A 53651-nucleotide genomic window follows, 5' to 3' on the forward strand; every position below is an offset into this window, starting at 1 on the left:
TATGGCAAAAGGTAAATTCGAGCGCACCAAGCCGCATGTGAACATTGGCACGATCGGCCACGTCGATCATGGCAAGACGTCGCTGACGGCGGCGATCACGAAGTATTTTGGCGAATACAAGCGCTATGACCAGATCGACGCGGCCCCGGAAGAGAAGGCGCGCGGCATCACGATCTCGACGGCGCATGTCGAGTATGAGACGGCCAACCGTCACTATGCCCACGTCGACTGCCCCGGCCACGCCGACTATGTGAAGAACATGATCACGGGCGCCGCGCAGATGGACGGCGCGATCCTGGTCGTGTCGGCCGCCGACGGCCCGATGCCGCAGACCCGCGAGCACATCCTGCTGGCCCGTCAGGTCGGCGTGCCCTCGATCGTGGTGTTCCTCAACAAGGTCGACCAGGTCGACGACGCCGAGCTGCTCGAGCTGGTCGAGCTCGAGGTTCGCGAGCTTTTGTCGAAGAACGAGTTCCCCGGCGACGACATTCCGATCGTCAAGGGCTCGGCGCTGGCCGCTCTTGAAGACTCCAACAAGACCATCGGCGAGGACGCCATCCGCGAGCTGATGGCTCAGGTCGACGCCTACATCCCGACGCCGGTCCGTCCGCTGGACAAGCCGTTCCTGATGCCGATCGAAGACGTGTTCTCGATCTCGGGCCGCGGCACGGTGGTGACCGGCCGCGTCGAGCGCGGCGTAGTCAAGGTCGGCGAGGAACTGGAAATCGTCGGCATCCGTCCGACCGCCAAGACGACCTGCACGGGCGTGGAGATGTTCCGCAAGCTGCTCGACCAGGGTCAGGCGGGCGACAACATCGGCGCGCTGCTGCGCGGCATCGACCGTGAAGGCGTCGAGCGCGGCCAGGTTTTGGCCAAGCCCGGCTCGGTGAAGCCGCACAAGAAGTTCGTGGCCGAAGCCTACATCCTGACCAAGGACGAGGGCGGCCGCCACACGCCGTTCTTCACCAACTACCGTCCGCAGTTCTACTTCCGCACGACGGACGTGACCGGCATCGTGACGCTGCCGGCCGGCACCGAGATGGTGATGCCCGGCGACAACATCACCGTCGACGTCGAGCTGATCGTGCCGATCGCGATGGAAGAGAAGCTGCGCTTCGCCATCCGTGAAGGCGGCCGCACCGTCGGTGCAGGCATCGTCGTCACCATCAAGGAATAATTGGACCGGCTTTTTGCCGGTTCTACAGGAAAGGGCGGTCTTCGGGCCGCCCTTTTTCGTTTGCTAGCATCGTACGGAACAAGTCTTGCGGGGTTGTTTCGGAGCTATTGCAAGCACCGTTGCAGCAACTATTATCGGTTGTGTTGGGGGTGTTTTCAAATGGTTCCGGGGCGGTTTGACTCTCAAGCACTGTGGTCGCTACAGCTTATTTGCCTGCTTGCGCTGCTCGTCGCGGCAAAGATGGCTTTCGCCGAAGAGACGCAAGTCAACCTAGGCCCACCGATGCAGTTCGGCATTGTGCGCAGCGATGCGCCGGGTTGCGAGCCGATCTGCCCCGAATGGATATCCGCCGAAGGCTCGATCGAGACCGAGACGCCGGCGTTGTTCAAGCGCTTCCTGAAGAAGCTCGGCGGACGAAAGCTGCCCATTATCGTCAATTCCCCGGGGGGCAGCGTCGACGCGGCGTTGCAGCTTGGCCGAATGATCCGCAAGAACAAGTTCGATATCGCCGTCGGCACGACCAAATTCACCGGTTGTCCGCCGGGCATGGATTTCTGCCAACCGGGCGAGGGCGCCACCTATTTCGGTGTTGCGTCTGACAGCGGCGCCATATGCAATTCCGCTTGTCCGCTGATGTTTGCCGGCGGCGTCAGGCGCCTCGCTGGCGGGCAGGCCTATGTTGGCGTGCATCAGATCACCACGACCTACTTTCCTACCAGGCGGCAGTATCGAACCACTTATCAGACCGTACGGGGCAGGAAATATCAGGTTACCACCGAATACATCATTCAGGGCGACAGCTACAAGGTCTACAAGATGAGCAAGTCTCTCGAGAGAAGGCTCGCCGCCTATTTCAGCGAAATGGGCGTCGAAAAGGGCGTGCTTCTGACGATGAAGAACACGCCGGCCAGCGCCATCCATCAGCTGGAGCTACATAACATGCTTCAGATGAAGCTCGTCACCAGCGGTGACTATTCCGGGCTGCTGACTCTGGCAGGCATCTGTCAGGCCAACCCGGCGCCTGAAAATTGCAGGGAAATGACGTCGCCAACAGACAAGGCAAAGCAGTTGGCCAACGTCGCGCAAACCAAGGCGTCATCGAGCGGGTCTGAACCCCCGTCAGGCAGTCCTGGAACCCGCTTGGTGTTCTGCAGCGACACGAATGGCCCCGGCATCGGCGAGGTTTGCGGCAATCCTGGCCAAGCTGGAGCATGGTCGGCTTGGCACGGAGATGTGGTGGGTCGCCCATACACGCAGATGAAGCCCTGATAACGACGGTCGAGACGTCCTTTGTTGCGGGACCGGCTCTGTGGCCCTTTTCAAACCTGTTGCAAGCACCATTGCGGCAACTAGTATGGATTGTACCCAAGGGGCTTGGTCAGCGTGGTTGCGGAACGCCGTTCAGCAAATAGTTCGTGGTGTCGCGGGTTGGTTCGCTCGGCCCTGGCTGTCGCCATGGGCCTGGCTGCCTTTGCGGCCGAGGCAAAGGAAGATCCGCCGGATTACGGTCCGACGATGCGCTTCATCGTGGTGCGCAGCAGTGCGCCGGGCTGCGAGCCGAATTGCCCGGAATGGATTTCCGCCGAAGGTACGATCGAGGCCGGCACGCCGGCGCTGTTCAGGCGCTTGCTGAACACGCTCGGAGGGCGGCAACTGCCGATCGTCGTCAATTCTCCCGGCGGCAATGTCGATGCCGCGCTCCAGCTTGGACGCATGATCCGCAAGAACAAGCTCGATATCGCGGTCGGCATCACGGAGTTTTCCGGTTGCTCGCCGGGGATGAAAAACTGCCGGCGCAACGACGCCGAGCAGCAGCCCTATTCCGGCGTCGCTTACGACAGCGGCGCGATGTGCAATTCGGCCTGCCCGCTGATGTTTGCCGGCGGCATCCGCCGCGTCGTCGGCGAATGGGCCTATCTCGGTGTCCACCAGATCACCACCACCTTCCGGCGTGAGCAACTGCTCTACCGTACGACCTATCGGATCGTGAACGGCAAGAAGAAGATCATCAGCACCAGGATCGTCAGCCGCAAGAATGCCGGCAGCTACAAGACCTATGAGATGAGCAAGGCGGTCGAAAAGCGGCTGTCGGCCTATCTGAAGGAAATGGGCGTCGAACAGGGCGTGCTGGATGTGATGAAGGCCACGCCCGCCAGCGACATCCGGCAGATCGAGCCAGACGACATGCTGCAGATGAAGCTCGTCACCAGCCTCGACTCGCTCGATCTGCTGACCGAAAAGACCGTGTGCCGGCGCAACCCCGTGCCGGCGAATTGCCGCGAGGTGCCGTCGAACGGCAAGCCGGCTGAGGTCGCGAACGTTGAAGCCGCGCCTTTGCCCGCTGCTCCGGCCCCGGCGCCCGGGCCGCAGATCCAGGAACAGGAGATGCGCTTCGTTGTCGTCCGCGGCAGCAATCCGCTTTGCAATCCCGATTGTCCGGAATGGATTTCGGCGGAAGGCATGATCGCCGAAGGCACGGCCGGCAAGCTTCGCCAACTGCTCGATACGATCGGCGGGCGCAGGTTGCCGATGGTCGTCAACTCGCCAGGCGGCGATGTGCAGGCAGCGCTTGCCGCAGGTCGCCTGATCCGTGAGCGCGGGTTGGATGTCGCGGTCGCCCGAACGGACTTTCTCGATTGCGATCCGGGCAAGGCGGGCTGCGAACCGACCGAAGGCCTCTACAGCGGCCTCACCATCGATGCAGGCGCCCAATGCGACGCTGCCTGCGCGGTGATGATCGCCGGCGGCATCCGGCGCCTTGTCGGTGCCGATGCGCATTTTTTGGTGCATTCCATGGGCATGGAAGAGAAGGTCAGGGCGTATCTCGACGAAATGGCGATCGGCTCAGACCTTTTTGCCGCCATGCAGTCGGCGCAGTTTGCCAAGCACAGGGAACTTAGCCAGGGCGAATTGCGCGAATTCGGGCTCACGACCGGACCGCAATCGGTGGATGCGCTGACCGGGGCGACAATCTGCAACTCATCGCCGAAACCGGACAATTGCCGGGTGCTGCCGGCCGCCAACGCCGAGGCCGAGGCGCCAGCGAAACTTTAGAGCAATTCCGGGAAAAGTGTTTGCGGTTTTCCGTCCGGATTGCGTGGACAAGGAGATAGCCCGCACTGGCCATCGAGGCAGGTTGAGGCGGGTAGGGCGGTGCCGCTATCCTCCTGCCGCGATTTGCGGAACGGAGGATCGGCGATGAGCGCGGAAATCCCGACTTTGTACGAATGGGCCGGAGGCGGCGAGGCGCTCAACAGGCTGACACGCACTTTCTACGGCAAAGTGGCCCTGGATCCGATTGTCGGCCCTGTGTTCAAGACCATGTCGCCGGATCATCCGGCGCACGTCGCCGCCTTCATCGGCGAGGTCTTCGGCGGGCCGAAAACTTATAGCGAGGAGTTTGGCGGCCACCGCGAGATGGTGATGCATCATCTCGGCAAGCACCTCACCGAGGAGCAGCGCCGCCGCTGGATCAACCTGCTAGCCGACTCGGCCGATGAAGTCGGCCTGCCCGATGATCCGGAATTCCGTTCCGCTTTCATGGGCTATGTCGAGTGGGGATCGCGGCTGGCGAAGATGAACTCGAATCTGGGCGAGACCTGCGACCCCGAGACCGAGCCGATGCCGGCCTGGGGCTGGGGCGTGCCGGGCGGACCGTACAAGCCGCCGGCCGGAAAGTCGTAGGCCCAGGCGCGTTTTCTGGCAACGCAATCCGTCGCTGGCGAAAATGCATGCATGAAATCCGGCAAAGCTTTGAAAACGGCAGGTCGGTGCTCTTTACAGAGGGCCCGGAAGCTTTTAGGAAGCGCCTGCGCCGAACAAGCGCATGCACGGGCATAGCTCAGTTGGTAGAGCGGCGGTCTCCAAAACCGCAGGTCGTAGGTTCGAGCCCTGCTGCCCGTGCCATTTCCCAAACGGCCAATCGGAAGTCTCCGCGGTTGAAAATCGGCGGGTGGCTTGCCATATAGCCGGGATTGGGGCATAAGCCCAGCATAGCCGGGACGGGACGACTGGATGGTTCCGAGGCGGCGTTAGGACATAAAGCGGACCCTTGCCACTTGCGTGGATTAAGAATCGGTTTTATGTAGACAGAACAGACACGCGACGCGTGGAGCTGGGAAGCCGGCTTTACGCGTCTGATTTGCGTGGGTGAAATAGCGGCGATGATTCGCGCCGCATAGCGCCCAGGCGGCACGTCCCGGCCAGCGGGATCATCCAGGAGGCCCGGCCAACGGGTCTTGAAAACAGGCAGCACATGGCTTCGAAAACCACTAATCCCTTCACCTTTCTCCAGCAGGTTCGCGCGGAGACAGCAAAGGTGACATGGCCGTCGCGGCGCGAAACCATGATCTCGACCGTGATGGTCCTGGTGTTCGCGGTGATCGCGATGCTCTTCTTCTTCGCAGCCGACATTCTGATGGGCTATGCGATCGAGTGGATCCTGGGTCTCGGGCATTAATTCGGCGGTTTACGGAGAGGTCGTGAAATGACTGCGCGGTGGTATATCGTCCACGCCTATTCGAACTTCGAGAAGAAGGTCGCCGAGGACATCGAGAACAAGGCCAAGCAGAAGGGCCTGGCCGGCGAGATCGAGCAGATCGTGGTGCCGACCGAGAAGGTCGTCGAGATCCGCCGTGGCCGCAAGGTCGATGCAGAGCGCAAGTTCTTCCCGGGCTATGTGCTCCTGAAGGCCAACCTGACGGACGCCGTGTTCTCGCTGGTCAAGAACACGCCGAAGGTCACCGGCTTCCTGGGCGACTCCAAGCCCGTGCCGATCACCGAGACCGAGGCGCAGCGTATCCTGAACCAGGTCCAGGAAGGCGTCGAGCGGCCGAAGCCTTCGGTCACTTTCGAGATCGGCGAGGCGATCCGCGTTTCGGATGGTCCGTTCGCGTCGTTCAACGGCGTCGTCCAGGAAGTGGACGAGGAGCGCGCCCGCCTCAAGGTGGAAGTTTCGATCTTCGGGCGCGCCGTGCCCGTCGATCTGGAATTCGGACAGGTCGAAAAGGGCTGATCCGTATACCCGCGCCCGAAGGGCGTCGGGGCGGCGTGAACTGACGCCGCATGAACGGGTGGGAGGCGAGGGCGGCATAGCCGGCCGTCGGAACCGCACCACCAGACTGCAACCGCCGGTGTCCCGCTAATGGGCCGGCATGAGAAAAGGCAGGAATAGAGATGGCTAAGAAAGTTGCAGGCCAGCTCAAGCTCCAGGTTGCCGCGGGCTCGGCCACGCCGTCGCCCCCGATCGGCCCGGCGCTTGGTCAGCGCGGCATCAACATCATGGAATTCTGCAAGGCGTTCAACGCGCAGACCCAGGAACTCGAGAAGGGATCGCCGATCCCGGTCGTCATCACCTACTACCAGGACAAGTCGTTCACCTTCGTCATGAAGACGCCGCCGGTGAGCTACTTCCTGAAGAAGGCCGCCAACTTGAAGTCGGGCTCCAAGGAGCCGGGCAAGACCAAGGTCGGCACGATCAGCCGCGACAAGGTGCGCGCGATCGCCGAGCAGAAGATGAAGGACCTGAACGCAAACGACGTCGAGGCGGCCATGCGCATGGTCGAGGGCTCCGCCCGCTCGATGGGCCTGGAAGTGGTGGGCTGAGATCATGGCAAAGATTGCAAAGCGTGTTGCCAAGAGCCGCGAAGGCATCGATCCGAACAAGGCTTATGCGCTCTCCGAGGCGCTGCAGCTGCTCAAGGACCGGTCCAAGGTGAAGTTCGACGAGACCGTCGAGGTCTCGATGAATCTCGGGGTCGATCCGCGCCATGCCGACCAGATGGTCCGCGGCGTGGTCAACCTGCCGAACGGCACCGGCCGCTCGGTGCGCGTCGCGGTGTTCGCTCGTGGCGACAAGGCCGAGGAAGCCAAGGCCGCCGGCGCCGATATCGTTGGCGCCGAGGACCTGGTCGACATCGTCCAGAAGGGCACGATCGATTTCGATCGCTGCATCGCCACCCCGGACATGATGCCGCTGGTCGGCCGTCTGGGTAAGGTGCTCGGCCCGCGCGGCATGATGCCGAACCCGAAGGTCGGCACCGTGACCACCGACGTGGCCGCGGCCGTCAAGGCTTCGAAGGGCGGCGCCGTCGAGTTCCGCGTCGAGAAGGCCGGCATCGTCCAGGCCGGCGTCGGCAAAGTCTCGTTCGACGTCAAGGCGCTGGAAGAGAATGTGCGCGCGTTCGCCGATGCGGTGAACAAGGCCAAGCCGGCTGGCGCCAAGGGCAACTACGTCAAGAAGGTGTCGGTCACCTCGACGATGGGCCCGGGCCTCAAGCTCGACATCGCGACGCTCGCCGCGTCGTAAGTGTCGTCCGGTCGGCCTTGAGCTGATCGTAATAAGAATTCCGGACCGCCGATCCGTCGGCGGCCCGGTACCGGGAGCCGAAAGGTTTCCGGATATCCTGTCCGAGATTGCAGGCGGCCCAACAGCCTTAATTCATGTGGGCCTGCATGAGACGGGTGAAGACCCGACAAAGGAGCAACTGCTCCAATGAAAGGTTCGAACCGTGTTTGCCTTTTGTCAGCGCATCGCCGGCTTTGCCGTCGGTGTGGCGAAAGGGGGCAGGATCCTCGAGCGTCGTTCGGGAGATCCAGGATTTGGATGGCCCGGCCGGCAAAAGGCAACCCGACTTCTGACCTCGAAAATGAGGCAGGGGTCAACTGGAGATAGGCAGTGGACAGAGCGGAAAAGCGCGAACTCGTCACGGGCCTGAATGATGCGTTCTCGAACGCGGGTTCAGTCGTCGTGGCCCACTACGCCGGTATCACCGTGGCGCAAATGAACGACCTTCGGTCGAAGATGCGCGCCGCCGGCGGCACCGTCAAAGTCGCGAAGAACCGTCTCGCCAAGATCGCTCTTCAGGGCACGGACTCCGCATCGATCATCGATCTGTTCAAGGGACAGACGCTGGTCGCTTATTCGGAGGATCCGATTGCGGCGCCGAAGGTCGCGTCCGAATTCGCCAAGGGGAATGACAAGCTGGTCATTCTCGGCGGCGCGATGGGCTCGACCTCGCTCAACGCCGATGGTGTCAAGGCGCTCGCCACGATGCCGTCGCTCGACGAGCTGCGCGCCAAGCTGGTTGGCATGATCGCCACGCCGGCAACCCGGATCGCCCAGATCGTCAATGCGCCCGCGGCTTCGGTCGCGCGTGTCATCGGCGCTTACGCCCGGAAGGACGAGGCGGCATGAGGCCGTTCCTCGCTGTCAACAACACACGTTCGAACCAAATAAAGGAATATCAAAATGGCTGATCTCGCGAAGATCGTAGACGACCTTTCGAGCCTGACCGTCCTCGAGGCGGCTGAGCTGTCGAAGCTTCTGGAAGAGAAGTGGGGCGTTTCGGCCGCCGCTCCGGTGGCTGTTGCCGCCGCTGCCGGTGGTGCTGCCGCTGCTGCTGCTCCGGCTGAAGAGAAGACGGAATTCGACGTCGTTCTCGCCGACGCCGGTGCCCAGAAGATCAACGTCATCAAGGAAGTCCGCGCCATCACCGGCCTTGGCCTCAAGGAAGCCAAGGACCTGGTCGAAGCGGCTCCGAAGCCGGTCAAGGAAGGCGTTTCCAAGGCCGATGCCGACAAGTTCAAGGCTCAGCTGGAAGCAGCTGGCGCCAAGGTCGAGCTGAAGTAACAGGCGAGGGCGGACGGTCTCGCGCCGTCCGCCCCCTCCCTTGGGTTGAGGGAGGGTGTTGTTGCGCGAGGCGTTTGAAAACCTCTTTCCTGAGGGCCGAAAAGCGGCCTTCCGGAAACGGGTTTTCTCCCGTTTTAGCCGGCTGCCGCCAAGCTGTTGGCAGTGAACGGCAAAGAACAGATAGGGGCAGCCGCCGAGGCCGCCCGTTGGTGCAAGGCGAGCCGCGGCGAGGTTCGTCCCGAGTTTAGAGCTAAGGAGCGACGATGGCCCAGACCCAGACTTTCAATGGCCGCAGACGCGTACGCAAGTTCTTCGGAAAAATCCCGGAAGTTGCGGAGATGCCGAACCTGATCGAGGTTCAGAAGGCATCCTATGACCAGTTCCTGATGGTGGACGAGCCCAAGGGCGGCCGTCCGGACGAAGGGCTGCAGGCCGTTTTCAAGTCGGTCTTCCCGATCTCCGACTTTTCCGGCTCCTCCATGCTGGAGTTCGTGAAGTACGAGTTCGAGGCACCGAAATTCGACGTTGACGAATGCCGTCAGCGCGACCTGACCTATGCTGCGCCGCTCAAGGTGACGCTGCGTCTCATCGTGTTCGATATCGACGAGGATACCGGCGCGAAGTCGATCAAGGACATCAAGGAGCAGGACGTTTATATGGGCGACATGCCGCTCATGACGTCGAACGGCACCTTCATCGTCAACGGCACCGAGCGTGTCATCGTCTCGCAGATGCACCGCTCGCCGGGCGTCTTCTTCGACCATGACAAGGGCAAATCGCACTCGTCGGGCAAGCTGCTGTTTGCCGCGCGCGTCATCCCCTATCGCGGCTCGTGGCTCGACATCGAGTTCGATAGCAAGGACGTCGTGCACGCCCGCATCGACCGCCGCCGCAAGATCCCGGTGACGTCGCTTCTGATGGCGCTCGGCATGGACGGCGAGGAGATCCTCTCGACCTTCTACAACAAGATCACCTACAAGCGCTCCGGCGACCACTGGCGCATTCCGTTCAATGTCGAGCGGTTCCGCGGCCTCAAGGCCGTTGGCGACCTGGTCGACGCCGACACGGGCGAGGTTGTTGTCGAGGCCGGCAAGAAGATCACCGCCCGCCAGGCCCGCCAGCTTGGCGAGAAGGGTCTCAAGGCCATCAAGGCGACCGATGAGGACCTGCTCGGCAACTACCTTGCCGAGGACATCGTCAACTACGCCACCGGCGAGATCTTCCTCGAAGCCGGCGACGAGATCGACGACAAGACGCTGAAGGTGCTGCTCGGCACCGGCGAGGACGAGATCCAGATCCTGGACATCGACCACGTCAATGTCGGCGCCTACATCCGCAACACGCTGGCCGTCGACAAGAACGAAAGCCGCCAGGACGCGCTGTTCGACATCTACCGCGTCATGCGTCCGGGCGAGCCGCCGACGCTCGAGACCGCCGAAGCCATGTTCAACTCGCTGTTCTTCGACAGCGAGCGCTATGACCTGTCGGCCGTCGGCCGCGTCAAGATGAACATGCGCCTCGAGCTCAAGGCCGAGGACACCGTGCGCGTGCTGCGCAAGGAAGACATCCTGGCCGTGGTCAAGACGCTGGTGGAACTGCGCGACGGCAAGGGCGAGATCGACGACATCGACAATCTCGGCAACCGCCGCGTGCGCTCGGTCGGCGAGCTCATGGAGAACCAGTACCGCGTCGGCCTGCTGCGCATGGAGCGCGCGATCAAGGAACGCATGTCCTCGATCGAGATCGACACGGTCATGCCGCAGGACCTGATCAACGCCAAGCCGGCGGCCGCCGCCGTGCGCGAGTTCTTCGGTTCCTCGCAGCTGTCGCAGTTCATGGACCAGACCAACCCGCTGTCGGAGATCACCCACAAGCGTCGCCTTTCGGCGCTTGGACCGGGCGGTCTGACCCGCGAGCGCGCCGGCTTCGAGGTGCGCGACGTGCACCCGACGCATTACGGCCGCATCTGCCCGATCGAGACGCCGGAAGGTCCGAATATTGGTCTGATCAACTCGCTCGCCACCTTCGCGCGCGTCAACAAGTACGGCTTCATCGAAAGCCCGTACCGCAAGATCGTGAACGGCAAGCTGACCAACGAGGTTGTCTACCTGTCGGCGATGGAAGAGGCCAAGCACTACGTCGCGCAGGCCAACGCCGAGCTCGACAAGAACGGCAGCTTCGTCGACGAGTTCGTCATTTGCCGTAACGCCGGCGAAGTGATGATGGCGCCGCGCGAGAACGTCGACCTGATGGACGTCTCGCCGAAGCAGATGGTCTCTGTTGCGGCAGCGCTCATCCCGTTCCTCGAGAACGACGACGCCAACCGCGCGCTGATGGGCTCGAACATGCAGCGTCAGGCCGTGCCGCTGGTGCGCGCCGAGGCGCCGTTCGTCGGCACCGGCATGGAGCCGGTCGTCGCCCGTGACTCTGGCGCCGCCATCGGCGCCCGCCGCGGCGGCGTGGTCGACCAGGTGGACGCGACCCGTATCGTCATCCGCGCCACGGAAGATCTCGATCCCGGCAAGTCCGGCGTCGACATCTACCGGCTGATGAAGTTCCAGCGTTCGAACCAGAACACCTGCATCAACCAGCGTCCGCTGGTGCGCATGGGCGACCGCGTCAACAAGGGCGACATCATTGCCGACGGTCCGTCGACCGAGCTCGGCGATCTGGCGCTCGGCCGCAACGTGCTGGTCGCGTTCATGCCGTGGAACGGCTACAACTACGAGGACTCGATCCTGCTTTCCGAGCGCATCGTGGCCGATGACGTCTTCACCTCGATCCACATCGAGGAGTTCGAGGTCATGGCGCGTGACACCAAGCTCGGGCCGGAGGAAATCACGCGCGACATTCCGAACGTTTCGGAAGAAGCGCTGAAGAACCTCGACGAGGCCGGCATCGTCTATATCGGTGCCGAAGTGCAGCCGGGCGATATCCTGGTCGGCAAGATCACGCCGAAGGGCGAAAGCCCGATGACGCCGGAAGAAAAGCTTCTGCGCGCCATCTTCGGCGAGAAGGCCTCGGACGTTCGCGACACCTCCATGCGTATGCCTCCGGGCACCTTCGGCACAGTCGTCGAAGTGCGCGTCTTCAACCGCCACGGCGTGGAGAAGGACGAGCGCGCGATGGCGATCGAGCGCGAGGAGATCGAGCGTCTGGCCAAGGACCGCGACGACGAGCAGGCGATCCTCGACCGCAACGTCTATGCGCGTCTTTCCGACACGCTGGTCGGCAAGGAAGCGATCGCCGGACCGAAGGGCTTCAAGAAGGGTTCGAAGCTGTCGAAGGATACGCTCGACGAGTATCCGCGTTCGCAGTGGTGGCAGTTCGCCGTGGAGAACGAGAAGCTCCAGGGCGAGCTCGAGGCTCTGCGCGGCCAGTATGATGAGTCCAAGAAGGCGCTCGAGCAGCGCTTCATGGACAAGGTCGAGAAGGTGCAGCGCGGCGACGAAATGCCTCCGGGCGTCATGAAGATGGTCAAGGTCTTCGTGGCGGTGAAGCGCAAGATGCAGCCGGGCGACAAGATGGCCGGCCGTCACGGCAACAAGGGTGTCGTGTCGCGCATCGTTCCGGTCGAGGACATGCCTTTCCTCGAGGACGGCACGCATGCCGATATCGTGCTCAACCCGCTGGGTGTGCCGAGCCGCATGAATGTCGGCCAGATCCTGGAAACGCATCTGGGCTGGGCTTGCGCAGGCATGGGCAGGAAGATCGGCGAGCTGATCGACGCGTATAAGGGCGGCGGCGACATCAAGCCGCTGCGCAAGACGCTGGAAAGCTTCATGCCGGCCAACGACCGCAACGAGCCGATCCGCGAATATGACGACGAGAGCATCGTTCGCCTGAGCGAGCAGATGCGCCGCGGCGTCTCCATCGCGACACCGGTGTTCGACGGCGCGCACGAGGTCGACATCAACACCATGCTGGAGCAGGCGGGCCTGCACACCAGCGGTCAGTCGCAGCTCTATGACGGCCGCACCGGCGAGCCGTTCGATCGCAAGGTGACGATGGGCTATATCTATATGCTCAAGCTGCACCACCTGGTGGACGACAAGATCCACGCGCGTTCGATCGGTCCGTACTCGCTCGTCACCCAGCAGCCGCTGGGCGGCAAGGCGCAGTTCGGTGGCCAGCGCTTCGGCGAAATGGAGGTCTGGGCGCTCGAAGCCTACGGCGCCGCCTACACGCTGCAGGAAATGCTGACGGTGAAGTCGGACGACGTGGCCGGCCGCACCAAGGTCTACGAGGCGATCGTGCGCGGCGACGACACGTTCGAGGCGGGCATTCCGGAGAGCTTCAACGTTCTCGTCAAGGAAATGCGCTCGCTCGGCCTCAATGTGGAGCTGGAGAACACCCAGGTCGAAGAGACCCAGACGCGTCTTCCCGACGCAGCCGAGTAAGGCAATGGCGCGCCGCTCCAGGATGCGGCGCGCCCTTGAAATTTTTCGGTCGGGCAACCGGCCAGTCAGCGGACATTTCGTCCGCGATCGATTGAAGGGGTTATCGAGGACCCCGAAAAGGAGAACGGCATGAACCAAGAGGTCATGAATCTCTTCAACCCGCAGGCGCCTGCGCAGGTGTTCGATTCCATCCGGATCTCGCTTGCCAGCCCAGAGAAGATTCTGTCCTGGTCGTTCGGCGAGATCAAGAAGCCGGAGACCATCAACTACCGCACCTTCAAGCCGGAGCGTGACGGCCTGTTCTGCGCGCGCATTTTTGGCCCGATCAAGGACTACGAATGCCTGTGCGGCAAGTACAAGCGCATGAAGTACAAGGGCGTCATCTGCGAAAAGTGCGGCGTCGAAGTCACGCTGTCGCGCGTTCGCCGCGAGCGCATGGGCCATATCGAGCTCGCCGCGCCCGTCGCCCATATCTGGTTCCTGAAGTCGCTGCCCTCGCGCATCGGCACGCTGCTCGACATGACCCTCAAGGACATCGAGCGTGTGCTCTACTTCGAGAACTACATCGTCACCGAGCCGGGCCTCACCGCGCTGAAGGAGAACCAGCTCCTCAGCGAGGAAGAGTACATGCTCGCCGTCGACGAGTATGGCGAGGATTCCTTCACCGCCATGATCGGCGCCGAGGCCATCCATGACCTCCTGGCCGGCATGGATCTGGAGAAGATCGCCGGCGATCTTCGTTCGGAGCTGGCTTCGACCACGTCCGAGCTGAAGCAGAAGAAGTATCTGAAGCGGCTCAAGGTCGTCGAGAACTTCATGGAATCCGGCAACCGTCCGGAATGGATGATCATGAAGGTGGTTCCGGTGATCCCGCCGGACCTGCGCCCGCTCGTCCCGCTGGACGGCGGCCGCTTCGCCACGTCGGACCTGAACGATCTCTATCGCCGCGTCATCAACCGCAACAACCGCCTGAAGCGGCTGATCGAGCTGCGTGCGCCCGGCATCATCGTGCGCAACGAGAAGCGCATGCTGCAGGAAGCCGTCGATGCGCTGTTCGACAACGGCCGTCGCGGCCGCGTCATCACCGGCGCCAACAAGCGTCCGCTGAAGTCGCTGTCCGACATGCTCAAGGGCAAGCAGGGCCGGTTCCGTCAGAACCTGCTCGGCAAGCGCGTCGACTATTCCGGCCGCTCGGTCATCGTGACCGGTCCGGAGCTGAAGCTGCATCAGTGCGGTCTGCCGAAGAAGATGGCGCTCGAGCTGTTCAAGCCCTTCATCTACGCCCGCCTCGACGCCAAGGGTTTCTCCTCGACCGTCAAGCAGGCGAAGAAGCTGGTCGAGAAGGAGCGTCCGGAGGTTTGGGATATCCTCGACGAGGTCATCCGCGAGCATCCGGTGCTGTTGAACCGCGCGCCGACGCTGCACCGCCTCGGCATCCAGGCGTTCGAGCCGACCCTGATCGAAGGCAAGGCGATCCAGCTGCATCCGCTGGTCTGCACCGCCTTCAACGCGGACTTCGACGGTGACCAGATGGCGGTCCACGTGCCGCTGTCGCTGGAAGCGCAGCTCGAAGCCCGCGTGCTGATGATGTCGACCAACAACATCCTGCACCCGGCCTCCGGCGCGCCGATCATCGTGCCGTCGCAGGACATGGTTCTCGGTCTCTACTATCTCTCGATCGTCAACCAGAACGAGCCGGGCGAAGGCATGGTGTTTGCCGACATGGGCGAGCTCCAGCATGCGCTGGAGACCAAGGCCGTGACGCTGCACGCCAAGATCAAGGGTCGCTTCCGCACGGTCGACGCCGAAGGCAACGTCGTGTCGAAGATCTACGACACCACGCCCGGCCGCATGATCATTGGCGAGCTTCTGCCGAAGAACGTCAACGTGCCGTATGAGACCGCCAACCAGGAGATGACCAAGAAGAACATCTCCAAGATGATCGACACCGTCTACCGCCACTGCGGTCAGAAAGAGACGGTCATCTTCTGCGACCGCATCATGGCGCTTGGCTTTGCCCATGCTTGCCGTGCCGGCATTTCGTTCGGCAAGGACGACATGCTGATCCCGGATACCAAGCTAAAGCTGGTCTCCGAGACCGAGGCTTTGGCCAAGGAGTACGAGCAGCAGTACAATGACGGCCTGATCACGCAGGGCGAGAAGTACAACAAGGTCGTCGACGCCTGGGCCAAGTGCTCGGAAAAGGTCGCCGACGAGATGATGGCGCGCATCAAGGCGGTGGAGTTCGAGGACAACGGCCGTCAGAAGCCGATGAACTCGATCTACATGATGTCGCATTCGGGTGCGCGCGGTTCGCCCACCCAGATGCGTCAGCTCGCCGGCATGCGCGGCCTGATGGCCAAGCCCTCGGGTGAAATCATCGAGACGCCGATCATCTCGAACTTCAAGGAAGGCCTCACCGTGCTCGAGTACTTCAACTCGACCCACGGCGCCCGCAAGGGTCTGGCCGACACCGCCTTGAAGACGGCGAACTCGGGCTACCTCACCCGCCGTCTCGTCGACGTGGCGCAGGACTGCATCGTCAACTCCGTGGATTGCGGCACCGACAAGGGCCTCACCATGCAGCCGATCGTCGATGCCGGCCAGATCGTCGCCTCGGTCGGCCAGCGCGTGCTGGGCCGTACCGCGCTCGACGACATCAACCATCCGGTCACCGGCGATCTGCTGGTCAAGGCCGGCAAGCTGATGGACGAGCGCGATGTCGAGCAGATCGAAAAGGCCGGCGTGCAGTCGGTCCGCATCCGCTCGGCGCTGACCTGCGAGGTCAGGACCGGCGTGTGCGCCGTCTGCTACGGTCGCGACCTGGCCCGCGGCACGCCCGTCAACCAGGGCGAGGCTGTCGGCGTCATCGCGGCGCAGTCGATCGGCGAGCCGGGCACCCAGCTCACCATGCGTACCTTCCACATGGGCGGCACGGCGCAGGTGGTGGATTCCTCGTTCCTTGAAGCCTCCTATGAGGGCAAGGTGCAGATCCGCAACCGCAACGTGGTGCGCAACTCGGAAGGCCAGCAGATGGTCATGGGCCGCAACATGGCGGTGCTCATCCTCGATGAGACCGGCAAGGAGCGCGCCACGCACCGCGTCGCCTATGGTTCGCGCATCTTCGTGGACGATGGCGACAAGGTGAAGCGCGGCCAGCGTATCGCGGAGTGGGATCCCTATACCCGCCCGATCCTCACCGAAATCGAGGGCAGGGTGGCGTTCGAGGACCTGGTCGACGGCATCTCCGTTCAAGAAACTGCCGACGAGTCGACCGGCATCACCAAGCGTGAGGTCATCGACTGGCGTTCGACGCCGCGCGGCAGCGACCTGAAGCCGGCGATCGTCATCCAGGACGCCAAGGGCAAGGTCGGCAAGCTGTCGAAGGGCGGCGATGCACGCTTCCTGCTCTCGGTCGAGGCCATCCTGTCGGTCGAGCCGGGCGCCCATGTGAAGCCTGGCGACGTGCTGGCGCGTATCCCGATGGAAAGCGCCAAGACCAAGGACATCACCGGTGGTCTGCCGCGTGTTGCGGAACTGTTCGAGGCTCGCCGTCCGAAGGATCACGCCATCATCGCCGAGATCGATGGCACGATCCGCTTCGGCCGCGACTACAAGAACAAGCGCCGCATCATCATCGAGCCGCATGACTCGACGCTGGAGCCGGTTGAGTACCTGATCCCGAAGGGCAAGCCGTTCCATCTCCAGGACGGCGACGTCATCGAGAAGGGCGACTACATCCTCGACGGCAATCCGGCGCCGCACGACATCCTGGCGATCAAGGGCGTGGAGGCGCTTGCCTCCTACCTCGTCAACGAGATCCAGGAGGTCTACCGACTGCAGGGCGTGTCGATCAACGACAAGCACATCGAGGTGATCGTTCGCCAGATGCTGCAGAAGGTCGAGATCACCACGCAGGGCGACTCGACCTACATCCCGGGCGACCACGTCGACGTGATCGAACTGGAAGAGGTTAACGAGCGCCTGATCGAGGACGGCAAGAAGCCGGCCGAAGGTCAGCCGGTGCTGCTCGGCATCACCAAGGCCTCGCTGCAGACGCCGTCCTTCATCTCGGCCGCCTCCTTCCAGGAGACGACCAGGGTCCTCACCGAGGCAGCGGTTGCCGGCAAGACCGACATGCTGCAGGGCCTGAAGGAAAACGTCATCGTCGGTCGTCTGATCCCGGCCGGCACCGGCGGCACGATGAGCCAGATCCGGCGCATCGCCACCTCGCGCGACGAGCTCATCATCGACGAGCGCCGCAAGGCCTCCGGTGTCGAGGTCGCCGAGCCGATGCTGACCGACATGGTCAACGCCGCGCAGTAAGCGGCACGATATGAGAAACGTAGAGAAGGGGCCCACACGGGCCCCTTTTTGCATTCAGAGCATGATCCCGAAAAGTGGGTACCGGTTTTCGGGGAAGATCATGCTCCAACAAAGAAACCAGGGATGATGGATCTACGAGCCGTCATCCTGATCTAACTTCACTAACGAGGAAGAGCCATGAGCAGCAAGACCTGGACGGCAGTCGACGACTATATCGTTTCCTCGCTTTTCGAAGCGGACCCCGTGCTGGATGCAGTGCTTAAGGCCAACCGCGACCAGGGGCTTCCGGCCATCGATGTCTCGGCGGCGCAAGGCAAATTGCTGTCGCTGTTGGTGCGCATCCGCGGCGCGAAGACCGTGCTGGAGGTTGGCACGCTCGGCGGCTATTCGACGATTTGGATGGCGAGGGGACTGCCGGCGGACGGGAAGGTGGTGACGCTGGGGAGCTCGATCAGCATCACGCCAAGGTTGCGCGCTCCAATTTCGAGCGGGCAGGGGTTTCCGGCAAGGTCGACCTACGGGTCGGTCCCGCGCTCCAGTCGCTCGCCGCACTGGTTGACGAAAATGCCGGCCCCTTCGACCTGATCTTCATCGACGCCGATAAGCCCAACAACCCGAATTATCTCGACTGGGCGATGAAGCTGTCGCGCCCGGGCGCGGTCATCGTCTGCGACAACGTCATCCGCGACGGTGCGGTGCTCGATACGGATGGTCGCGACGCCAATGTCGAAGGAGCGCGTGCGGCATTCTCCTTCATCGGCGCCGAGAAGCGGCTGGACGGAACAGCCATCCAGACAGTTGGCGCCAAGGGCTACGACGGATTCGCGATCGCGATCGTCAAATGACATCGTGCCGTAAATGACGGTGATATCAGACCATTCGGTCGTGCCCACTTGTCATCGGCTTTTCGTTTGACGACCGGCTTCCCCAACCCGTCGCTGCTTCGCAGCGCCACCTTTCCCCTTCGGAGGGAAAGGAAGGGAGCTTTGCTGGACGAGCGCTGACGACAAAAAGCTCGGCGCCTTTCCTCTACCCCGTCGATCGGGGGAGAGGTGGCTCGGCGAAGCCGAGACGGAGTGGGGGTCGACCTGGCGCGAGCGTGCATTGCAGCCAGGTCGGCGATCACAACTCAGTCGAAGAACGCTTCGACCACGTTACGCTTGCCCAGCATGAAGGCGTCGGCGACGTGCTGCAGCGGCGCGAGATCTACATCCGAGACTCCCGCGCGAACGATCTCGGCGAAATGCTTGTAGAGCATCGGGTATTCGGCTTCCGGCTCGTCATGGACGATCTTGCCGTCGACGGCGAGCTTGGCGCCGCCGCCCGACAGCACCATCTGGCCCTTGTCGGTCTCGGCCAGGATGTCCCAGCTCTGCGGGCCGGTCTGCAGCCAGTCGAGCTCCATCGTCACCGGCAGGCCGTTCGAGGTGCGGAAGGCGACATGCGCGGCGACCGGAGCCGCGCGGTTTTCCGGAAAGTCGAGCACGGCCGAGGTGATGAACATCGGCGGCAGGATGTGGGCGGCAATCGACAGCGCGTTGATGCCCGGATCGAAGACGCCGAAGCCGCCCGGTTCCCAAATCCATTCCTGGTTCGGATGCCAGCGGCGCACATCTTCCTTCCAGTTGATGGCAGCGGAAGTGAGCTTGGCCGAAGCCAGGAAACTACGCGCGGCCCCGACCGCCGGCGCATAGCGCGAATGCCAGCTGGCGAAGAGCGAGACGCCGTTCTTTGCGGCAAGCGCCTTGAGATGCTCGACCTCGCTCACCGTCGCGCCTGGCGGCTTTTCGAGGAACACATGCTTCTTCGCTTCCAGCGCGGTGCGCGCCGCATCGTAGCGGAACTGCGGCGGCATGCAGAGCGAGACCGCATCGAGGCCGGGTTCGGCTGCAAGCATCGCCTCGATCGTCGGGTAGTTCGGAATGCCGTCGACCTTGCCGTGGCGGCTAGCCGCGGCGGCAAGCTGGTAATCGCCGTCCTTGGCGACCGCGGGCAGGTGCTGGTCGCGCACGATCTTGCCCACGCCGACGATGCCGAGCTTGATGGGATTGCTGGTCATGGGAACTCCGGAAGCAAAGAATGGCTGTCTAATAGGGAAGCGTTGGGGGGCAGAGCGGGGAAGGGACGTTGCGCACGGCAGCGAGGTCAGAACGGCTCGTCGAAAGTGACGATCGAGACCTCGCCTTCCAGCGCGCCCTGATAGGCCGACAAATGCGGCTCCTCGTCGGGCTCGCCTTCCATGTCGCCAATCTGGTCGAGCTCGGCCTCCGCGAATCCTTCCGCGGCAAGTGATTCGAGCGCGCGACGCACGGCAGAATCATCGTCGGGCGCGACGAGCATCACATGCACGCCCTCGGGCTTGCCTCCTTTCTTGCGCCAGACTCGTCCGGTGATGATGGTGACCGGCCGTTCTTCATTGTCGTTCACGGGCTGATTCCTCGTTTTCCGGCGGAAAGTCCGGTTGAAGCCGCCTTTTGGCACGAAGCCGGTGCGGAAGACAGCCGCAAGCCGGTCACTTTCTTCCTCGCTCTTGAAAAAAGGCGCAATAAAATTACATGCGTTTCGCGCATGGCTGCCAAGCCTCGAATTGACCGCAATATTTGCCGTTGCGGGGTTGACGGGCAATGGCCTTACGAGTAGAAGCCGCGACGTCAGAACCGATGTGAGACTAGCCTTTCCGAGGCGACACGCTTTGGAGTTTGTCTCAAACAGGGTTCGTTTTACGAGCGAAAAGACATTTCCGGCGCGCATGAAGCGGCTTCCGCTTCCTCTGCAATTTGTTCGGGCAGGACCGCGAGGCGCGGTGTGTTGCCCGAATTCGCGTATGGAAATGACGCTTTGAGCGGCCCTGACAGGGCAGACACGGAATTGAGAGACAAGAGGGTTTAATGCCTACCGTCAACCAGCTGATCCGCAAGCCGCGCCTGGCGCCGGTGAAGCGCAACAAGGTCCCGGCCATGCAGCAGAACCCGCAGAAGCGGGGCGTCTGCACGCGCGTCTACACCACGACGCCGAAGAAGCCGAACTCGGCGCTGCGCAAGGTGGCCAAGATTCGCCTGACCAACGGTTTTGAGGTGATCGGCTACATCCCCGGCGAAGGCCACAACCTTCAGGAACACTCGGTGGTCATGATCCGCGGCGGCCGCGTCAAGGATCTGCCGGGCGTCCGCTACCACATCATCCGCGGCGTGCTCGACACGCAGGGTGTGAAGAACCGCAAGCAGCGTCGTTCGAAATACGGCGCCAAGCGTCCGAAGTAAGGGTTTCCCATGTCCCGTCGTCACAGTGCAGAAAAGCGTGAGATCAATCCGGATCCCAAGTTCGGCGATCTGATCGTCACCAAGTTCATGAACGCCGTCATGTATGACGGCAAGAAGTCGGTTGCCGAGACCATCGTCTATGGCGCGCTGGACCAGGTCCAGGCCAAGACCAAGCAGGAGCCGGTCACCGTCTTCCACCAGGCGCTCGACAATGTCGCGCCGCATGTGGAAGTGCGCTCGCGTCGCGTCGGCGGCGCCACCTACCAGGTTCCGGTCGACGTGCGCCCCGAGCGCCGTCAGGCGCTGGCCATCCGCTGGCTGATCGCCGCGGCCCGCAACCGCAACGAGACCACGATGGTCGACCGCCTCTCGGGCGAGCTGATGGACGCGGCCAACAACCGCGGCACCGCCGTCAAGAAGCGTGAAGACACCCACAAGATGGCGGAAGCCAACCGCGCCTTCGCGCATTACCGCTGGTAACGCGAAAGAGACTGAGAGGCACCTCCCATGGCCCGCGAATACAAGATCGAAGACTACCGCAATTTCGGTATCATGGCGCATATCGACGCCGGCAAGACGACGACGACCGAGCGCGTCCTGTACTACACGGGCAAGTCGCACAAGATCGGCGAAGTCCATGACGGCGCTGCCACCATGGACTGGATGGAGCAGGAGCAGGAACGCGGCATCACCATCACGTCCGCCGCGACCACGACCTTCTGGAAGGGTCGTGACGGCAAGATGCGCCGCTTCAACATCATCGACACTCCCGGACACGTCGACTTCACCATCGAAGTCGAGCGTTCGCTGCGCGTGCTCGACGGCGCCATCGCGCTGCTCGATGCCAACGCCGGCGTGGAGCCGCAGACCGAGACGGTGTGGCGCCAGGCCGACAAGTACCACGTGCCGCGCATGATCTTCTGCAACAAGATGGACAAGATCGGCGCCGACTTCTACCGCTCGGTGGAAATGATCGGTTCGCGCCTCGGCGCGCAGGCCGTCGTCATGCAGCTGCCGATCGGCGCCGAGACCGAGTTCAAGGGCGTCGTCGACCTCGTCGAGATGAACGCGCTTGTCTGGCGCGATGAAACCCTGGGCGCCGCCTGGGACGTCGTCGAGATCCCGGCCGACCTCAAGGAAAAGGCCGCTCAGTTCCGTGAGAAGATGATCGAAGCCGCCGTCGAGATGGACGAGACCGCGCTCGAGAACTACCTCGAAGGCAACATGCCGTCGAACGACGAGATCCGCGCGCTGATCCGCAAGGGCACCATCGCGGTCAAGTTCTTCCCGATGTTCTGCGGTTCGGCTTTCAAGAACAAGGGCGTGCAGCCGCTGCTCGACGCCGTCGTCGAATACCTGCCGTCGCCGATCGACGTGCCGGCCATCAAGGGTGTCGACGCCAAGACCGACGCCGAGATCGAGCGTCACGCCGATGACAACGAGCCGCTGTCGATGCTGGCGTTCAAGATCATGAACGACCCGTTCGTCGGTTCGCTGACCTTCGCCCGCATCTATTCGGGCAAGCTCACCAAGGGCACCTCGCTCGACAACACGGTGAAGGGCAAGAAGGAACGCATCGGCCGCATGCTGCAGATGCATGCGAACTCGCGCGCCGACATCGAAGAGGCTTACGCCGGCGACATCGTTGCGCTGGCCGGCCTCAAGGATACGACCACCGGCGACACGCTCTGCGATCCGCTGCACCCGGTCATCCTCGAGCGCATGGAATTCCCCGATCCGGTCATCCAGATCGCCATCGAGCCGAAGACCAAGAACGACCAGGAAAAGATGGGCCTCGCGCTGCATCGCCTGGCGGCTGAGGATCCGTCCTTCCGCGTCAAGACCGACGAGGAAAGCGGTCAGACCATCATCGCCGGCATGGGCGAGCTGCATCTCGACATCATCGTCGACCGCATGCGCCGCGAGTTCAAGGTGGAAGCCAACGTCGGCGCGCCGCAGGTGGCCTATCGTGAGACGATCACCCGCACGCACGAACAGGATTACACGCACAAGAAGCAGACCGGCGGTACCGGCCAGTTCGCTCGCGTCAAGATCCTGTTTGAGCCGAACACCGAGAGCGAAGAGTTCGTGTTCGAGTCCAAGATCGTCGGCGGTGCGGTTCCGAAGGAATACATCCCGGGCGTCGAGAAGGGCATCAACAGCGTCATGGGTTCCGGCCCGTTCGCCGGCTTCCCGATGATCGGCGTCAAGGCGACCCTGATCGACGGCGCCTTCCACGACGTCGACTCCTCGGTGCTGGCGTTCGAAATCGCTTCTCGCGCCTGCTTCAAGGAAGCTGCTCCGCGCCTCGGCGTGCAGCTGCTCGAGCCGATCATGAAGGTCGAGGTCGTGACGCCGGAAGATTATGTCGGCGGCGTTATCGGCGACCTCAATGGCCGTCGTGGCCAGATCCAGGGCCAGGAAGCGCGCGGCGTTGCCGTCGTCATCAACGCGATGGTGCCGCTGGCGAACATGTTCAAGTACGTCGACAATCTGCGTTCGATGTCGCAGGGCCGCGCCCAGTACACGATGCAGTTCGACCACTACGAGCCGGTTCCGACCGCGGTCGCCCAGGAAGTTCAGAAGAAATACGCGTAACTCGAGCGGGTTGCACGAGACCTTAATTCAAGGCCCGCACGGGCAGGCAGGAATGGAGAGATCACATGGCAAAAGGTAAATTCGAGCGCACCAAGCCGCATGTGAACATTGGCACGATCGGCCACGTCGATCATGGCAAGACGTCGCTGACGGCGGCGATCACGAAGTATTTTGGCGAATACAAGCGCTATGACCAGATCGACGCGGCCCCGGAAGAGAAGGCGCGCGGCATCACGATCTCGACGGCGCATGTCGAGTATGAGACGGCCAACCGTCACTATGCCCACGTCGACTGCCCCGGCCACGCCGACTATGTGAAGAACATGATCACCGGCGCCGCGCAGATGGACGGCGCGATCCTGGTCGTGTCGGCCGCCGACGGCCCGATGCCGCAGACCCGCGAGCACATCCTGCTGGCCCGTCAGGTCGGCGTGCCCTCGATCGTGGTGTTCCTCAACAAGGTCGACCAGGTCGACGACGCCGAGCTGCTCGAGCTGGTCGAGCTCGAGGTTCGCGAGCTTTTGTCGAAGAACGAGTTCCCCGGCGACGACATTCCGATCGTCAAGGGCTCGGCGCTGGCCGCTCTTGAAGACTCCAACAAGACCATCGGCGAGGACGCCATCCGCGAGCTGATGGCTCAGGTCGACGCCTACATCCCGACGCCGGTCCGTCCGCTGGACAAGCCGTTCCTGATGCCGATCGAAGACGTGTTCTCGATCTCGGGCCGCGGCACGGTGGTGACCGGCCGCGTCGAGCGCGGCGTAGTCAAGGTTGGCGAGGAACTGGAAATCGTCGGCATCCGTCCGACCGCCAAGACGACCTGCACGGGCGTGGAAATGTTCCGCAAGCTGCTCGACCAGGGCCAGGCGGGCGACAACATCGGCGCGCTGCTGCGCGGCATCGACCGTGAGGGCGTCGAGCGCGGCCAGGTTCTGGCCAAGCCCGGCTCGGTGAAGCCGCACAAGAAGTTCGTGGCCGAAGCCTACATCCTGACCAAGGACGAAGGTGGCCGTCACACGCCGTTCTTCACCAACTACCGTCCGCAGTTCTACTTCCGCACGACGGACGTGACCGGCATCGTGACGCTGCCGGCCGGCACCGAGATGGTGATGCCCGGCGACAACATCACCGTCGACGTCGAGCTGATCGTGCCGATCGCGATGGAAGAGAAGCTGCGCTTCGCCATCCGTGAAGGCGGCCGCACCGTCGGTGCCGGCATCGTCGTCACCATCAAAGAGTAATTGGACTGAAACGGATCTGTCGCGGGCGCGGGAGCTGCCCGCGCCGCGCCAGAACAAGGAATTGACGCATGAACGGACAGAATATCCGCATCCGCCTTAAGGCGTTTGACCACCGGGTGCTCGACGCCTCGACGCGCGAAATCGTGTCGACCGCCAAGCGCACCGGCGCCAACGTCCGCGGCCCCATTCCGCTGCCGACGCGGATCGAAAAATTCACGGTCAACCGGTCGCCCCACGTCGACAAGAAGAGCCGCGAGCAGTTCGAGATGCGCACGCACAAGCGTCTGCTCGACATCGTCGATCCGACCCCGCAGACGGTCGATGCTTTGATGAAGCTCGATCTGGCCGCCGGTGTCGACGTCGAGATCAAGCTCTAAGGGATTGAGAGCGCGGTAAGGGGCGCTGCCCCTGGCCCGGAACTCTAAAGGAATTGAACCGATGCGTTCAGGTGTGATTGCAAAGAAGGTGGGAATGACCCGCATCTATAACGATGCCGGGGAACACGTTCCCGTCACCGTTCTCCAGATGGAGAACTGCCAGGTCGTGGCTCAGCGCACGCAGGAGAAGAACGGCTACACCGCCGTGCAGCTCGGCGTTGGCCTTGCCAAGGTGAAGAACACGTCGAAGGCGCTGCGCGGCCATTTCGCCGCCGCCTCCGTCGAGCCGAAGGCGAAGCTCGCCGAGTTCCGCGTCTCCGCCGACAACATGATCGACGTCGGCGCCGAGCTGACCGTCGAGCATTTCGTCGCCGGCCAGAAGGTCGACGTCACCGGCACCTCGACCGGTAAGGGTTTCCAGGGTGTGATCAAGCGGCACAACATGGGTGGTGGCCGCGCGACCCACGGTAACTCGGTCTCGCACCGCACGCACGGCTCGACCGGTCAGCGCCAGGACCCCGGCAAGGTGTTCAAGGGCAAGAAGATGGCCGGCCACATGGGTGACACCCGCGTGACCACGCAGAATGTCGAAGTCGTCTCGACCGACGCCGATCGCGGCCTGATCCTGATCCGCGGCGCGGTTCCCGGCGTCAAGGGCGCCTGGATCCTGGTTCGCGACGCCGCCAAGGTTGCGCTGCCGGCCAACGCGCCGAAGCCCGCCGCGATCCGTGCTGCCGCTGCCGCCAAGAACGAAGCCCCGGCCACTGAGGGAGCGGAATAATGGACCTCAAGATCACAACGCTCGGCGGCAAGGACGCCGGCAAGGTGAAACTCTCCGAGGAGATTTTCGGCCTTGACCCGCGCGAGGACATCCTGCAGCGCGTCGTGCGCTGGCAGCTCGCCAAGAAGCAGCAGGGCACGCACAAGGCCAAGGGCCGCGCCGAAATCGCGCGCACCGGCGCCAAGATGTACAAGCAGAAGGGTACGGGCCGCGCCCGTCACCATTCGGCTCGCGCTCCGCAGTTCCGCGGCGGCGGCAAGGCGCACGGCCCGGTCGTGCGCAGCCATGAGCACGACCTGCCGAAGAAGGTGCGCGCGCTTGGCCTCAAGCACGCTCTCTCGGCCAAGGCCAAGAGCGCTTCGCTCATCATCGTCGACGAGCTGAAGCTTGCCGAAGCCAAGACCAAGGCGCTGGCGGCGAACCTCGAGACGCTGGGGCTGACCAACGCCCTGGTGATCGGCGGCGCCGAGCTTGACCAGAACTTCAAGCTGGCGGCGACCAACATTCCCAACATCGACGTGCTGCCCATCCAGGGCATCAACGTCTACGACATTCTGCGCCGCGGCACGCTGGTCCTTTCCAAGGCCGCCGTCGAGGCTCTCGAGGAGCGCTTTAAATGACCGACCTCCGTCACTACGACGTGATCGTCTCGCCGGCGATCACCGAAAAGTCGACCATGGCTTCCGAGCAGAACCAGGTCGTCTTCAACGTCGCCAAGAAGGCGTCGAAGCCGGAAATCAAGGCTGCCGTGGAAGCTCTCTTCGGCGTCAAGGTGACGGCTGTGAACACGCTCGTCCGCAAGGGCAAGATCAAGCGCTTCCGCGGCACGGTTGGCCGCCAGGGCGACGTCAAGAAGGCGGTTGTGACGCTGGCCGACGGCCAGTCGATCGACGTCGCGACGGGTCTCTGAGCAAGGCCGCGAGGACAGGACAATGGCACTCAAGAAATTCAACCCGGTAACGCCGAGCACCCGCCAGCTGGTCATCGTCGACCGCTCGGGCCTCTACAAGGGCAAGCCCGTCAAGGGCCTGACCGAAGGCCTGACCAAGTCGGGCGGCCGCAACAACTACGGCCGCATCACGGCCCGCTTCATCGGCGGCGGTCACAAGCGTTCGTATCGCATCATCGACTTCAAGCGTAAGAAGTACGATGTCGTCGGCACGGTCGAGCGTATCGAATACGATCCGAACCGCACCGCCTTCATCGCGCTGATCAAGTATGACGACGGCGAGCTGTCCTACATCCTGGCCCCGCAGCGCCTTGCTGCCGGCGACAAGATCGTGGCTGGCGAGGCGGTCGACGTGAAGCCGGGCAACGCGATGCCGCTGGCCTCGATGCCGGTCGGCACGATCGTCCACAACATCGAGCTGAAGCCGGGCAAGGGCGGCCAGGTCGCCCGTTCGGCTGGCGGTTACGCCCAGCTCGTCGGCCGCGACCAGGGCATGGCGATCCTGCGCCTCAACTCGGGCGAGCAGCGCGTCGTGCACGGCTCCTGCATGGCCACCGTCGGCGCGGTGTCGAACCCCGACCACGGCAACATCAATGACGGCAAGGCCGGTCGCACCGTTTGGCGCGGCAAGCGTCCGCACAATCGCGGCGTGGCCATGAACCCAGTCGACCATCCGCATGGCGGCGGCGAAGGCCGCACCTCGGGTGGCCGTCATCCGGTTTCGCCTTGGGGCAAGCCGACCAAGGGCAAGAAGACGCGGTCCAACAAGGCGACCGACAAGTTCATCCTGCGCTCGCGCCATCAGCGCAAGAGCTAAGAAGAGGTAACGCCAAGTGACTCGTTCGATTTGGAAAGGCCCCTTCATCGACGGCTACCTTCTCAAGAAGGTGGACAAGGTTCGTGAAGGCGGTCGCAATGAGGTGATCAAGATGTGGAGCCGTCGCTCCACCATCCTGCCGCAGTTCGTCGGCTTCACCTTCGGTGTCTACAACGGCCAGAAGCACGTCCCGGTCTCGGTGAACGAGGACATGGTCGGCCACAAGTTCGGTGAATTCGCTCCGACCCGGACCTATTACGGTCACGGCGCGGATAAGAAGGCGAAGAGGAAATAATCATGGGCAAGGCCAAAGCTCCGCGCAGGCTTGCTGATAACGAGGCGCGTGCCGTTCTGCGCACGATCCGTATCAGCCCGCAGAAGCTCAACCTGGTTGCCGCGCTGATCCGCGGCAAGAAGGTCGCGACCGCGCTTTCCGACCTCGAATTTTCGGCCAAGCGGATTTCCGGCACGGTCAAGAAGACGCTGGAATCGGCGATCGCCAACGCGGAAAACAATCACGACCTCGATGTCGATGCGCTGGTGGTGGCGGAAGCCTATGTCGGCAAGTCGATCGTCATGAAGCGTTTCCACGCTCGTGGCCGCGGTCGCGCCAGCCGTATCGAGAAGCCGTTCTCGCACCTCACGATCGTCGTTCGTGAAGTCGAGGAAAAAGGGGAGGCCGCATAATGGGCCAGAAAGTCAATCCGATCGGTCTGCGTCTCGGCATCAATCGTACCTGGGATTCGCGCTGGTTCGCGAACACCGGCGAGTACGGCCAGCTGCTGCATGAGGACCTCAAGATCCGCAAGTATCTCGAGAAGGAACTCAAGCAGGCCGCGATCTCCAAGGTCGTGATCGAGCGTCCGCACAAGAAGTGCCGCGTCACCATCCACGCCGCGCGTCCGGGCCTGATCATCGGCAAGAAGGGCGCCGACATCGAGAAGCTGCGCAAGAAGCTGACCGAGATGACGAAGTCCGAGACGCACCTCAACATCGTTGAAGTGCGCAAGCCTGAGATCGACGCCACGCTGATCGCCCAGTCGATCGCCCAGCAGCTCGAGCGCCGCATCGCATTCCGCCGCGCCATGAAGCGTGCCGTTCAGTCGGCCATGCGTCTTGGCGCCGAAGGCATCCGCATCAACTGCTCCGGCCGTCTCGGCGGCGCCGAAATCGCGCGCATGGAGTGGTACCGCGAAGGCCGCGTGCCGCTGCACACGCTGCGCGCCGATGTCGACTACGGCACGGCCGAGGCTAACACGGCTTACGGCATCTGCGGCGTCAAGGTGTGGGTGTTCAAGGGCGAGATCCTCGAGCATGACCCGATGGCTTCCGAGCGCCGTGCAACCGAAGGCGATGCCGCGCATGGCGGCGGTGCTGGTGGCGAGCGCGAACGCGGCCGTCGTCGCGAGAACGCCTGAGACATTTGAGAATTTGGAGTTAGAACGATGCTGCAGCCAAAGCGCACAAAGTTCCGTAAGCAGTTCAAGGGCCGTATCCACGGTACCGCCAAGGGCGGCACCAACCTGGATTTCGGCGGTTTCGGGCTGAAGGCGCTTGAGCCGAACCGCGTCACCGCGCGTGAGATCGAGGCGGCCCGCCGCGCGATCACCCGCGAGATGAAGCGTGCCGGCCGCGTCTGGATCCGGGTGTTCCCGGATCTGCCGGTCACCTCGAAGCCGACCGAAGTCCGCATGGGTAAGGGCAAGGGCGCCGTCGACTACTGGGCGGCGCGCGTCAAGCCCGGCCGCATCATGTTCGAGATCGATGGCGTCAGCGAGGAGACCGCGCGTGAGGCGCTGCGTCTCGGCGCCGCCAAGCTCTCGGTCAAGACGCGCTTCGTGCAGCGCATCGCAGAATAAGGACAGCCGATCATGAAAGCCGAAGACATCCGGACCAAGACCCAGGATCAGCTGACCGACGACCTGGCAGCCCTCAAGAAGGAGCAGTTCAATCTGCGCTTCCAGAAGGCCACCGGCCAGCTCGAGAAGACCGCGCGCGTGAAGCAGGTCCGCAAGGACATCGCGCGCATCAAGACCATCGCCGCGGAAAAAGCCGCGGCCAAGAAGGGTTAAGACCATGCCGAAGCGTATCCTGCAGGGCACCGTCGTCAGCGACAAGAACGAGAAGACGGTTGTCGTCAAGGTCGAGCGTCGCTTCACGCATCCGGTGATGAAGAAGACCGTGCGCATGACCAAGAAGTACAAGGCGCACGACGAGAACAACGCCCACAAGGTCGGCGACCAAGTGTTTATCCAGGAATCGAAGCCGATTTCGAAGGACAAGCGCTGGGTCGTGGTTACCTCGGACCAAGCGTAAACAAACGAATTTTGGACAGACCGGGGAGGGGCGTCGCGCGCCTGTCCCGTTAGAAAAGAAGAAGGCGGCCAGTCATGATTCAGATGCAAACAAACCTCGACGTCGCGGACAATTCCGGCGCCCGTCGTGTCATGTGCATCAAGGTGCTGGGCGGCTCGAAGCGGAAGTACGCCTCCGTCGGCGACATCATCGTGGTGTCGATCAAGGAAGCCATTCCGCGCGGCCGCGTTAAGAAGGGCGATGTGATGAAGGCGGTCGTGGTTCGCACGGCCAAGGACATCCGCCGCCCGGACGGCAGCGTGATCCGTTTCGACAAGAACGCGGCCGTTCTCGTCGACAATAAGAAAGAGCCGATCGGCACCCGTATCTTCGGACCGGTTCCGCGCGAGCTGCGCGCCAAGAACCACATGAAGATCATCTCGCTCGCGCCTGAAGTGCTGTAAGGAGCCGGACCAATGCAAAAGATCAGAAAAGGCGACAAGGTCGTCGTGCTTGCCGGCAAGGACAAGGGCCGTTCGGGCGAAGTCCTGTCGGTGCAGCCGAAGGAAGACACCGCGGTCGTCCGCGGCGTGAACCTCATTCGCCGTCACCAGAAGCAGACCCAGTCCCAAGAGGGCGGGATCATCACCAAGGAAGCGCCGATCCACCTGTCGAACATCGCGCTGGCCGACCCCAAGGACGGCAAGCCGACCCGCGTCGGCTTCACCATCCAGAAGGACGGCAAGAAGGTGCGCGTCGCCAAGCGCTCGGGAGAAGTCATCAATGGCTAAGGCTGAAACCAAGCAGGCGGCTGCCAAGAACGAGCCGCGCCTCAAGAAGGTCTACAACGAGACCATCCGCAAGGCGCTGCAGGAGCAGTTCGGCTACGACAACGACATGCAGGTTCCGCGCATCGACAAGATCGTGCTGAACATGGGTGTCGGCGAAGCAACCGCCGATTCCAAGAAGCCCTCGGTCGCGGCCGAGGATCTCGCGCTGATCGCCGGCCAGAAGGCCGTCGTGACCCGCTCGCGCAAGTCGATCGCGGGCTTCAAGGTGCGCGAGAACATGCCCATCGGCGCCAAGGTCACGCTGCGCAAGGAACGCATGTACGAGTTCCTCGACCGCCTCGTGAACATCGCGCTGCCGCGCGTTCGCGACTTCCGCGGACTGAACCCGAAGAGCTTTGACGGCCGTGGCAACTACGCCATGGGCATCAAGGAGCACATCGTGTTCCCGGAGATCAACTACGACAAGGTCGATCAGGTCTGGGGCATGGACGTCATCGTTTGTACGACGGCGAAGACGGATGACGAGGCCAGGGCTCTGCTCAAGGCCTTCAACTTCCCCTTCCGCCAGTAACGGCAGCGAAAAAGGAAAAATCTGAAATGGCAAAGACCAGCTCAGTCGAGAAGAACAACCGGCGGCGCAAGCTCACCGGTCAGTACGCCGCCAAGCGCGCCGCGCTGAAGGCCATCATCATGGATCAGTCCAAGCCGATGGAAGAGCGTTTCCGCGCCCAGTTGAAGCTTTCGGCGCTGCCGCGCAACTCGGCCAAGATCCGCATCCGCAACCGCTGCGAAGTCACGGGCCGTCCGCGCGCCTACTATCGCAAGCTCAAGCTTTCGCGTATCGCGCTTCGCGATCTGGGCAACACCGGCCAGATCCCGGGCCTGGTCAAGTCGAGCTGGTAAGGAGACACTGAGATGTCATTGAGCGATCCTCTCGGCGATATGCTGACCCGTATCCGCAACGCCTATGGCCGCAAGAAGTCGAGCGTTTCGACCCCGGCCTCGCGTCTGCGCGCCCGCGTTCTCGACGTGCTGAAGTCGGAAGGCTATATCCGCGACTACAGCCAGACCGACTTCGAAAACGGCAAGTCGGAAATCGAGATCGAGCTGAAGTATTTCGATGGCGCCCCGGTCGTGCGCGAAATCGAGCGCGTCTCGAAGCCCGGCCGCCGCGTCTATGTCTCGGCCAAGTCGATCCCGCAGGTCGCCAACGGCCTCGGCATCGCCATCCTTTCGACGCCGAAGGGCGTCATGGCCGACCATGAAGCGCGTGAGCAGAATGTCGGCGGCGAGATCCTCTGCCAGATCTTCTGATCGGCCAAGAGATTGATGAATGGGCTTCGGTTCTCGGGATCGCGCCCGGGAACTGGAACCTGAAACCAAAGAAGTGACGAGGACAACAAAATGTCTCGTATCGGAAAGAAACCCGTTTCGCTGCCGCAGGGCGTGACCGCGACCGTCAACGGCCAGACCGTGACGGCGAAGGGCCCGAAGGGCGAGCTGAAGTTCGTGGTGAACGACGAAGTGCTGGTGAAGATGGAGAACAACGAGATCTCCGTCGAGCCGCGCGACCAGACCAAGACCGCCCGCTCCAAGTGGGGCATGTCGCGCACGCAGATCGTCAACATTCTGCAGGGCGTGAAGGACGGCTTCGAGAAGAAGCTCGAGATCACCGGCGTCGGCTATCGTGCTGCGCTGCAGGGCAAGAACCTGCAACTGGCGCTTGGCTTCAGCCATGACGTGATCTACCAGACGCCGCAGGGCATCACCATCACCGTGCCGAAGCCGACCGAAATCACGGTCTCGGGCATCGACAAGCAGCAGGTCGGCCAAGTCGCCGCCGAGATCCGCGAGTATCGCGGTCCGGAGCCGTACAAGGGCAAAGGCGTGCGCTATGCCGACGAGCGCATCGTGCGCAAGGAAGGCAAGAAGAAGTAAGAAGTGTAACGCCGCGGGGAGCGGCCGCGGGAGGCTTGGCCTACCGCACAGGGTTGCCCCCGTTTTCTGAAGGCAGGGAACTGATAGTATGAGCACAAAAGAAGCCACCCAGCGCCGCGCGCAGCGCATCCGCCGCCAGATCAAGAAGGTCGCCGGCGAGCGCCCGCGTCTGTCGGTGCATCGCACATCGAAGAACATCTACGTCCAGGTGATCGACGACGCCAAGGGCCACACGCTGGCCGCCGCCTCGACGCTCGAGAAGGACCTCAAGGGTTCGCTCAAGACCGGCGCCGACACCGCTGCCGCCGCCGCCGTCGGCAAGCTGATCGCAGAGCGCGCCGCCAAGGCCGGCGTCAAGGAAGTCGTCTTCGATCGCGGCCCGTACATCTATCATGGCCGCGTCAAGGCGCTGGCCGAGGCTGCCCGCGAAGGCGGTCTCAGCTTCTGATTTTAAACCGTCGGCGACCGAAATGCGGCGTCGGCAAACAGCAACCCGTGCTTCCGGAAAAGAACAAGGAACAGGATATGGCACAGGAACGTAGAGAAGGCGGCCGCGGCCGCGAGCGTGAACGCGAAGAGCGTGACGACGGCATGGTGGACAAGCTTGTCCACATCAACCGCGTCGCCAAGGTGGTGAAGGGTGGCCGTCGTTTCGGCTTTGCCGCTCTCGTCGTCGTCGGCGACCAGAAGGGCCGCGTTGGCTTCGGCCACGGCAAGGCGCGCGAAGTGCCGGAAGCGATCCGCAAGGCGACCGAATCGGCCAAGCGCGACATGATCTTCGTGCCGCTGCGTTCAGGCCGCACGCTGCATCACGACGTCGAGGGCCGCTGGGGCGCCGGACGCGTTCTGCTGCGGGCCGCCAAGCAGGGTACCGGCATCATCGCCGGCGGCCCAATGCGCGCCGTTTTCGAGACGCTCGGCATGCATGACGTGGTCGCCAAGTCGATGGGTTCGTCGAACCCCTACAACATGGTTCGCGCCACCTTCGATGCGCTGAAGAGCCAGATGCATCCGAAGGATGTGGCTGCCGCGCGCGGCATCAAGTACTCGACCCTTCAGGCCCGCCGCGGCACCGCCGTTGCGGCTGAAGAATAGTCGACGCTGACCAGGGATTTCGACCATGGCCAAGAAAGCTACCAAGACCATCACCGTCGAGCAGATCGGCTCCCCGATCCGCCGGCCGAAGGAGCAGCGCGCGACGCTGGTCGGCCTCGGCTTGAACAAGATGCACAAGCGGCGCACGCTGGAAGATACCCCTTCCGTGCGCGGCATGATCGCCGCCGTCCAGCACCTCGTCCGCGTCGTGGACGAGGCCTGAACGGAAGCGCAGGAGAAGAATGATGAAACTCAACGATCTGCGTGACAAGGACGGCGCCACGCATTCCAGGAAGCGCCTCGGTCGCGGCATCGGCTCCGGCTCGGGCAAGACCGCCGGTCGCGGCGTCAAGGGTCAGAAGGCCCGTTCGGGCGTTGCCATCAACGGCTTCGAGGGTGGCCAGATGCCGCTCTACCGGCGCCTGCCGAAGCGCGGCTTCAACAACCTGTTCGGCAAGAGCTTCGCGGTTGTGTCGCTGGCCAAGATCCAGGCGGCTGTCGACGCCAAGAAGCTGGACGCCAAGGCTGCCGTGACAGCCGAGGCCCTGGTCGCCGCCGGCGTCATCCGTCGCGCCAAGGACGGCGTGCGCGTGTTGTCCGACGGCGAACTCAAGGCAAAACTCTCCTTCGACGTCGCCGGCGCCTCCAAGGCCGCGATCGATAAGATCGAGAAGGCCGGCGGTTCGGTGAAGCTGCCGGAAGCGGCCGCCGCCGAGTAACGGCGATTTGAAGCGCGGCCGGGCGGGATGACTTCGCATTTTCCCTCGAACCGCGCTTTGACCAGATGAATTGGGCGGCCGCGTCAACGCGGCCGCTTGCATGTTTAAGGTCCGGAGCTTATCTCGTGAGCTTCGGTGACATGCGCCGCCGAGGGCGTCGAGCGTGACACGGAAATCAATGAAGTAGAGCAGACTGTTGTCCGAAAACCGCTCCACACTTTTCGGCATCATGCTCTAGCGGAGAATCAGGCATGGCTTCGGCTGCTGAACAACTAGCCTCCAATCTGAATTTCGCGGCCTTCGCCAAGGCCGAGGATCTCAAGAAGCGCATCTGGTTCACCATCGGTGCGCTGCTCGTTTACCGCCTCGGCACCTACATCCCGCTTCCCGGCATCAATCCCGACGCTTTCGCCCAGGCCTTCTCCTCGCAGAGCAAGGGCGTGCTCGGCATGTTCAACATGTTCGCCGGCGGCGCCGTGCAGCGCATGGCGATCTTCGCGCTGGGCATCATGCCCTACATCTCCGCCTCCATCATCATGCAGCTGATGACCTCGGTCATCCCGTCGCTGGAAGCGCTGAAGAAGGAAGGCGAGCAGGGCCGCAAGATCATCAACCAATACACGCGCTACGGCACCGTGCTCCTGGCGCTGATCCAGGCCTACGGCATTTCGATCGGGCTTGAGGGCGGTAACGGCATCGTCAACGATCCTGGCATGTTCTTCCGCATCTCGACCGTCGTCACGCTGGTCGGCGGCACCATGTTCCTGATGTGGCTCGGCGAGCAGATCACGGCGCGCGGCATCGGCAACGGCATTTCGCTGATCATCTTCTCCGGCATCGTCGCCGGCCTGCCGCGGGCGATCTCCGGCACGCTGGAGCTCGGCCGCACCGGCGCGTTGTCGACGGGCCTTATCCTCGCGATCATCGTGCTGGCCATCGTCGTCATCGCGCTCATCGTCTTCTTCGAACGCGCGCAACGCCGACTCCTCATCCAGTATCCGAAGCGCCAGGTCGGCAACCGCATGTTCCAGGGCGATACCTCGCATTTGCCGCTGAAGCTCAACACTTCGGGCGTCATCCCGCCGATCTTCGCGTCCTCGCTGCTGCTTTTGCCGGCAACCGTCGCGGGCTTCTCGCAGGCGACGAACCTGCCGGCCTGGGCAAGCACCATCCTGGCCTCGCTCGGTCACGGCCAGCCGCTGTACATGATCTTCTATGCGGGCATGATCGTCTTCTTCGCCTTCTTCTACACGGCGATCGTCTTCAACCCGAAGGACACGGCCGACCAGCTCAAGAAGCATTCCGGCTTCATCCCTGGCTATCGTCCGGGCGAGCGCACAGCCGAATATATCGACTATGTTCTGACGCGTATCACCGTCATCGGCGCCATCTACCTGGTGCTGGTCTGTCTGTTGCCTGAGTTCCTGATTTCAGCGACTGGCGTACCTTTCTACCTCGGTGGCACATCGCTTCTGATCGTGGTCAGTGTCACGCTCGACACGGTGGCGCAGATTCAGGGTCACCTGATCGCGCACCAGTATGAGGGCCTGATCAAGAAGTCGAAGTTGCGTGGGGGGAAGAGGAGCAGATGAGGCTGATATTGCTTGGGCCGCCAGGGGCGGGCAAGGGGACGCAAGCACAAAGACTGGTAGAACAACACGGTATCCCACAGCTCTCGACGGGGGACATGCTGCGTGCCGCCGTCCAGGCCGGAACCGAGGTCGGCAAGCGCGCCAAGGCGGTGATGGATGCCGGCGAACTGGTCTCTGACGCAATCGTCAACGCCATCGTCGCCGAGCGCATCGATCAGCCGGATTGCGCCAAGGGCTTCATCCTCGACGGCTATCCGCGCACGCTGGTCCAGGCGGACGCGGTCGAGGCGATGCTTGCCGAGCGCGGCATTGCGCTCGACACCGTCATCGAGCTTGTCGTGGACGACAAGGCGCTGGTCGGGCGAATCGTCAAACGCGCCGAGGATGCTCAAGCCGCCGGCCAGCCGGTGCGCAAGGACGACAACCCGGCGGTGTTCGAGGAACGCCTGCGCGAATACTACAAGAAGACGGCGCCGCTGACCGGCTACTACTACGCCAAAGGCAAGCTCAAGACCGTCGACGGCATGGCCAGCATCGATGCCGTGACCGACGAGATCGGTAAGGTGCTCGCGGCCGCGGCGAAATAGCTCGCGCCGGCAATTGAAGATTGCGCTTGACTGAAGTAGGCCGTTGGGGTATGGCGGCCCGTCTTCCTATCAGGCATGGACTTTGCTTGCCCTTGCGGGCAAGGCATCCGCTTTGAACCAGGAAACTCCCGCAAGGGCCGGCCTCCACCGGACGCGGGGTAACTTGAACGCCGGCTCGTCCGGCCTACATGGAGAAAGAGAAGAACATGGCTCGTATAGCCGGCGTCAACATTCCGACCAACAAGCGCGTCGTCATCGCGCTTCAGTACATTCACGGCATCGGCAAGAAGTTTGCCCAGGAGATCGTCGACAAGGTCGGCATCCCGGCGGACCGCCGCGTCAACCAGCTGACCGACGCGGAAGTGCTGCAGATCCGAGAGACGATCGACCGCGACTACCAGGTCGAAGGCGACCTGCGCCGCGAAGTCTCGATGAACATCAAGCGGCTCATGGACCTCGGCTGCTACCGCGGCCTGCGTCACCGCCGCTCGCTGCCGGTCCGTGGCCAGCGCACGCATACCAATGCACGCACCCGCAAGGGCCCGGCCAAGGCGATCGCCGGCAAGAAGAAGTAATTGAGCGAATAGCGAGTAGTCATTAGCGAGTAGGGCTCTATTCGCTACTCACTACCCCCTACTCGCTTCCTGAGGTGGAGCCGCTGGCATTACGGCGGTGTAGAGATCAACTGAAAGGACTACCATGGCCAAGGAAGCCGCTCGTGTTCGCCGTCGCGAACGCAAGAACATCTCGTCGGGCGTTGCCCACGTCAATTCGACCTTCAACAACACCATGATCACCATCACCGACGCGCAGGGCAATTCGATTGCCTGGTCGTCGGCCGGTGCCCAGGGCTTCAAGGGCTCGCGCAAGTCGACCCCGTTCGCCGCCCAGATGGCTGCCGAGGACGTCGCCAAGAAGGCGCAGGAACACGGCATGCGCATGCTCGAGGTCGAGGTCTGCGGACCCGGCTCCGGCCGTGAATCGGCCCTTCGCGCGCTGCAGGCCGCCGGCTTCACCATCACCTCGATCCGCGACGTGACGCCGATCCCGCACAATGGCTGCCGCCCGCGCAAGAAGCGTCGCGTCTGATTTTTAAGCGCCGCGCGAACGCCACGGCGTTCCTCCGCGGTTTTCCGTGTCGCCCGCCACGATTGGATGGTGGCGGGGCAAAGGAAGGAAGACATTTATGATCCAGAAAAACTGGCAGGAACTGATCAAGCCGAACAAGATCGAGTTCTCGTCGAAGAAGAAGACGCTGACCACGCTGGTGGCCGAGCCGCTCGAACGCGGTTTTGGTCTGACGCTGGGCAACGCGCTGCGGCGCGTGCTTCTGTCTTCGCTGCGCGGCGCGGCCGTCACCGCCGTGCAGATCGACGGCGTGCTGCATGAATTCTCGTCCATCGCCGGCGTGCGCGAGGACGTGACCGACATCGTGCTCAACATCAAGGAAATCGCCATCCGCATGGAAGGCGATGGCCCCAAGCGCATGGTCGTGCGCAAGCAGGGCCCGGGCGCCGTGCTCGCCGGCGACATCCAGACCGTGGGCGACGTCGAGATCCTCAACCCCGACCACGTCATCTGCACGCTGGACGAGGGCGCCGAGATCCGCATGGAGTTCACCGTCGACACCGGCAAGGGCTATGTGCCGGCCGAGCGCAACCGCGCCGAGGACGCGCCGATCGGCCTGATCCCGGTCGACTCGCTCTACTCGCCGGTCAAGAAGGTCTCCTACAAGGTCGAGAACACCCGCGAGGGCCAGGTGCTCGACTATGACAAGCTGACCATGACCATCGAGACCAACGGCTCGATCTCGGGCGAGGACGCGGTCGCTTTCGCCGCCCGCATCCTGCAGGACCAGCTCGCGCTGTTCGTCAACTTCGACGAGCCGCAGAAGGAAGTTGCGACCGAGGCCGTCACCGAGCTCGCCTTCAACCCGGCGCTGCTCAAGAAGGTCGACGAGCTCGAACTTTCGGTGCGTTCGGCCAACTGCCTGAAGAACGACAACATCGTCTATATCGGCGACCTGATCCAGAAAACCGAAGCCGAGATGCTGCGCACCCCGAACTTCGGCCGCAAGTCGCTGAACGAGATCAAGGAAGTGCTGGCGGCCATGGGTCTCCATCTCGGCATGGAAGTGCCGGACTGGCCGCCGGAAAACATCGAAGACCTCGCAAAGCGTTACGAAGACCAATATTGAGCATGAATTCCAAGGATCGGCGGCGCGAGCCGCTCGATCCGACGGTCATGCAGAAAACCATCAGAGGCCGTGGCCTCTTGAACAACTGAAGAAGGAAAAGAGCCATGCGCCACGGTTTCAAAGGCCGTCGTTTCGCCCGCAGCATCAGCCATCGCAAGTCGATGTTCGCCAACCTCGCCGTGTCTCTGATCGAGCACGAGCAGATCGTCACCACCCTGCCGAAGGCGAAGGACCTGCGTCCGATCGTCGAGAAGCTCGTCACGCTCGGCAAGCGCGGCGACCTGCACGCCCGTCGTCAGGTCATCGCCCAGATCGGCAATGAAGGCGTCGTCAAGCGCCTGTTCGAGACCCTCGCTCCGCGCTACGCAACCCGCAACGGCGGCTATCTGCGCATCATGAAGGCGGGCTTCCGCAAAGGCGACAACGCCGCCATGGCGGTCATCGAATTCGTTGACCGCGACACCTCGGCCAAGGGCGCCGCCGACCGCGCCCGCCTCGAGGGGGAAGGCACCAATGAGGAAGCCGCGGCCGCCTGAGGACTGGGTTTTCCTCAATGACTTCAAGGGGCCTTCGGGCCCCTTTTGCATTTGGAGCAGGTTGAGTCGAGTGAGCGGATATTTCACGTCCAGGCCCAAGCTTTTGCGCGACAAGTGTCGCATTTGTGTGCATTAGCCTTTCATTCTGCACAATCGTCGGGACAATGGCGCCCGATCTGGAGGGATTCGAAAATGCACCTCAAACGACTGTTTCTTGTTGCCGCGCTGGCCGTCTTCGCCGTGGCACCGGCCGCAAGACAGGCTTTTGCTGAGGACGCCGCCAAGCCGGCCGATCCGGGCCTTTCCGATGTGCTGACCGATCTCTTGCACGGTGTGGAAGGCGAGAACGGCACGTCCGGACCCGACAAGCGTGTGCCGTTCGGCCGCGAGGAGGTGCAGCTTTCCTTCGCGCCGCTGGTCAAGCAGACGGCGCCTGCCGTCGTCAATGTCTACGCCTCGCAGACCGCCAAGGTGACGTCACCTTTCGAGGGCGATCCCTTCTTCGAGGAGTTCTTCGGCCGCGCCCAGCCGCGCGCGCAGTCTTCGCTGGGCTCGGGCGTGCTGGTCGATCCGAGCGGCGTCATCGTGACCAACTTCCACGTCATCAAGGACGCCGATGAGGTGAAGGTCGCGACAGCGGATGGGCGCGAGTTCACCTCCAAGGTCATGCTCAAGGACGAGACGCTCGATCTCGCCGTGCTCAAGATTTCGGCCGACAAGCCGTTCCCGGTGATCGCCATCGGCGATTCCGACGCGCTGGAGGTCGGTGACCTCGTGCTGGCCATCGGCAATCCGTTCGGTGTCGGCCAGACCACCACCAGCGGCATTGTCTCGGCGCTCGCCCGCAGCCATATCGGCGTTTCGGATTCGGGCTACTTCATCCAGACCGACGCCGCCATCAACCCCGGCAATTCCGGCGGCGCGCTGATCAACATGGGCGGCCAGCTGGTCGGCATCAACACGGCGATCTACAGCCGCAGCGGCGGCTCGATCGGCATCGGCTTCGCCATTCCCTCGAACATGGTGCGCGCCTTCGCCGACGCCGCCAAGGCCGGGCTCGATTTCTTCGAGCGGCCCTATATCGGCGCCGAGTTCGAACTGGTGACGCCGCAGATCGCCGAATCGCTCGGCATGGAAAAGCCGACCGGCGCATTGGTCTCATCGGTCGAGGGCGCCGGCCCGGCCGGCAAGGCCGGCCTGAAGCCCGGCGACGTTATCCTGTCGCTCAACAACACCCCGGTCGAAAGCATCGAGGCGCTCGACTATCGCATGGCCACGCTCTCGATCGGCACCAAGGCGACCTTCGTCGTGCTGAGCAAGGGCCAGCAGGCGACGCTGGAAATTCCGCTGGAGCGCGCGCCGGAAGGCGCCAAGCCCAGCGAGGTGACCTTGCGCGGCCGCAGTCCATTTGCGGGCGCCAAGGTCGCGGAGCTGTCGCCCAGGCTTGCCCAGCGGCTTGGCCTTCGCACCGATCTCAAGGGCGTCACCGTCATCGATATCAGCCGCGATTCGCCGGCCGCCGATTTCGGCTTCCAACCCGGCGATATCGTGCGCGAGGTGAACGGAACCAGCATCGACACCGCGGCAACGCTGGCGCAGATTGCCCAACAGGACACGCGCTGGTGGCGCTTTACCGTCGAGCGCGGCGGGCAGATACTGCGCCAGGTGTTGCGTTATTGAGGCGGTCTGCCCATTTAGAGCATGATCCCGAACCGAAGGCCGCTTGGCAGAAAACGGGAACCGGTGTTCGGACAGGATCATGCTCTCAAAAGAGCCGGATCGCGTTTCAACCAAAAGACTTGCATGGCCGATCTGTTCAGTTCCGATGAGCCGGAGAAAGCGCCGCCCGGGCGGCCGCTGGCCGATCGGCTGCGCCCCAAAAACCTCGGCGAGGTCGTCGGCCAGGAGCACCTGACCGGTCCGGACGGCGCGCTGACCCGGCTGATCGATTCCGGCTCGCTCGGCTCGATGATCTTCTGGGGTCCGCCCGGCACCGGCAAGACGACGGTGGCGCGGCTGCTGGCCGGCGAGACCAACCTTGCCTTCGAGCAGATCTCGGCGGTGTTTTCCGGCGTCGCCGACCTCAAGAAGGTCTTCGAGGCGGCGAAGCTCAGGCGCGCCAACGGCCGCCAGACGCTGCTCTTCGTCGACGAGATCCATCGTTTCAACCGCGCCCAGCAGGACGGATTTCTTCCGGTGATGGAAGACGGCACCGTGGTGCTGGTCGGCGCCACCACGGAGAACCCGTCCTTCGAGCTCAACGCGGCGCTTCTGTCGCGAGCGCGCGTGCTGGTGTTCCGTTCGCTGGGCGAGGAAAGCATCGCCAAGCTACTGGTGCGGGCGGAAGAAACCGAGGGCAGGGCACTGCCGCTCGACGATGAGGCGCGCGCGATGCTGATCCGCATGGCGGACGGCGACGGCCGCGCCTCGCTGACGCTGGCCGAGGAAGTCTGGCGCGCCGCCAAGAAAGGCGAGGTCTTCGGTCCGGAAGGCCTGCAGCGCGTCATCCAGCGCCGCGCGCCGATCTACGACAAGGGCCAGGACGGCCATTACAATCTGATCTCGGCGCTGCATAAATCGGTGCGCGGCTCCGATCCGGACGCGGCGCTCTACTATCTTGCCCGCATGTTCGACGCCGGCGAGGATCCGCTCTATCTCGGCCGCCGGCTGGTGCGCATGGCGGTGGAGGATATCGGGCTCGCCGATCCGCAGGCGCTTGTCGTCGCCAACGCGGCCAAGGACGCCTATGACTATCTTGGTTCGCCCGAGGGCGAGCTCGCCTTCGCTCAAGCCACCGTCTATCTCGCCACCGCGCCGAAATCGAACGCTGTCTACACCGCCTTCAAGGCTGCGACCGCGGCGGCCAAGGAGTTCGGCTCGCTGCTGCCGCCCAAGCACATCCTCAATGCGCCGACCAAGCTGATGAAGCAGGAGGATTACGGCGCCGGGTATCGTTACGACCACGACGAGCCGGACGCGTTTTCAGGCCAGGACTATTTTCCGGAGAAGATGGGCCGGCATACTTTCTACGACCCGCCGGAACGCGGGTTCGAGCGCGACATCCGCAAGCGCCTGGAATACTGGGCGAAGCTGCGCAGCGAACGGAACGGCTGATTTGCGCGGCCCTACGGTCGGCGCGCTCGGAACCTGTCGGCTGAGCGTTGGAGCTGTGACTCCAAATATTTATGTTGGCCGGCTGACGGGTCCGCGCGACGGCATTGTGCCGGGAAGCAAAAAACCTTATCAAGGCGCACGGCTGACGGGGGTTGCCGTGATTTTGTCCATGGAACAGGATCGCGCCTCCCGCGCGAAAGGCAATGAAAAAGAAAACCGTCAAGTCGCTCCGCAAGGTCGCCATCGCGGTCGCGGTTCTCGCGCTCGCCTTCTACTTCATCCCGATCCTGACCGCGATCTGGGTCGTCTGCGGCCTGATCGACGTCATGCGCAACGATCAGAAGGACTGGAAGCTTTTCGACCGCTACTTTCTCGGCAATGGCCTGTTCACCTGGCTGCTGTCGCCGTTCAACCTGATTGTCGACCTTCTCTGCTACCGCAACCCCGGCGTCTGGAAGCCCGAGCAGTTCCCTGAGGACTATCAGCGCGAGATCAACGAGGTCCTGGGCGTCTTCAAGGCCCGCAAGGACGAGATCATCGCCGACATCGACGCCAATTTCGGCGCCGGCCGGCGCGGCATGTACGTCTACCAGTGGTACGGCAAGCACAAGATCGACAACGTTCCCGAATTCAACAAGGACTACAAATACATCAAGACGATCGCCGTATCCGTTTTCAGCAAGCGCGAATCCACGTCCTGGCATTTCGGTCCGCTGCGGCTCAGCCTGCGCATCCTCTACAATCTGATCCCGGTGCAGGCGGAGATCTTCGTCCAGTGCGGCAGCAAGAAGAACTACTGGTACGACAATCCCTTATTCATCTTCGACGACACGCTGTTCCACCGCTCGGTCAACGAATATGACGGCCGCCGCTACTGCGTCTTCGTCGACATCATCCGCCCGTCCCCGTTCCCAAAACTGATCGCGCGCCTTCTCTCAGTCGTCTCGGTCAGCGTGGAGCGCATCAATTCCGTCTTCTACAAGAACTGGAAGATGATCGGCTCGTCCAAGCCGAAGGCCACCGCCAACTGATCGCGGCAAAACTCCGGGGTTCCCGCCCGTTAAACCAACGTCCTATAGCGCTGACGCGCCGCGGCCTTTAGAACTCCTGAGCAATTCCAGGCGATGCGTAGCGATTTTCTGCGTGGATTTGCTTGAAATCAAATACGTGTGCGGTCGGCAATTGTATCCAAGGCCGAACCGCTTTGGATTGTCGGCTATGTTCTTGCGGGCATGGCGACGGAGCGGAAGGAGGTTCCGCTCACCGGGAGGATAGGGTTGATCGGACGGCACACCGCCGTGCATGCGGATTTGGTCCAGGCTTCGATCGCAAAGAGCGACGCGGCCCATTCGGCATTGGTGGCCTCATGGCGGCGTTCGCTGCAACTGCACCATCTCGATCCGGCCGAGCGCAAGGCGCCCAAGCGGCTGACCGAAGGTGAGTTGAGAGAAGCCCGGCAGCGCATGGAGCGAATGATCCGCGCCGCCGAGACGAGCCTCAACCGGCTCTATCAGGCAGTCGGCGGTGTGGGTTGCTGCGTGATGCTGGCCGATCGCGAGGGCATCCCGGTCGAGCGCCGGGGCGCGGTCGCCGACGACGAGACCTTCGACGAATGGGGCCTGTGGACCGGCACGGTCTGGAGCGAAGACAGTGAAGGCACCAACGGCATCGGCACCTGCCTTGCCGAGCAGCGGGCGCTGACCATCCATCGCGACCAGCATTTCTTCTCGCGCAACACGCTCATGAGCTGCACCACGGCGCCGGTCTTCGACCATGAAGGCAACCTGGCAGCCGCGCTCGACGTATCGTCCTGCCGCTCTGACCTGACGGAAGGCTTCGTCCAGCTTATCTCGGTCGCGGTGGGCGACGCCGCGCGCCGTATCGAGGCCGAGAATTTCCGTATAGTCTATTCCAATGCCCGCATCCTGCTTGCACCGGTTGCCGAGCGCAGCGCCGGCGCACTGATCGCCGTCGATCAGGATGATCTGGTGATCGGCGCGACGCGGTCTGCGCGCCTCGCGCTTGGCATAACGGGCGAAGCCCTGGCCCGGGGTTTGCTGGCTGCCGACATCCTCGGCGACCATGCGAAGGTAAAGGAAGACCTCGACAACGCCGAGCGCGGCGCGCTGCAACGGGCAATGGCGCGAGCCGGCGGCAATGTCTCGGCGGCCGCCCAAAATCTCGGTATTTCGCGCGCGACGCTGCATCGCAAGCTCGCCCGTTTCGAAATCCGCCGCCCGCATTGATTTCTCGACGTGACCTGTCGCAGTTCTGCGACACTCGGCGGCCACGATCCGTTCTCCTGGGGATGACACGCTAAAGAGCATCGGCAAGTGTTTCCAGCGACGCGCCACATTCCGTGACGCCGTTTTGCTGGGAGGCAGACAATGAACAAGGTTGAGTTCTCACGCACGGCCAAGGTCCCCTTCGCCAAGCGCTATGACAACTTCATCGGCGGCCGCTGGGTCGCTCCGCATGCCGGAAAATACTTCGACAACATCTCGCCGGTGACCGGCCGGCCGCTTTGCGAAATCGCAAGGTCCGACGCGCAGGACGTCGAAGCCGCGCTCGACGCCGCGCATAAGGCGAAGGACGCCTGGGGCAAGACCAGCCCGGCGGCCCGCGCCTTGATCCTCAATCGCATTGCCGACCGCATGGAAGACAATCTCGATCTGCTGGCGCTCGCCGAGACCTGGGACAACGGCAAGCCGATCCGCGAGACGACGGCGGCGGACCTGCCTCTGGCCATCGACCACTTCCGCTATTTCGCCGGCGTCCTTCGCAGCCAGGAGGGCAGCCTTTCCGAGATCGACCACGACACGGTCGCCTATCATTTCCACGAGCCGCTGGGTGTCGTCGGCCAGATCATCCCTTGGAACTTCCCGTTGCTGATGGCCTGCTGGAAGCTGGCGCCCGCGCTCGCCGCCGGCAATTGCGTGGTGCTGAAGCCAGCCGAGCAGACGCCCGCCACCATCATGCTGTGGGCCGACCTTATCGGCGACCTTTTGCCGGAAGGCGTGCTCAACATCGTCAACGGCTTCGGCCTCGAGGCCGGCAAGCCGCTGGCATCGTCGAACCGCATCGCCAAGATCGCCTTCACCGGCGAGACGACGACCGGCCGCCTGATCATGCAGTATGCCTCGCAGAATCTCATCCCCGTGACGCTGGAGCTCGGCGGCAAGTCGCCCAACATCTTCTTCCAGGATGTCGTCGCCGAGGACGACGACTTCTTCGACAAGGCGATCGAGGGCTTCGTCATGTTCGCGCTCAACCAGGGCGAGGTCTGCACGTGCCCGAGCCGCGCGCTGGTGCATGAGAAGATCTACGACAGGTTCATGGAGCGCGCGCTGAAGCGCGTCGAGGCGATCGTGCAGGGCGATCCGCTCGATCCGGCCACCATGATCGGCGCGCAGGCTTCGAGCGAGCAGTTGGCGAAGATCCTCTCCTACTTCGACATCGGTCGCCAGGAAGGAGCCCAGGTGCTGACTGGCGGCGAGCAGAACCACCTGCCGGGCGACCTTGCCGGCGGCTACTACGTGAAGCCGACCGTCTTCAGGGGCCACAACAAGATGCGCATCTTCCAGGAGGAGATCTTCGGGCCGGTGGTGTCGGTGACGACCTTCAAGGACGACGACGAGGCGCTGTCGATCGCCAATGACACGCTGTACGGCCTCGGCGCCGGTATCTGGAGCCGCGACGCGAACCGCTGCTACCGCTTCGGCCGCGCCATCCAGGCGGGCCGCGTCTGGACCAACTGCTATCACGCCTATCCGGCGCATGCCGCCTTCGGCGGCTACAAGCAGTCCGGCATCGGCCGCGAGACGCACAAGATGATGCTCGACCACTACCAGCAAACCAAGAACATGCTGGTCAGCTACAGCCCGAAGAAGCTCGGCTTCTTCTGATCCTCCCGGGCCGTAGGGGGAGGGCGCGCCTGTCGTGCCCTCCCGCTCTTGAAGGAGGAACTGATGGACAAGATATCCTTGGACAAGGTCTCGGCCACGCCGGAGGCAGAGGCCCTTCTTGCCGAGATCATAGCCGACCACGGCCCGGTTCTGTTCCACCAATCCGGCGGCTGTTGCGACGGTTCTTCGCCGATGTGCTACCCGCGCGGCGATTTCATCGTCGGCGACAGCGACGTCAAGCTGGGCAAGATCGGCGACACGCCGGTCTATATCAGCGCCTCGCAATATGAAGTTTGGAAGCACACCGATCTCATCATCGATGTCGTGCCGGGCAGGGGCGGCATGTTCTCGCTCGACAATGGCCGCGAGAAGCGGTTCCTGACGCGCTCGACGGTTTGCGCGGTGTCGCCGCCATCTTCCACCGACTGAGTGAACGGAACCAGCCCGCCGTCAGCGCCTCGATTGGGGTAATCGTCGGGCTTTGTTGGGTCTTTGGCTCGCAACCGCTTCGCCTTAGTGCTATGGCGCCGCTTTCGAATTGGAAAAGCGAAGTCATGGCAGGTGTTGAACAGATCACGGTGGAAGCCGGCGAGGCGGGCATGCGGCTCGACCGCTGGTTCAAGGTCCATTACCCGGGCCTCGGCTTTGGCCACCTGCAAAAGCTGTTGCGTTCGGGCCAGGTTCGCGTCGACGGCGGACGGGTGAAGGCCGACACGCGCGTCGAGCCCGGCCAGTCCGTCCGGGTTCCGCCGCTCGACGTCGACAAGAAGGGCGAGGCCTCGCTCACCGGCCACTCGATCCGTAACCAGGGCGATGCCGACGTGCTCGCCAAGATGCTCCTGCACGAGGACCCGAAGGTCTTCGTCTTCAACAAGCCGGCCGGCCTGGCGGTGCAGGGCGGCTCGGGCGTCACCCGCAATGTCGACGACATGCTGGAGGCCTGGCGCAACCAGAAGGGCGAGAAGCCCCGGCTTGTCCACCGCCTCGACCGCGACACGTCGGGCGTGCTGGTGGTTGCCCGCACGCGTCTTGCCGCGATGAAGCTCTCGGAAGCGTTCCGGGCGCGCGAGACGAAGAAAACCTACTGGGCGCTGGTCAAGGGCGTTCCGCCGAAGCGCGAGGACAAGATCTCGACCTGGCTGGTCAAGGAGGCGACGCCGGACGGCGACCGCGTGCGCATCGCCAAGCATGGCGAGAAGGGCGCCGACCATGCCGTTTCCTATTATCGTGTGGTCGAGCAGGCGGCGCAGTCGCTGTCCTGGCTGGAGATGGAGCCCTATACCGGCCGCACGCATCAGCTGCGCGTCCACGCCGCCCATATCGGCTGCCCGATCATCGGCGACCCGAAATATTTCGAGGCCGATACCAACTGGGAGTTTCCGGGCGGCATCCAGAACCGTCTGCACCTCCATGCCCGCCGCATCGTCATCCCGCATCCGGACCAGGGCGTCATCGACGTGACGGCGCCGATGCCGCCGCATATGCGCCAGAGCTGGAACCTGCTCGGCTTCGACGAACAGAGCGCGGAGGACTGAGATTGAGCGTTGCGCCCGCACTGGATCGCCGTGACGCGGTCGACATGGCGGCAGCGGCCATCATGGTCGGGCTGACCTTCTCGTGGGGACTGAACTACGTCGCCGCCAAGATCTCCTACGCAGGCTACGACCCCGTCTTCGTCTCGATCGCACGGTCGCTAATCGGGGGAGCTTGCGTGCTCGGCTGGTGCCGGCTGCGCGGCATCAAGCTGTTCGAAGCGGATGGAACGCTGGCCGCAGGCATCGTCGTCGGCGTGCTTTTCGGCGTCGAGTTCCTGTGCCTCTATATCGGCCTCGAACACACGACCGTCGCCCGCAACACGCTGCTGGTCAACACCATGCCGTTCTGGGTGCTGATCAGCGGTCATTTCCTGCTCGGCGAGCACATCAACGCGCGCAAGCTCAGTGGGCTTGTCCTGGCCTTCTGCGGCCTGGTGGCCGTGTTCTCGGACGGCATTGTCGCAGGCCGCGACACGACACTTCTGGGCGATCTGCTCAGCCTGGGTTCCGGAGTCCTGTGGGCTGCGACCAGCATCGTCATCAAGCGCTCTAAACTGGTCGCGACCAGCGCCGAGAAACTGCTGCTCTACCAACTGGCCGGCGCGGCGATAGTCGGTGTCCTGGTGATGCCCTTGGCTGGTCCGCCCATTCGCGCGGTTGCAACCTTGCCGACGCTGGCGCTGCTCTTCCAGTCTTTCTATATCGTCGCCTTCACCTATGTATTGTGGTTCTGGCTGCTTCGGCGCTACCCCGCGTCTGGTCTGTCGAGCTTCGCCTTCCTGTCGCCGGTGTTCGGCGTCTTGTGCGGCGCGGTGGTCCTTGGTGAAGCGCCGACGACCAGGATATTCCTGGCTCTGGCCCTGATCGCCGCCGGCCTTATCATCGTCAACCGGCCGGCGCGCAGGCAGCCGACAGTTTAGGGAGTTCGACATGCGCGACATCCTCGAAGACCTCGAAGCCGGAAAACTGCTTTCCGACCCCGATCCCGTGCGCCGCGCCCAGATCCAGATGAAGACGCCGCTGCCGAAGCGTTTCTACAAGGCGGTTTCGGTTGTCCCGGTGGAAAACGGCTTTGCCGTGCATCTCGACGGCAGGCCGGTGCGCACGCCGGGCAAGGCCGTGATGGTGCTGCCGACCGAAAAGGCCGCTGCGCTGGTTGCCGACGAATTCAGCGCGCAGCGCGAGATCATCGACCCCGTGACGATGCCGGTCATGCGCCTCGTCAACACCGCCATCGACGGCGTCGCCTCCGACCCGCAGGCGGTGCTGGAAGATGTGCTGCGCTTCGCCTCGTCCGATCTGCTTTGCTACCGCGCCGACGGTCCGCAAGGCCTGGTCGATCGTCAGAACAAGCTGTGGGATCCGGTGCTGGACTGGGCACGCGGCAGCCTTAGCGCGCGCTTCAACCTTGCCGAAGGCATCATCCATGTCGAGCAGCCGCGCGAAGCCATCGCCATCCTCGGCGCGCATCTCGGCCAGCGTGCCGAGCCGATGCGGCTGGCCGCGATCCATGTGATGACGGCTCTCACCGGTTCGGCGCTGCTGGCCTTGGCAGTGGATTTCGGCGAGTTGGACGCCGAGGAAGCCTGGGCAGCGGCCCATGTCGACGAGGACTGGCAGATCGAGCATTGGGGCCAGGACGCGGAGGCTGTCGCGCGCCGCTCGGCCCGCAAACGCGACATGATGGCGTCGGTCAGCCTGCTCGAGGCACTGCAAGGCTAAAAGCAATTCCAGGAAAAGTGCGAAGCGGTTCTCCGTCCGGAATTGCGTAAACAAACAGAGCAAATCAAGGAAAGTGCGAAGCGGTTGGGTTCGGCGACTTCGCGGCAGCCTTCCGTTCGGAAGTGCGCAAACAAACAAACCTGGAGTGGACAGGCGACCCGCTGGAGCTGAGCCACTCCACGCGCACGCCGCTTTCGCAGCGCACCTAATACCAAAGTCATAATCCCATTGTCGCGGTGCCTTTCGCCCGCCCTTTCTGTCATTTTTCGCTTCGTTGGTTGCGTTTTGAGTCCGCTTCCGGAGGAACGCGAACGGTGGCGCGCAGCCAATAAAGGACAGACGGGATCTCACGGGAGGATATTCAAATGGCAATGGCATCGGCCGCCGGCGGAACCAGCCGCGGCATGACGCGGGAGGAGAAGAAAGTCATCTTCGCCTCATCGCTTGGCACCGTTTTCGAGTGGTATGATTTCTATCTTTACGGCTCGCTGGCAGCTTTCATCGGCTCGACTTTCTTCAGCCCGGCGATCCCGGAGGCGACGCGCAACATCTTTGCGCTGCTGGCCTTTGCCGCCGGCTTCCTCGTGCGCCCGTTCGGTGCGCTCGTGTTCGGCCGCATCGGCGATCTCGTCGGCCGCAAATACACCTTCCTCGTCACCATGACGATCATGGGCCTATCCACCTTCCTGGTCGGCCTGCTGCCCGGCTATGCCAGTTGGGGCATCGCGGCTCCGGTGATCCTGATCGGGCTGCGAATGCTGCAGGGCCTGGCGCTCGGCGGCGAGTATGGCGGCGCCGCGACCTATGTTGCCGAGCATGCGCCCGACGATCGCCGTGGTTACTACACGTCATGGATCCAGACCACGGCGACGCTCGGCCTGTTCCTATCGCTCATCGTCATTCTCATCGTGCAGGCCTCGCTCAGCAAGGAAACCTATGCAAGCTGGGGCTGGCGCATTCCCTTCATCGTCTCCTTCCTGCTGCTCGCCGTTTCGGTCTGGATTCGGCTGTCGCTGTCGGAATCGCCAACCTTCCAGCGTATGAAGGACGAGGGCAAGGGCTCCAAGGCGCCGCTGACGGAGGCTTTCGGCCAGTGGAAAAACGCCAAGATCGCCCTTCTGGCGCTGCTCGGCCTCACCGCCGGCCAAGCCGTGATCTGGTACAACGGCCAGTTCTACGCTCTGTTCTTCCTCACCAACGTGCTGAAGGTCGACGCGCAGTCGGTCAACATTATGATCGCCATCGCGCTTGCGATCGGCTCTATCTTCTTCGTCCTGTTCGGCTGGCTGTCCGACAAGATCGGCCGCAAGCCGATCATCATGGCCGGCCTTGCGCTCGGCATCGTCTGCACCTTCCCGCTGTTCAAGGCGTTGACTTCGGCCGCCAACCCGGCTCTGGCCACCGCCCAGCAGAACACCCGCGCGACGGTGACGGCAGCGCCCGGCGACTGCAGGTTCCAGTTCAACCCGGTCGGCACGGCGAAGTTCACGACATCCTGCGATATCGCGACCTCGTTCCTGACCAAGAACTCAGTCCCATATGACGTTGTCACGACGGCCGCGCCTGGAACTGCGGCCACGGTCAAGATCGGCAACGAGACGGTGGAGTCTTATGATGCCGTTGCCGCCGGCGATCAGGCCAAGGCCAAGGAGGCGGTCTTCCAGAAGGCGGTGAACATGGCGCTGAAAGACGGCGGCTATCCGCTGAAGCGCGCGGCGGCCAAGGTGGCGGACCAGAAGCTCGACGCCTTCATCGCGGCCAATCCGGAACTGAAGCTCGACGCTGCGGCCATCCGCGGCGGCGAGAAGACGACGGTCCCGACCGAGCAGGCGATCGCCGACAAGATCCTGACCAAGGATGAGGCGGCCGGCGCGACGGAAGTCACGGTCTACACCATACCGGGCGGCGGCGCGTTTGCCATGTTCGCCGATCCGGCGGCCATCAACTGGCCGATGACGATCGGTATCCTGTTCATCCTGGTGCTGTTCGTCACCATGGTCTATGGGCCGATCGCCGCGATCCTGGTCGAAATGTTCCCGACCCGCATCCGCTACACCGGCATGTCGCTGCCTTACCACATCGGCAATGGTTGGTTTGGCGGCCTGCTGCCGGCGACGGTGTTCGCGCTCAGCGCCTATAAGGGCGACATCTACTACGGTCTCTGGTACCCGGTGATCATCGCGGCGATGTCGCTGATCATCGGCATGATCTTCGTCAGGGATACGCTCGGCACCGATCTGCACGCCAAATAGCCACCGATCGATCCACTGCAAACGAAAGCCCGGGGCGAGCGATCGCGCCGGGCTTTTTCGTCCATGAAAACTAAGGGGCGATGGATCAGCTCTTGCGCTGATTTTCTTCCTCGACAGCGGCCTCGTGGTACCAGCCGTCAAAGTCGGCGTGCTCGCCGCGAAGCGTCGCAAGCTCTGCCGCGAATTTCGCCTTGGCGCCTAAATTTGAGGCAGACTTGCGTCCTGCCAGTGGGAACATCAGGATTTTTGCCGACGGACGCGGTTGCATGACTTGCATTGGCGACCTCCTTGCTTGTCTAGAGACTTGCCGATTCAACTTAGCAAGCAAGATAGGTTCTGCGATTCGTTTAGGCAATATGCCTACAAAAAGATCATTATTTGCCAATTATTTGTGCAGAAATATCGATTGAGCGATCCGAGCGCAGTATTGAGGCGACCGAGCAAAATCAACGTGTTGCCATGACCATTTTGCCGCACCCGCCGACGGCGGAGTGGCATACGAATTGCTTTTTAACCATCGGCAGGCCGGCTTGATCCGGCCATGCATCGATGCCGCCATGGTGGCGTCCTAGCAACGAGAGGCACTGGAATGACCAAATACAAGCTCGAGTATATCTGGCTCGACGGATATGTCCCGACCCCCAGCCTGCGCGGCAAGACCCAGATCAAGGAGTTCGCCGAGTTCCCGACGCTGGAGCAGCTGCCGCTGTGGGGCTTCGATGGCTCGTCCACCAACCAGGCGGAAGGCCACAGCTCCGACTGCGTGCTGAAGCCCGTCGCCGTCTATCCGGATCCGGCCCGCACCGACGGCGTGCTGGTCATGTGCGAAGTCATGATGCCCGATGGCGTGACGCCGCACGTCTCCAACAAGCGCGCCACCATCCTCGACGACGAGGGCGCCTGGTTCGGCTTCGAGCAGGAGTATTTCTTCTATAAGGACGGCCGTCCGCTGGGCTTCCCCGAGAGCGGCTATCCGGCACCGCAGGGCCCGTACTACACCGGCGTCGGCTACAAGAATGTCGGCGATGTCGCACGCAAGATCGTCGAGGAGCATCTCGACCTTTGCCTCGCCGCCGGCATCAACCATGAAGGCATCAACGCCGAAGTGGCCAAGGGCCAGTGGGAATTCCAGATCTTCGGCAAGGGCTCCAAGAAGGCCGCCGACCAGATGTGGATGGCCCGCTACCTGCTGCTGCGCCTGACCGAGAAATACGGCATCGACATCGAGTTCCACTGCAAGCCGCTGGGCGACACGGACTGGAACGGCTCGGGCATGCACGCCAACTTCTCGACCGCCTATATGCGCGAAGTCGGCGGCAAGGCCTATTTCGAGGCGCTGATGGCCCAGTTCGACAAGAACCTGATGGACCACATCGCCGTGTATGGCCCGGACAACGACAAGCGCCTGACCGGCAAGCACGAGACCGCGCCGTGGAACAAGTTCTCCTACGGCGTCGCCGACCGCGGCGCCTCGATCCGCGTGCCGCACTCCTTCGTCAAGAACGACTACAAGGGCTATCTGGAAGACCGTCGCCCGAACTCGCAGGGCGACCCCTACCAGATCGCTTCGCAGATCCTGAAGACGATCTCGGAGGTTTCGACCGCTGCCGTTTCGGCCGCCGCCTGATCATCCAGGCGCGGGCCTCGCCTGCGCCAGATGAGCTTCAATTGTCGAAAGCCCCGGCGTTCTTGAACTGACCCCATAAAGTTGGACGGTTCATTGAGCTGGGTAGGTTTAAGGGCTGGGTCCTGTATTGCACAGGGCTCAGCCCTTTCAGTTTCAATTTGATGCGGCGGTGGTTGTAATAGTCGATGTA

The 53651-nt window shown here is 63.0% G+C and carries 57 protein-coding genes, 1 tRNA gene and 2 pseudogenes; 56 read left to right on the forward strand and 4 right to left on the reverse strand.

Annotated elements, in window-relative coordinates:
• Nucleotide 1 precedes the first annotated feature (1 nt).
• The 14 genes and pseudogenes from tuf (EN852_RS32605) to EN852_RS32670 all read left to right on the forward strand — a co-directional run bounded on the left by tuf (EN852_RS32605) (nucleotide 2) and on the right by EN852_RS32670 (nucleotide 18378).
• A complete protein-coding gene (tuf, locus tag EN852_RS32605; RefSeq protein ID WP_040983039.1) occupies nucleotides 2-1177 on the forward strand; it encodes an elongation factor Tu in 1176 nt (391 codons plus the stop codon).
• A gap of 159 nt (nucleotides 1178-1336) precedes the next feature.
• Entirely contained in the window at nucleotides 1337-2446 is a 1110-nt protein-coding gene (locus tag EN852_RS32610; protein WP_127879980.1) for a hypothetical protein, read from the forward strand.
• Nucleotides 2447-2632: 186 nt separating this feature from the next.
• Nucleotides 2633-4231 (forward strand): hypothetical protein, encoded by a 1599-nt coding sequence (locus EN852_RS32615; RefSeq protein ID WP_246694474.1) that lies wholly within the window; start codon nucleotides 2633-2635, stop codon nucleotides 4229-4231.
• A 144-nt stretch (nucleotides 4232-4375) separates the two neighbouring features.
• On the forward strand, nucleotides 4376-4861 hold the full coding sequence (locus EN852_RS32620; RefSeq protein ID WP_127868903.1) for a group II truncated hemoglobin: 486 nt from the start codon (nucleotides 4376-4378) through the stop codon (nucleotides 4859-4861).
• A gap of 146 nt (nucleotides 4862-5007) precedes the next feature.
• A tRNA-Trp gene (locus EN852_RS32625) sits at nucleotides 5008-5083 on the forward strand.
• Nucleotides 5084-5432: 349 nt separating this feature from the next.
• Nucleotides 5433-5636, forward strand: coding sequence for a preprotein translocase subunit SecE (gene secE / locus EN852_RS32630; protein ID WP_027170383.1), 204 nt, complete (start codon nucleotides 5433-5435; stop codon nucleotides 5634-5636).
• A gap of 27 nt (nucleotides 5637-5663) precedes the next feature.
• Nucleotides 5664-6191, forward strand: a complete 528-nt coding sequence (nusG, locus tag EN852_RS32635) for a transcription termination/antitermination protein NusG (RefSeq protein ID WP_095818149.1) — start codon at nucleotides 5664-5666, stop codon at nucleotides 6189-6191.
• Between the two features lie 161 nt (nucleotides 6192-6352).
• Nucleotides 6353-6781: a 50S ribosomal protein L11 gene (gene rplK, locus EN852_RS32640; protein WP_042642146.1), complete on the forward strand. Its 429-nt coding sequence runs from the start codon at nucleotides 6353-6355 to the stop codon at nucleotides 6779-6781.
• A gap of 4 nt (nucleotides 6782-6785) precedes the next feature.
• On the forward strand, nucleotides 6786-7484 hold the full coding sequence (rplA, locus tag EN852_RS32645; RefSeq protein ID WP_127879981.1) for a 50S ribosomal protein L1: 699 nt from the start codon (nucleotides 6786-6788) through the stop codon (nucleotides 7482-7484).
• A 369-nt stretch (nucleotides 7485-7853) separates the two neighbouring features.
• Entirely contained in the window at nucleotides 7854-8372 is a 519-nt protein-coding gene (rplJ, locus tag EN852_RS32650) for a 50S ribosomal protein L10 (protein WP_127868901.1), read from the forward strand.
• A gap of 54 nt (nucleotides 8373-8426) precedes the next feature.
• Nucleotides 8427-8807, forward strand: coding sequence for a 50S ribosomal protein L7/L12 (gene rplL / locus EN852_RS32655; protein ID WP_042642152.1), 381 nt, complete (start codon nucleotides 8427-8429; stop codon nucleotides 8805-8807).
• Nucleotides 8808-9070: 263 nt separating this feature from the next.
• Nucleotides 9071-13207, forward strand: a complete 4137-nt coding sequence (gene rpoB, locus EN852_RS32660) for a DNA-directed RNA polymerase subunit beta (RefSeq protein ID WP_127868900.1) — start codon at nucleotides 9071-9073, stop codon at nucleotides 13205-13207.
• A gap of 129 nt (nucleotides 13208-13336) precedes the next feature.
• Nucleotides 13337-17533 carry a DNA-directed RNA polymerase subunit beta' gene (gene rpoC, locus EN852_RS32665; protein WP_127879982.1) on the forward strand — a complete coding sequence of 1399 codons (4197 nt, stop codon included), beginning with the start codon at nucleotides 13337-13339 and terminating at the stop codon, nucleotides 17531-17533.
• A 177-nt stretch (nucleotides 17534-17710) separates the two neighbouring features.
• Nucleotides 17711-18378: pseudogene (locus EN852_RS32670) on the forward strand (O-methyltransferase).
• A gap of 284 nt (nucleotides 18379-18662) precedes the next feature.
• Here EN852_RS32670 and EN852_RS32675 read toward each other — a convergent pair.
• Together EN852_RS32675 and EN852_RS32680 are read right to left on the reverse strand one after the other, a co-directional pair.
• Complete coding sequence (locus EN852_RS32675; protein WP_127879983.1) at nucleotides 18663-19592, reverse strand: Gfo/Idh/MocA family oxidoreductase; 930 nt, start codon at nucleotides 19590-19592, stop codon at nucleotides 18663-18665.
• Nucleotides 19593-19678: 86 nt separating this feature from the next.
• Nucleotides 19679-19960 (reverse strand): hypothetical protein, encoded by a 282-nt coding sequence (locus tag EN852_RS32680; RefSeq protein WP_040983044.1) that lies wholly within the window; start codon nucleotides 19958-19960, stop codon nucleotides 19679-19681.
• Nucleotides 19961-20421: 461 nt separating this feature from the next.
• Between EN852_RS32680 and rpsL the strand changes: the two genes are divergently transcribed.
• From rpsL to EN852_RS32890, 41 genes are all read left to right on the forward strand, one after another.
• Nucleotides 20422-20793, forward strand: coding sequence for a 30S ribosomal protein S12 (gene rpsL, locus EN852_RS32690; protein ID WP_006202128.1), 372 nt, complete (start codon nucleotides 20422-20424; stop codon nucleotides 20791-20793).
• A gap of 9 nt (nucleotides 20794-20802) precedes the next feature.
• Nucleotides 20803-21273: a 30S ribosomal protein S7 gene (rpsG, locus tag EN852_RS32695; RefSeq protein WP_027170372.1), complete on the forward strand. Its 471-nt coding sequence runs from the start codon at nucleotides 20803-20805 to the stop codon at nucleotides 21271-21273.
• Between the two features lie 27 nt (nucleotides 21274-21300).
• Nucleotides 21301-23391 carry an elongation factor G gene (gene fusA / locus EN852_RS32700; RefSeq protein ID WP_127868898.1) on the forward strand — a complete coding sequence of 697 codons (2091 nt, stop codon included), beginning with the start codon at nucleotides 21301-21303 and terminating at the stop codon, nucleotides 23389-23391.
• Nucleotides 23392-23456: 65 nt separating this feature from the next.
• Nucleotides 23457-24632: an elongation factor Tu gene (gene tuf / locus EN852_RS32705; RefSeq protein ID WP_040983039.1), complete on the forward strand. Its 1176-nt coding sequence runs from the start codon at nucleotides 23457-23459 to the stop codon at nucleotides 24630-24632.
• A 68-nt stretch (nucleotides 24633-24700) separates the two neighbouring features.
• On the forward strand, nucleotides 24701-25009 hold the full coding sequence (gene rpsJ, locus EN852_RS32710) for a 30S ribosomal protein S10 (RefSeq protein WP_006205468.1): 309 nt from the start codon (nucleotides 24701-24703) through the stop codon (nucleotides 25007-25009).
• 61 nt (nucleotides 25010-25070) lie between these two features.
• Nucleotides 25071-25790 carry a 50S ribosomal protein L3 gene (rplC, locus tag EN852_RS32715; protein ID WP_127867963.1) on the forward strand — a complete coding sequence of 240 codons (720 nt, stop codon included), beginning with the start codon at nucleotides 25071-25073 and terminating at the stop codon, nucleotides 25788-25790.
• Entirely contained in the window at nucleotides 25790-26410 is a 621-nt protein-coding gene (rplD, locus tag EN852_RS32720; protein WP_112129138.1) for a 50S ribosomal protein L4, read from the forward strand. The genes rplC and rplD overlap by 1 nt, the downstream gene beginning before the upstream one ends.
• Nucleotides 26407-26700 carry a 50S ribosomal protein L23 gene (locus tag EN852_RS32725; protein WP_040983033.1) on the forward strand — a complete coding sequence of 98 codons (294 nt, stop codon included), beginning with the start codon at nucleotides 26407-26409 and terminating at the stop codon, nucleotides 26698-26700. The genes rplD and EN852_RS32725 overlap by 4 nt, the downstream gene beginning before the upstream one ends.
• Nucleotides 26701-26722: 22 nt before the next feature.
• The gene (gene rplB, locus EN852_RS32730; protein ID WP_126084116.1) at nucleotides 26723-27556 is read left to right on the forward strand and encodes a 50S ribosomal protein L2; all 834 of its coding nucleotides are present in this window, start codon (nucleotides 26723-26725) and stop codon (nucleotides 27554-27556) included.
• Nucleotides 27557-27572: 16 nt separating this feature from the next.
• A complete protein-coding gene (gene rpsS / locus EN852_RS32735) occupies nucleotides 27573-27851 on the forward strand; it encodes a 30S ribosomal protein S19 (protein WP_006205463.1) in 279 nt (92 codons plus the stop codon).
• Between the two features lie 2 nt (nucleotides 27852-27853).
• The gene (gene rplV / locus EN852_RS32740; protein WP_010909277.1) at nucleotides 27854-28243 is read left to right on the forward strand and encodes a 50S ribosomal protein L22; all 390 of its coding nucleotides are present in this window, start codon (nucleotides 27854-27856) and stop codon (nucleotides 28241-28243) included.
• Nucleotides 28243-28974 carry a 30S ribosomal protein S3 gene (rpsC, locus tag EN852_RS32745; protein WP_040983028.1) on the forward strand — a complete coding sequence of 244 codons (732 nt, stop codon included), beginning with the start codon at nucleotides 28243-28245 and terminating at the stop codon, nucleotides 28972-28974. The genes rplV and rpsC overlap by 1 nt, the downstream gene beginning before the upstream one ends.
• 27 nt (nucleotides 28975-29001) lie before the next feature.
• A complete protein-coding gene (gene rplP, locus EN852_RS32750) occupies nucleotides 29002-29415 on the forward strand; it encodes a 50S ribosomal protein L16 (protein ID WP_027170364.1) in 414 nt (137 codons plus the stop codon).
• Between the two features lie 12 nt (nucleotides 29416-29427).
• Nucleotides 29428-29628, forward strand: a complete 201-nt coding sequence (gene rpmC, locus EN852_RS32755) for a 50S ribosomal protein L29 (protein ID WP_042642190.1) — start codon at nucleotides 29428-29430, stop codon at nucleotides 29626-29628.
• Between the two features lie 4 nt (nucleotides 29629-29632).
• Entirely contained in the window at nucleotides 29633-29872 is a 240-nt protein-coding gene (rpsQ, locus tag EN852_RS32760; RefSeq protein ID WP_042642192.1) for a 30S ribosomal protein S17, read from the forward strand.
• Between the two features lie 74 nt (nucleotides 29873-29946).
• Nucleotides 29947-30315 (forward strand): 50S ribosomal protein L14, encoded by a 369-nt coding sequence (gene rplN, locus EN852_RS32765; RefSeq protein ID WP_006205457.1) that lies wholly within the window; start codon nucleotides 29947-29949, stop codon nucleotides 30313-30315.
• A 12-nt stretch (nucleotides 30316-30327) separates the two neighbouring features.
• Nucleotides 30328-30642 (forward strand): 50S ribosomal protein L24, encoded by a 315-nt coding sequence (gene rplX, locus EN852_RS32770; RefSeq protein WP_040983021.1) that lies wholly within the window; start codon nucleotides 30328-30330, stop codon nucleotides 30640-30642.
• Nucleotides 30635-31213, forward strand: a complete 579-nt coding sequence (rplE, locus tag EN852_RS32775; protein ID WP_127230323.1) for a 50S ribosomal protein L5 — start codon at nucleotides 30635-30637, stop codon at nucleotides 31211-31213. The genes rplX and rplE overlap by 8 nt, the downstream gene beginning before the upstream one ends.
• Nucleotides 31214-31239: 26 nt before the next feature.
• Nucleotides 31240-31545 (forward strand): 30S ribosomal protein S14, encoded by a 306-nt coding sequence (rpsN, locus tag EN852_RS32780; RefSeq protein ID WP_112129141.1) that lies wholly within the window; start codon nucleotides 31240-31242, stop codon nucleotides 31543-31545.
• A gap of 12 nt (nucleotides 31546-31557) precedes the next feature.
• Entirely contained in the window at nucleotides 31558-31956 is a 399-nt protein-coding gene (gene rpsH, locus EN852_RS32785; protein ID WP_040994628.1) for a 30S ribosomal protein S8, read from the forward strand.
• 90 nt (nucleotides 31957-32046) lie between these two features.
• Entirely contained in the window at nucleotides 32047-32580 is a 534-nt protein-coding gene (gene rplF / locus EN852_RS32790; RefSeq protein WP_127867964.1) for a 50S ribosomal protein L6, read from the forward strand.
• 88 nt (nucleotides 32581-32668) lie between these two features.
• Nucleotides 32669-33028, forward strand: a complete 360-nt coding sequence (gene rplR, locus EN852_RS32795) for a 50S ribosomal protein L18 (protein ID WP_040994632.1) — start codon at nucleotides 32669-32671, stop codon at nucleotides 33026-33028.
• Nucleotides 33029-33105: 77 nt separating this feature from the next.
• A complete protein-coding gene (rpsE, locus tag EN852_RS32800; protein ID WP_027046810.1) occupies nucleotides 33106-33675 on the forward strand; it encodes a 30S ribosomal protein S5 in 570 nt (189 codons plus the stop codon).
• A 25-nt stretch (nucleotides 33676-33700) separates the two neighbouring features.
• Nucleotides 33701-33898 (forward strand): 50S ribosomal protein L30, encoded by a 198-nt coding sequence (gene rpmD / locus EN852_RS32805; RefSeq protein ID WP_027170355.1) that lies wholly within the window; start codon nucleotides 33701-33703, stop codon nucleotides 33896-33898.
• A gap of 22 nt (nucleotides 33899-33920) precedes the next feature.
• The gene (rplO, locus tag EN852_RS32810) at nucleotides 33921-34394 is read left to right on the forward strand and encodes a 50S ribosomal protein L15 (protein WP_127879985.1); all 474 of its coding nucleotides are present in this window, start codon (nucleotides 33921-33923) and stop codon (nucleotides 34392-34394) included.
• Between the two features lie 251 nt (nucleotides 34395-34645).
• Nucleotides 34646-35986: a preprotein translocase subunit SecY gene (gene secY, locus EN852_RS32815; RefSeq protein ID WP_095818133.1), complete on the forward strand. Its 1341-nt coding sequence runs from the start codon at nucleotides 34646-34648 to the stop codon at nucleotides 35984-35986.
• Entirely contained in the window at nucleotides 35983-36573 is a 591-nt protein-coding gene (locus EN852_RS32820) for an adenylate kinase (protein WP_127879986.1), read from the forward strand. The genes secY and EN852_RS32820 overlap by 4 nt, the downstream gene beginning before the upstream one ends.
• Before the next feature lie 206 nt (nucleotides 36574-36779).
• Entirely contained in the window at nucleotides 36780-37148 is a 369-nt protein-coding gene (gene rpsM / locus EN852_RS32825; RefSeq protein ID WP_027170351.1) for a 30S ribosomal protein S13, read from the forward strand.
• A 124-nt stretch (nucleotides 37149-37272) separates the two neighbouring features.
• On the forward strand, nucleotides 37273-37662 hold the full coding sequence (rpsK, locus tag EN852_RS32830) for a 30S ribosomal protein S11 (RefSeq protein ID WP_006205444.1): 390 nt from the start codon (nucleotides 37273-37275) through the stop codon (nucleotides 37660-37662).
• A 97-nt stretch (nucleotides 37663-37759) separates the two neighbouring features.
• Complete coding sequence (locus EN852_RS32835) at nucleotides 37760-38770, forward strand: DNA-directed RNA polymerase subunit alpha (protein ID WP_040994640.1); 1011 nt, start codon at nucleotides 37760-37762, stop codon at nucleotides 38768-38770.
• 104 nt (nucleotides 38771-38874) lie between these two features.
• Complete coding sequence (gene rplQ / locus EN852_RS32840) at nucleotides 38875-39306, forward strand: 50S ribosomal protein L17 (protein WP_127879987.1); 432 nt, start codon at nucleotides 38875-38877, stop codon at nucleotides 39304-39306.
• Nucleotides 39307-39498: 192 nt separating this feature from the next.
• Nucleotides 39499-40986, forward strand: coding sequence for a DegQ family serine endoprotease (locus tag EN852_RS32845; protein WP_127879988.1), 1488 nt, complete (start codon nucleotides 39499-39501; stop codon nucleotides 40984-40986).
• Between the two features lie 123 nt (nucleotides 40987-41109).
• The gene (locus tag EN852_RS32850) at nucleotides 41110-42420 is read left to right on the forward strand and encodes a replication-associated recombination protein A (protein ID WP_127879989.1); all 1311 of its coding nucleotides are present in this window, start codon (nucleotides 41110-41112) and stop codon (nucleotides 42418-42420) included.
• Nucleotides 42421-42623: 203 nt separating this feature from the next.
• Nucleotides 42624-43451, forward strand: a complete 828-nt coding sequence (locus EN852_RS32855) for an aspartyl/asparaginyl beta-hydroxylase domain-containing protein (protein ID WP_127867969.1) — start codon at nucleotides 42624-42626, stop codon at nucleotides 43449-43451.
• Nucleotides 43452-43697: 246 nt separating this feature from the next.
• Complete coding sequence (locus EN852_RS32860) at nucleotides 43698-44666, forward strand: GAF domain-containing protein (protein WP_246694475.1); 969 nt, start codon at nucleotides 43698-43700, stop codon at nucleotides 44664-44666.
• 141 nt (nucleotides 44667-44807) lie between these two features.
• Entirely contained in the window at nucleotides 44808-46325 is a 1518-nt protein-coding gene (gene adh, locus EN852_RS32865) for an aldehyde dehydrogenase (RefSeq protein ID WP_127879991.1), read from the forward strand.
• Between the two features lie 63 nt (nucleotides 46326-46388).
• The gene (locus EN852_RS32870; RefSeq protein WP_127879992.1) at nucleotides 46389-46754 is read left to right on the forward strand and encodes a DUF779 domain-containing protein; all 366 of its coding nucleotides are present in this window, start codon (nucleotides 46389-46391) and stop codon (nucleotides 46752-46754) included.
• Nucleotides 46755-46879: 125 nt separating this feature from the next.
• Entirely contained in the window at nucleotides 46880-47860 is a 981-nt protein-coding gene (locus EN852_RS32875) for an RluA family pseudouridine synthase (RefSeq protein ID WP_127867973.1), read from the forward strand.
• A 44-nt stretch (nucleotides 47861-47904) separates the two neighbouring features.
• Nucleotides 47905-48780, forward strand: coding sequence for a DMT family transporter (locus tag EN852_RS32880; protein ID WP_127879997.1), 876 nt, complete (start codon nucleotides 47905-47907; stop codon nucleotides 48778-48780).
• 10 nt (nucleotides 48781-48790) lie between these two features.
• Nucleotides 48791-49582 (forward strand): ATP12 family chaperone protein, encoded by a 792-nt coding sequence (locus tag EN852_RS32885; RefSeq protein WP_127879993.1) that lies wholly within the window; start codon nucleotides 48791-48793, stop codon nucleotides 49580-49582.
• Between the two features lie 365 nt (nucleotides 49583-49947).
• Nucleotides 49948-51834 (forward strand): MFS transporter, encoded by a 1887-nt coding sequence (locus EN852_RS32890; RefSeq protein WP_127879994.1) that lies wholly within the window; start codon nucleotides 49948-49950, stop codon nucleotides 51832-51834.
• A gap of 85 nt (nucleotides 51835-51919) precedes the next feature.
• On the opposite strand, the gene EN852_RS32895 is transcribed toward EN852_RS32890, so the two are convergent.
• Nucleotides 51920-52111, reverse strand: coding sequence for a DUF2735 domain-containing protein (locus EN852_RS32895; protein WP_126082788.1), 192 nt, complete (start codon nucleotides 52109-52111; stop codon nucleotides 51920-51922).
• A gap of 312 nt (nucleotides 52112-52423) precedes the next feature.
• On the opposite strand from EN852_RS32895, the gene EN852_RS32900 reads away from it, so the two are divergent.
• Nucleotides 52424-53461, forward strand: a complete 1038-nt coding sequence (locus EN852_RS32900; RefSeq protein ID WP_127879995.1) for a glutamine synthetase beta-grasp domain-containing protein — start codon at nucleotides 52424-52426, stop codon at nucleotides 53459-53461.
• 109 nt (nucleotides 53462-53570) lie between these two features.
• On the opposite strand, the pseudogene EN852_RS32905 reads toward EN852_RS32900, so the two are convergent.
• Nucleotides 53571-53651 (reverse strand): annotated as a pseudogene (locus EN852_RS32905) (IS3 family transposase); the annotation flags it as partial.

Origin of the sequence: Mesorhizobium sp. M2E.F.Ca.ET.209.01.1.1 (assembly GCF_004010375.2) — a bacterium.
Taxonomy (GTDB): domain Bacteria; phylum Pseudomonadota; class Alphaproteobacteria; order Rhizobiales; family Rhizobiaceae; genus Mesorhizobium.

Bases quoted from the DNA above. Each gene is read 5' to 3' on its own strand.
- rpsH (WP_040994628.1), top strand. From the start codon at position 31,558: ATGTCATTGAGCGATCCTCTCGGCGATATGCTGACCCGTATCCGCAAC.
- rplO (WP_127879985.1), top strand. From the start codon at position 33,921: ATGAAACTCAACGATCTGCGTGACAAGGACGGCGCCACGCATTCCAGG.
- EN852_RS32875 (WP_127867973.1), top strand. From the start codon at position 46,880: ATGGCAGGTGTTGAACAGATCACGGTGGAAGCCGGCGAGGCGGGCATG.
- secE (WP_027170383.1), top strand. From the start codon at position 5,433: ATGGCTTCGAAAACCACTAATCCCTTCACCTTTCTCCAGCAGGTTCGC.
- rplD (WP_112129138.1), top strand. From the start codon at position 25,790: ATGGACCTCAAGATCACAACGCTCGGCGGCAAGGACGCCGGCAAGGTG.
- rplB (WP_126084116.1), top strand. From the start codon at position 26,723: ATGGCACTCAAGAAATTCAACCCGGTAACGCCGAGCACCCGCCAGCTG.
- rpmC (WP_042642190.1), top strand. From the start codon at position 29,428: ATGAAAGCCGAAGACATCCGGACCAAGACCCAGGATCAGCTGACCGAC.
- EN852_RS32850 (WP_127879989.1), top strand. From the start codon at position 41,110: ATGGCCGATCTGTTCAGTTCCGATGAGCCGGAGAAAGCGCCGCCCGGG.
- EN852_RS32885 (WP_127879993.1), top strand. From the start codon at position 48,791: ATGCGCGACATCCTCGAAGACCTCGAAGCCGGAAAACTGCTTTCCGAC.
- tuf (WP_040983039.1), top strand. From the start codon at position 23,457: ATGGCAAAAGGTAAATTCGAGCGCACCAAGCCGCATGTGAACATTGGC.
- EN852_RS32610 (WP_127879980.1), top strand. From the start codon at position 1,337: ATGGTTCCGGGGCGGTTTGACTCTCAAGCACTGTGGTCGCTACAGCTT.
- EN852_RS32890 (WP_127879994.1), top strand. From the start codon at position 49,948: ATGGCAATGGCATCGGCCGCCGGCGGAACCAGCCGCGGCATGACGCGG.
- rplF (WP_127867964.1), top strand. From the start codon at position 32,047: ATGTCTCGTATCGGAAAGAAACCCGTTTCGCTGCCGCAGGGCGTGACC.
- rpoB (WP_127868900.1), top strand. From the start codon at position 9,071: ATGGCCCAGACCCAGACTTTCAATGGCCGCAGACGCGTACGCAAGTTC.
- rpoC (WP_127879982.1), top strand. From the start codon at position 13,337: ATGAACCAAGAGGTCATGAATCTCTTCAACCCGCAGGCGCCTGCGCAG.
- EN852_RS32900 (WP_127879995.1), top strand. From the start codon at position 52,424: ATGACCAAATACAAGCTCGAGTATATCTGGCTCGACGGATATGTCCCG.
- EN852_RS32675 (WP_127879983.1), bottom strand. From the start codon at position 19,592: ATGACCAGCAATCCCATCAAGCTCGGCATCGTCGGCGTGGGCAAGATC.
- EN852_RS32880 (WP_127879997.1), top strand. From the start codon at position 47,905: ATGGCGGCAGCGGCCATCATGGTCGGGCTGACCTTCTCGTGGGGACTG.
- EN852_RS32835 (WP_040994640.1), top strand. From the start codon at position 37,760: ATGATCCAGAAAAACTGGCAGGAACTGATCAAGCCGAACAAGATCGAG.
- rplL (WP_042642152.1), top strand. From the start codon at position 8,427: ATGGCTGATCTCGCGAAGATCGTAGACGACCTTTCGAGCCTGACCGTC.
- rplK (WP_042642146.1), top strand. From the start codon at position 6,353: ATGGCTAAGAAAGTTGCAGGCCAGCTCAAGCTCCAGGTTGCCGCGGGC.
- rplE (WP_127230323.1), top strand. From the start codon at position 30,635: ATGGCTAAGGCTGAAACCAAGCAGGCGGCTGCCAAGAACGAGCCGCGC.
- rpsN (WP_112129141.1), top strand. From the start codon at position 31,240: ATGGCAAAGACCAGCTCAGTCGAGAAGAACAACCGGCGGCGCAAGCTC.
- rpsC (WP_040983028.1), top strand. From the start codon at position 28,243: ATGGGCCAGAAAGTCAATCCGATCGGTCTGCGTCTCGGCATCAATCGT.
- EN852_RS32895 (WP_126082788.1), bottom strand. From the start codon at position 52,111: ATGCAAGTCATGCAACCGCGTCCGTCGGCAAAAATCCTGATGTTCCCA.
- EN852_RS32855 (WP_127867969.1), top strand. From the start codon at position 42,624: ATGAAAAAGAAAACCGTCAAGTCGCTCCGCAAGGTCGCCATCGCGGTC.
- EN852_RS32725 (WP_040983033.1), top strand. From the start codon at position 26,407: ATGACCGACCTCCGTCACTACGACGTGATCGTCTCGCCGGCGATCACC.
- rpmD (WP_027170355.1), top strand. From the start codon at position 33,701: ATGGCCAAGAAAGCTACCAAGACCATCACCGTCGAGCAGATCGGCTCC.
- rplR (WP_040994632.1), top strand. From the start codon at position 32,669: ATGAGCACAAAAGAAGCCACCCAGCGCCGCGCGCAGCGCATCCGCCGC.
- rplN (WP_006205457.1), top strand. From the start codon at position 29,947: ATGATTCAGATGCAAACAAACCTCGACGTCGCGGACAATTCCGGCGCC.
- rpsG (WP_027170372.1), top strand. From the start codon at position 20,803: ATGTCCCGTCGTCACAGTGCAGAAAAGCGTGAGATCAATCCGGATCCC.
- rpsE (WP_027046810.1), top strand. From the start codon at position 33,106: ATGGCACAGGAACGTAGAGAAGGCGGCCGCGGCCGCGAGCGTGAACGC.
- rpsJ (WP_006205468.1), top strand. From the start codon at position 24,701: ATGAACGGACAGAATATCCGCATCCGCCTTAAGGCGTTTGACCACCGG.
- secY (WP_095818133.1), top strand. From the start codon at position 34,646: ATGGCTTCGGCTGCTGAACAACTAGCCTCCAATCTGAATTTCGCGGCC.
- rpsL (WP_006202128.1), top strand. From the start codon at position 20,422: ATGCCTACCGTCAACCAGCTGATCCGCAAGCCGCGCCTGGCGCCGGTG.
- EN852_RS32845 (WP_127879988.1), top strand. From the start codon at position 39,499: ATGCACCTCAAACGACTGTTTCTTGTTGCCGCGCTGGCCGTCTTCGCC.
- EN852_RS32870 (WP_127879992.1), top strand. From the start codon at position 46,389: ATGGACAAGATATCCTTGGACAAGGTCTCGGCCACGCCGGAGGCAGAG.
- EN852_RS32620 (WP_127868903.1), top strand. From the start codon at position 4,376: ATGAGCGCGGAAATCCCGACTTTGTACGAATGGGCCGGAGGCGGCGAG.
- rplA (WP_127879981.1), top strand. From the start codon at position 6,786: ATGGCAAAGATTGCAAAGCGTGTTGCCAAGAGCCGCGAAGGCATCGAT.
- rplC (WP_127867963.1), top strand. From the start codon at position 25,071: ATGCGTTCAGGTGTGATTGCAAAGAAGGTGGGAATGACCCGCATCTAT.
- EN852_RS32820 (WP_127879986.1), top strand. From the start codon at position 35,983: ATGAGGCTGATATTGCTTGGGCCGCCAGGGGCGGGCAAGGGGACGCAA.
- rplX (WP_040983021.1), top strand. From the start codon at position 30,328: ATGCAAAAGATCAGAAAAGGCGACAAGGTCGTCGTGCTTGCCGGCAAG.
- adh (WP_127879991.1), top strand. From the start codon at position 44,808: ATGAACAAGGTTGAGTTCTCACGCACGGCCAAGGTCCCCTTCGCCAAG.
- rplP (WP_027170364.1), top strand. From the start codon at position 29,002: ATGCTGCAGCCAAAGCGCACAAAGTTCCGTAAGCAGTTCAAGGGCCGT.
- rplQ (WP_127879987.1), top strand. From the start codon at position 38,875: ATGCGCCACGGTTTCAAAGGCCGTCGTTTCGCCCGCAGCATCAGCCAT.
- fusA (WP_127868898.1), top strand. From the start codon at position 21,301: ATGGCCCGCGAATACAAGATCGAAGACTACCGCAATTTCGGTATCATG.
- rpsK (WP_006205444.1), top strand. From the start codon at position 37,273: ATGGCCAAGGAAGCCGCTCGTGTTCGCCGTCGCGAACGCAAGAACATC.
- rpsQ (WP_042642192.1), top strand. From the start codon at position 29,633: ATGCCGAAGCGTATCCTGCAGGGCACCGTCGTCAGCGACAAGAACGAG.
- rplV (WP_010909277.1), top strand. From the start codon at position 27,854: ATGGGCAAGGCCAAAGCTCCGCGCAGGCTTGCTGATAACGAGGCGCGT.
- nusG (WP_095818149.1), top strand. From the start codon at position 5,664: ATGACTGCGCGGTGGTATATCGTCCACGCCTATTCGAACTTCGAGAAG.
- rpsM (WP_027170351.1), top strand. From the start codon at position 36,780: ATGGCTCGTATAGCCGGCGTCAACATTCCGACCAACAAGCGCGTCGTC.
- EN852_RS32615 (WP_246694474.1), top strand. From the start codon at position 2,633: ATGGGCCTGGCTGCCTTTGCGGCCGAGGCAAAGGAAGATCCGCCGGAT.
- tuf (WP_040983039.1), top strand. From the start codon at position 2: ATGGCAAAAGGTAAATTCGAGCGCACCAAGCCGCATGTGAACATTGGC.